A 57,671-nucleotide genomic window follows, 5' to 3' on the forward strand; every position below is an offset into this window, starting at 1 on the left:
ATTAAAAATGGCTACCCTTATATCGTAAATATAAGGTAGCCATAAACATTTTTTTTTTCACTGTCTACTTGACAGGGTGCAGTTCATAACGGATTAACTCCTTTTTATATTTAAAGCCTTCCAAATAACCAATTAAACAAATAATGCTTGATATATATATAAAATAATAATGCTGATTAAAATCGTTAAGTTACTCACCATACCAACAAGCGGCAACGTCTTATACTTAAATTGAATTGAATAAGGTATAATAGCAACACCTACTGGTAATAACCAAGCAACTTGTAGTGTTGTTTTAATCATATCATTATCAACAGGTAAAAAGAAATAAACCAACAATCCTGCGATGACACCTAATCCATAATGTAAACCTAGATATTTCAAAGCGATAGGTAAGAAACGCTTATCGATACTAAAGTTAAGCATTAAGCCCAATAAGATCATTGATAAAGGCATGTTAGCGCCTGATAACACTGAGAAAAATTTAATGACAGGTTCTGGAAAATGAATATTAAGCATATTCAAAATAAACATGATGATATATGTCATTAAAGGAACCGATTTTAGTAAATTTTTGCCTAAATACTTAAAGTCAAAGTTATCACCCGCACTGCTAAAATAACTTCCAACAAAGTATGTAACACCAAACATAATCACAGCGCCACCAATATCTGCCATTCCGAAATATATCATTCCTGTTTTAGGCCAAATCGCTTCTACAAGTGGGTAAGCAAATAAACCAATATTTAGCGAAGCAGTCATCATTCCAACTGTGCCACGTATATGATTATCATATTTTAAGAAAAACCAAATTACGATGATCTTAGCGATAACACCATACAATATCATCAATATCGGTAGTACTGATAGCGACAAATCTAAACTTGCACCATTTAAATTAACAATCACTAAAGAAGGTAATGTTACGTTTAAAACGAGTGTTGAAAAAACTTGACTATCATTAGCTTTAAAATAATTGATACGTTTGAGTGTATAACCTAGTGCAATTAGTAAAATAATAATGATAAATTGTTGGGTCACATTAATCCTTCTTTCATCCAATCATCTGTTTTCATTCTATTTTCATACTTTAACATAAGTAGCAACCATTTTAGAAGCTTTCGAATTCATGTTATAATTTAATTTATATACAAAACGCTTACATTAGACAAAAAGGTGGTATTGGAATGGATTTAAATGACAAATTAGCAGAACTGAAACATGATTACGTTAGATTACAAGGCGACCTTGAAAAAAGAGAATCCGTCAATCAATCTGTGGACCCTTTAGTTAAACAACTTGAAAAGATAGAACAAGAAATGTCAGAAGTGCGTTCAGAAATTAGACAAAAAGAAAATAAATAACATCCTAGTAAATCAATAATTTACATGCTAAGATTAAGGGCGAACATAGAAAGGATGTAATAAATGCAACTGTATCTTATATTTTTGCCAGTGTTATATTTAATCGTAAGTTACATAAGTATATTTAAAATGAACACCATTATAACGCGTATTTTACGTATTATTATGTCTTTACTTTTATTATTCGTAGTAGCTATTACTACTTTATCATTCCCTGCAATAAATTGGTGGGTCTTTATTGTACTACTGCTTATCATAGGTAATGTAGAAATTACAGCATTCAAAAATAGCAAAAATGATCAAAAAGCCGTTCAAATTTTAAATATAATGAGCGTTATTTTATTTGTAATTTATGTTATTTTGACTTTAGTTTTATATTAAAAAACCATTATTTTAAAGATAATATAACGTAACATATATATAATCAGCCCCGAAAAGATTTCTAATTATAAGAAACTTATCGGGGCTGATTTTGTATATTTCTTCGTAATGCTTTACGTGCTTACCTCGAACAGGACATGGTCTTGTACTTTCCAAAAAATTATCTTTGATACCACACAATAATCATTACTCAATCACCTTAGAATGAAACTCACATCATTTATATTTCCAAACGCCTAATTATATATAAGTGTGGACATGCGAAATCTTTAAAAGTAGTAATCTCGCATGTCCGCATTATATTTTATTCTATTTTTGTTTTTTCAAGATTTTTGCCTTTAAGGTAAATAATATTTCATATATTACTGGTACAACTATTAAAGTTAGTAAGGTTGAAGAAATCAATCCCCCTACCACAGTTGCTGCCATACCTTTTGAAATAATGATAGAACTATCTTCACCAAATAGCATAGGCATCAACGCTCCAATAGTTGCTAATGCTGTCATGAGAATTGGTCTGATACGCGTTCCGCCTGCTTCTAACAATGCTGCTTGCATTTCCATACCTTGTTGTTGTTTATTTATCACTCTGTCAATTAATACTATTGCATTGGTTACAACAATACCAATTAACATAAGCATACCGATCATGCTCGGTACAGATATTGTCTCACCAGTTACTACTAAAGCAACTACAACGCCTATAACTGTATATGGTAATGAGAATAATATAGTGAAAGGTGCCAATGCGCCTTTAAATGTTAACACAAGTACTAAATAAACTATTATAATTGCTGCTAACATCGCCATAGATAATTGCGTTACTGCGTTACCTATATCTTCATTTGCGCCTCCCATGTTGACGTCTACGTTATTAGGTTTATCTATTTTATTTAATTTTGATAACACTTTCTGTGAAGTTCCACCCACATCATCATTTGTAACTTTGCCGGAAACTTTTGAGGTATAGTCTCCTGCTTTAGTTTCTATTTTATTTGGCGTAGTTGTTTTTTCTAATGTTGCGATGTCACTTAATTCAATCGCTTGACCAGTAGCTGTTTGTATTTCAGTGTTTTCAAGTTTTTCTTCTGTCCAATCCGTTTCTTTATCTTCTTTAATTTTCACATCTATCGATTTACCATTTTCCTTTACGGTTGTGACACTCTGCTCAGGTGTATTCTGATTTAATGTCATAGCTAATTGAGATGCAGACAAGCCATAACCAGAAGCTTTATTTTGATCGACTTTGATATTATATTGTTCGTATGTTTGAGATAAATCAGATTTAACGTTAGCTATTCCATGAATATTTTTCATTTCTTTTTCGATTTTATTCACAGTTCCTTTTATTGCATCAAGAGATGGTCCAGTAATAGTGACTGCTAATTCATTATTTGTCCCACCTGTGCCCATATCTTGATTTGCCCAATCTCCAGGATGCTGATATTTGTTGATATGTTTTAATACCTTATCAGGCTCTTCATCAAAATTAGGTGTATTACTATCATATTCAACCATGATAGCCATACTATTCGAACTACCTGTAGGGTCTGTTGGTGTTGATCCACCAACGGAATACTGAACTGTTTTAACTTTATCTTTATTGTTCAAATACTTTTGTACTTGTTCAGCATGTGCTAATACCCCTTTTTCTGTTTCACCAGGCTCGGGTGTATAAGTTAATGCCATAAATTTATCTTCCCCAGTTGAGATAAAACTAGTGCCTAATTTTGCTGCACCTAAACCAATACTAGCAATTAAAATAACTGTACTTAAAATCATTACAATCCATTTGTGCGCTAATGACCAGCGCAATATACGTTTATATCCTCTACCTACCATACCTAATGTTTCTTCTTTACGTTGTTTAACACCTTTTTTGAAAAAAGTAGCACTTAAAGAAGGCACGATGGTAATCGAAACAAGTAAAGAAGCTAGTAAACTAAATGCAATCGCTAATGCAAATGGTCTAAACATCTCACCGACTGATCCATTGACAAATGCCAATGGTAAAAAGACTATAATGGTAACGATTGTCGACGACATTATTGGTTTAAATACTTCACTCGTCGCACTAATAATGAGCTTATTGCCACTTAATGGTTCTTTTTTATCTGATAAACGTCTATAAATATTTTCAACTACAACAATTGAATCATCAATAACTCTACCTATTGCAACTGTTAGTGCACCAAGTGTTAATATATTTAATGATACATCTGTTAATTTCAATGCAACCATTGCAATTAATATAGACATCGGTATTGAAACGACTGAAATTGCAGTTGTTCTAATATTTCTTAAGAATAATAATATAACAATTATGGCAACAATCGTACCGAGTGCTGCTTTTTCAATCATTGTATATAGCGAGTCTTCTATTGGTTTCGCAGTATCCATAACTTTTGTAGATTTTATATCTTTATTATCTTTGATAAATTCATCAATTTCTTTTTTCGTGTCTTTAGCTACTTTAACAGTGTTGGCATCTTGTGCTTTTGTCACTTGTACATTGACTGCATCTTTGCCATTTGTTTTAGAAATTGATTGTCGTTCATCACCTACTGAGATGTTTGCAATGTCTTTGAGTTTAACAGAAGGCATGCTATTTTCTCCGTCTTGAGCAACTGAGCTAGGCATTGCTGTTGCCATGTTACCGTCTTGTGATGAACTTTGCGCACTAGCACCCTGATTTGCACTTCCATCGTTGCTACCTTGAGCACTCATGCTTGAAGCTGATAATGGAATTTCAAGGTTTTTCAATGCATTTACTGAAGTGAATTGGCCATCAATTACCACTGATTTTTCAGTTTTACCAAACTGGAATAACCCTAATGGGGTTTCACTAGTTGCACTCTTTAAGAATTGTTCCACACTATCGACAGTTAATCCTCTATCTTGCAATTTTTCTTGATCAAATTTAATTGAAACTTCTCTCGATGTCTGTCCATTCAATTGTGCATTTTGTACGCCATTGATTGTTTGAAGTTTAGGTAGTAACTGATTATTAACTTTTTTGGTTGTATCTTTTAAATTATTATCATTTGTAGTAAAAGAATAAGCCACAATTGGAAAAGCATTCATTGAATTCCTTGTTAATTCTGGTTCTTCAACGCCTTCTTCAAACTTAATTTTATCAAGTTCTTTCTTTAAATCATTTTCAGCTTTATCCATGTCTGTGCCATTTTCATATTCAACAGAAACCATAGAAGCATTTTGAATAGATTGTGCATTAACATTTTTAACACTTGCCATTGACCTTATTTGGTCATCAATTTTATCACTAATGTCATCCTTTACCGTTTCTGGTGTAGCACCAGGCATGGTTGTTTGTACAGTAATCACTGGAGGTTCAACATCAGGCAATAATTCAAGTTTCATTTTCGCACTTGAATAAACACCACCTAAAATGACCAGCAATACCATAAGAAAGATTGCAAATTTATTTCCCAACGAAAACTGCAATAGTTTTTTAATCATATCTTTTCTCCTCTCAAATATCATTTTAATTCAATATTGCATTTATTTTCTTTATGTATAGTCATATCTATGTATTTTCTAAACTCATAAAAAATGCACGTTATAAAGTTTAAATTGCATATTAAAACTTTATAACGTGTCTACTTTTTACAAAATTACAAACAAAACTATTTACGTTTTAATTTACGTGAAAGTTTAATTTTAGTCTTAGTCAACTTCGGCTTAACATTTTCAATAACTTGATATAATGGTTTATTTAACACGTAATCAAATTCACCTATTTTTTCACTTAAATACGTTCCCCATACTTTCTTAAATGCCCATAATCCATAATGGTCTGATTCCTTGTCTGGATCATTATCTGTACCACCAAAATCATATGTTTTTGCGCCATGCTCGCGAGCGTATTGCATCATAGCAAATTGCATGTGATGATTTGGCAAGAAGTCTCGGTAGTCATTAGATGATGCACCATAAAGATAGTAGGATTTATTCCCAGCAAACATGAGCAATGCACCTGATAAATATAATCCTTCTGGGTGCTTAGCTTCTAACGCTTCCATTTCATTAATGAGTTCTTGTGTTTTTTTCATTTTATTGTCAGCATCGTTTATTTTATTTAATGTCTTTTTATCTTGTTTTTTTTCAGCTAGCTTTTCTTTTTCCGCTTCTAATTGTGCTAAGTCTTGACGTAAATCTTTAAGGACTGGTTTAGGTTCCAATTTCACTAAAAATAATTCCGCATCTCCATCTGGATGTAAAGCATCGTATATGTTTTGGAAATAGCTAATATCTCTTGTTAAAAAGCCATCTCTTTCGCCAGTGATTTTCATTAACTTTGCAAATGTTTTCAAACCTTCTCTATCAGAACGTTCTACTTTAGTACCACGCTTTAATGCTAACCTTACTTTTGAACGATTACGTCTTTCAAAACTTTGAATTAACGCATCATCGTTTTTATCAATCGGTGTTATCATTGTCATTCTTGGTTGAATATAATCTTTCGAAAGTCCTTCTTTAAAACCTTTGTGTTTAAACCCTAATGCTCTTAAATTTGATAGTGCATCAGCACCTTTATCTACTTCAACATCAGGATCAATTTTAATTGTATAAGCTTTTTCTTCTTTTGCAATTTGAATTGCGTATTCTAGCAATGTTTCTAATGCTAATTTATTACTATAATCCGTTACAAAACCTCTTGAAATATAGCATAGCGTATAAGGTAATTTAGGAACCTTTTTAAATAATAACTGCGCCACACCTAAAATTTTACCATCTTCACCTACTGCGATACGCTTTGAGTACCAGCCAGTCAATTTCTTTGTTTCTGCCCACTTTGTTAATTGTAATAAGTCACCTTGAGGGTGCGCTTTAACAAAGGCATCGTGCGCTTGGTTCGTTATATTCATCTTTTCCATAAAACTGATATCTCCTTTTACCATTACATACTTTGTTATTATACATTGCTTCACACATTCTTTCACATCATTTCCCATTATTTGATATAATAATATACGAAATGAGGTGTTCTTGTGCGTATCATTATCTTGTCATTACTTTTTTTAATAAATTTAATTTTTGTAATCCAAACATTTAATACAACTTTTAATGTTTCATACCTAAGTTTAAGAATTATTCTCGCTGTTTTTACATTTGTAGTAACGGGTTATTTACTACTTTTATCTAATAACAATAAATGGGGAACTTACTTAACTATTTTAACACTAATAATTTCTTTGATACACATCATTGTTATTGCACATAGTATGTATGTTTACATTTATTAATCTGCTTCAACTTTGTACTTAAGCCCTCTAATGATTAATGTATATGGTGAAGTTGTATTATCATCTTTCAAAGTGACTGCTTTATAACCCGAATATTCACCATCATATATATGATATACAATATCATCGTTTTTCAATTTTAATGTCGTGCATGTTTCTGTGTTGTTAACGATCTCCATTCCAAACCACTGTTGCCATTTCTCAACCGTATGTGCTCTTTCTGTACTATTAATTTCAATACTTTTTATGCTAAAAGCATTTTGGCGTAATGGGTTTAACTTTTCTTCTCTTGCTTCAATATCTTCATTCCATTGAATAAAAAATGGCGGCTTCACCCTATAATCAGGATCAGCTATATATAACAAGCGCCATGTAGTCTTTTCTCCTTTTGTGTTTTCTCTTTGCATTTCAACAGGGCCTATGACATCTATATTTTGTGATTCCAGCGTTTCTTTTAATTTGGTAATATCTTGCGTTTGAAATGCGATTGTTTTTAATCCTTCTTTATAATGATCTTGAACAATTTTCGAAGGAAATGACACTCGACCTTCTTCACTTTTTACAATTTTTTGCAATTTCTCTGGTTTATAAATATCTAATAATTCAATGTAAGCATTATTTAAGTAGGCTAAACGATTGTATGTGCCTAATTTCTCATGTTTACCACCTTGATATAGTGTAAATAAATGACCTGGGAATTTGAAATTATCTAATTGTTGTACATAATGAACGATATGATCTAACTTTAAATCTTGCATACCTTTATCCCCCTATTTTTCCTTTACATTTATTTTAACAAATTGTATACACGTTTACTTCTGATAACCCATTATAATGATTTAAATTGAGATTATAAATTTATTTTTATTCAGAGAATAAAGCGCATCATTTAATAAATAGGTATTGATTTCCCTGTCCAAATGGACTAAAATATAACTTGTTCAAAATTAAGTTAGCTTTGCTAACCATTTTCGGAGGTATGCTTTCATGCAAAATAAATTTGTATTTGATAACATCATCGCAATTTATAGACCGTATACAAAAATGTTCCAACCTATCTTTGAATCATTTGAGCTATATCCTGCACAGTGGCTCGTTTTAAAAGATATTTCCTACAATGCACCGACCACTCTAGTACAAATTTCAAAGCGACGTTCTATTGAGAAGCCTACCACAAGAAAAATACTAAAAGTACTTTCTGAAAAATCTCTATTAACTGTTGAAACAGGTACAGATAAACGAGAAAAATGGCTTTCACTTTCTCCAAAAGGAGAAAACCTTTATAAAAATATCAGTTCACGTGTAGATAAAGTGCAAGACGAAATTATTAAAAATACAGGTTTATCTGTTTCAGAACTTGAACACATTACAAAATCACTTCAACTTATTCACGAGCAAATTTTGGAAATGGAGGAATTTTAACATGAATCAAACAGCATCGATGAAGTCACCAATTTGGACAAAAAACTTTAATATCAATTTTATTACTAACTTTTTAGTTTACTTATGCATGTATTTGCTTATCGTCATCATAGCGAGTTATACAAAAACTGAATATCATGCGTCAGACAGTATGGCGGGACTCGTATCTGGATTATTTATTATTGGTTCTTTAATTGGACGATTTATCACTGGAAAGTACGTTAATAAAATAGGTCCTAAACGTATTTTAATCATCGGTTTAATCTTATTAATCATCACACAACTACTTTATTTTATAGAAGGTGCCTTGGCTGTTCTAATGTTCACGAGATTAGTTAACGGTATTGCTACTGGGGTTACTACGACAGCAACGGGGACAATTGCTGCTTATGCAACACCACAAGAGAGAAAAAGTGAAGGTATTAGCTTGTTTTCTTTAAGTTTAGTTATAGGCGCTGCAATCGGCCCATTTTTTGGCCTTTTACTTATTAATACATTCCCAATTCAATTGTTATTTTTACTTTGTTTAATGTGCGGTATCATCAGTTTTATCATTTCATTTTTCATTAAGTTAGATATCGATATAACTACTGATATACCGAAAACACAAACAACTGAAAGCAAAAAATTTAATATTAATAATTATATCGCCAAAGAGGCATTACCTGTGGCAATTATTATGCTCCTTGCAGGATTATCTTATTCGTCTATTCTGACATTTTTACAATTTTTCGCTCAAGAAATCAATTTAGTTACAATATCTAGTTATTTCTTTATTTTTTATGCTATTGCATCACTCATTACAAGACCAATTGCTGGTAGAATGATGGACCTCAAAAACGAAAACGTCATCGCTTATCCTGCTTTTGTCTTTTTAATCCTTACATTTTTAACATTAAGTATTACAAATAATATTTGGTTATTAATTCTTGCTGGATTACTCCTTGGCGCTGGTTACGGCAATATTTCATCTTGTATGCAAGCTATTGCAATCAAAGTATCTCCACCAGCTAAATACGGTATTGCTACCTCAACCTACTTTATCGGTTTAGACTTAGGGTTAGGCTTTGGACCTTATGTATTAGGCTTTGTAACATCTACAGTTTCATTCGCTCAATTATACGCTATTATGGGCGTATTGGTTTTAATTACTGGTATTATTTATTACTTCGTTCACGGTAGAAAAGTCAAACACATGAATACCTATTAATTTTTTCATAAAACAATAAGTTAAAGTTACTGTAAATTATTTGCTTTAGCTGTCAACAAAACTATTTTGTTGGCAGTTTTTTTGTACTCATTTTAAATACGAACCCTTTAGTATCTACTTTATATATTTAACTTTGAATACTAGTTATTTCAAAGTTATTACTGGGCTTGAATAATCGTATATTTAAAGTTTATTAAAAAAACCAAATGCTAGTATAGCACTTGGCTTATCTCTTATTTATCTCATTGTCGTTAATGGTCATCTAATTGCAACTTTAATAATTAAGCTACTTTTATGTTTTCAATTTCTTTTATAATATCATCTATTACTTTTAACTGTTCATCAGTATAATAATAGAACACTTGTCTTTCATCTGTTTCTGATCGAACTTTTGAGATCAATTCTTTTTTATAAATCTTTCTTATAATCACATCTATTTTACTAGTGTCCCATAACATTTCAAAATGTAAGGTATCTCTTAATTCTTTTCCACTAATTTTATTAGCTTCATAAACTTTAAACAACACTACAAATTCTTCGATAGATAGACGGTGAACTGACTTCAACCAATGTTTTAACTGACTTAAAGCCCTCTCAGATGTAATATAAAATGATGCTTTACTTTCCATAAATTTGGCCTCCTCATGATTTACTTTCATTGTTAGTATTGGCTTTATATAATGAATAAGCTTTTAAAATATTATATAACACTTTCTTCATTAAATATATTATTTTAAAAGAAACAGATAAATAAATTTTACTATTGTAAAGTTTTTATATAGCTACAATTGATTATGGTAATATTTTTCTATTGTTCATTATCTTTAATCGTTAAAAAAATACTTATGTATAATACATTTTCATATAAAAATATCTTTCTACATTTTTGAACTCATTTCACATAAGATATGAGTTCAAATTATAATAAAAAAGAGTAGAAGATAATTCAAATTGAATCTTTGAATTATTTCCTACTCATAATATTTTTTGAATAATCACAATAGTGATTATGATTATAAAATAATTAGTTATTTTAAATATTTAATAACTGATCGTCATACTTATGGTCAAAAGTTCAGTTTCCATAAATGCTAATAGCTAATAAATCAGCCACCAATATAGTTCATGTTGATTTTTTTACGTTGTCTATTGGCTACTGTTTGCGCTGTACGTTCATCTGAATATCTATCATCACGAATATTCCATAAAGCTTTAAACTGTTCAAACAATGCCTCATCTGACACACCAGATCGCATAAATGATTTCACATTAAACCCGTCCACGGTACTAAATAGACAACCATAAAACTTACCATCTGATGATAATCTCGCACGTGTACATGTAGAACAGAATGATTCAGACACACTTGTAATCAGACCAAACTTAGCACCATTATCTTTATGTCGATAATATTTTGCGACTTCACCAAAATATTTGGGTTCCACAGGTTCTATATCAAATGATGACTCTACCATTTTTAACATTTCATCTTTTGTTACAACCTTACTGAAATCCCAACCATTATCATTGCCGACGTCCATAAACTCAATAAAACGTATTTCAATATCTTTGTCTTTAAAATATTGAATCATAGGTAAAATTTGATCATCATTCACACCTTTTTGAACAACTACATTTACTTTTACATGAAAACCTATTGAGACTGCATAATCTATTTGTTGTAAAATCGTGGAAGCTTTAATATTTCGATTGTTTATAGCTTGGAACACTTTGTCATCAATCGCATCTAAACTCACATTAAGACGTCTTAAACCAGCATCATATAATTTTTGGCCGTGTTTTTTTAATAATAAACCATTAGTGGTTAAACCAATATCTTCTATACCATCAAGTTGGTTCAACTCATAAATTAATTTATATAAATTTCTTCTTAATAAAGGCTCTCCACCTGTAATACGTATTTTTTTGACTCCTAAACGTGTATAAACTTTAGCAATACGTACCATTTCATCAAAAGTGAGTAATTCATCTTTGGGTAGGAAAACAAAGTCATCGCCAAATATTTCTTTTGGCATACAATAGTCACAACGAAAATTGCAACGATCTGTAACTGACAACCTCAAATCTCGAATTGGACGTCCAAGTTTATCAGTTATTTGTTCTACCATTTGATCAGCCCCCTATCTATTCATAATGTCATGATGTAAATCTATTAAGTCTTGTTGATAGTTAATATTTTTGTACCAATAATCAGATGAACCAATTTCACGCACATCTAACCAATCACTTTTGACTTTTGAATAGACATTCTTAAGGCTGTAATCTCCTGATTCCAATGCTGATTCTATAAAAGATAAAGTATGCGGGCTGTAAAAAGCCATCGTTGGAATAGGCATTCCATCTTCTTGGAAACCGGCGATATCTAGTTGATCTTCTATTAAATGTTCCACCATAAATTGATACAATTTACTTATTGCTTTTTGTGTAATCATAGGTGTATCTACAGATATGACAAAGAAAAGCGTTTCGTCTGAATGTCGTCTCATTACTGAGTAAATACCAACCAGTGGACCTTTACCTTTGTTTTTAGCATGATCGATAACAATATTATTATGATCAAATTCATGTGCTAATGTTTCATTCGTACTAATAATTATTTCATTAAACATATTAGTAGCTTCTAAAACTTCAACGATACGTTTGTAAAACATTTGTGTGATAATCTTTGCAAACGCTTTTGGTTTACCAAATCTTTCTGATTGTCCTCCAGCTAATATAATTGCTTTCATATGTCTATTACCCTCCACTAACTGGTGGTATCAACGCTACAGTATCATTAGACGTTACGATATCATCACCTTTGACAAATTCTTCATTAACTGCAATTTGAAACTTTTTGTTATTAATATTAGGATAACGCTCAAACAAATCTGTTACAAATTCATCAACGGTAATATCATAACTTAAGTCAATGTCTTCTGAACTTTTACCCAAAACTTCTTTGATTTCCGCAAAGTATAATACTTTCATAACTTTTCCCCTCCAACTGCATCCTCATGGCTACCATGTTGGTGACCTTGCCATTCAGCACCATCTTCCCAAATCTCTTTTTTCCAAATGGGTACTAACTCTTTAATACGTTCAATAGCATATTCGTTAGCACGATAAGCATCTTTTCTATGTGGCGATGAAACACTTATCAATACTGCAATATCTGATATCGCTAGTGGCCCAATTCTATGCACAATAGCCGTTTTTGTCCCCGGCCACTTTTGTGAAATCTCATCACCTATTTGTGCCAACTTTTTTTCTGCCATAGGTATATAAGCTTCATACTCCAAATATTCTGTTTTGACTCCCTGTGTCCACTCACGTACATGACCTGTGAAAATAACAACGGCGCCTTGATGTTCATTGAGCACATACTGACGATATTGTTCTGTGGCTATTGGCTCGTTTACAACCTCAAATTGTTTCATTCAATCCATTCCTTTTTCATTAACGAAAGATAATAACCATTGTTCAAATTTTTGAAGTGCTAATGGTTGTTCAATATTAATATCGTACTGAATATTTGATAATTTATTTAGCTGTTGGTAATCGGCGTCATCACGATATATCAGCACTTTATCATAATTTGCTTCTTTGAATCCTTCTACTAAAATGATGTCACTGTCTATTGTAACAGATTTATCAATGATTTCATCCAGCCTTTGTTTTTCAATTCGTGTAACTGTTTGTTGTAGATGGTGCCCTTGAACAATACTTTGATCGGCACCAGCATTAAAATGTTTCATGTGGTCAACAGTATCCATTTGTAGTTCAATATCTGATAGATTTAAATCATGTTGCCCATGATGTTTAATCGTTGCTACGCAAAAACCATGCAATTTTAAAAATTTCACTGCATGTGTCATCAATGTCGTTTTCCCTGAATTTTTATAGCCTACAATTTGTAATATCATAGCGTAGTGTCCACTTCGTATGTTTGCGATTCAGTTAAAATGACATCAACTGTATGACCTTTTTGATATCCTCTTGTACCGCTTGGTAACACAATCATTGCATTGCTATGTGCAATAGCTACTACTGCACCAGACTTATTAAATCCTGATGGTACCACTGTCATCTCTTTACCATTAAAAGTCACTGTTGCTCGAATAAATCTTGTAAATGGATTGGGCTTTTTAAAGTCTACCATAAGTGTAGCTTGTACAATTTGTGGATATATAGCTTTAGCGCCCATCATGTGCTGTATTGCAGGTTTGACGTAGAGTTCAAAGCCAGTGAAACAAGCAGATGGATTACCTGATAATCCAAATAAATATTTATTATTAGCAACAGCTACTGTAGTTACACTACCGGGGCGCATGGCAATTTTGTTAAACAACACTTGCGCATTGACCGCTTCATAAATTTGAGGCAAATAATCAAAATCACCTACAGATACACCGCCAGTAGTGATTACAATATCATGCTCAGCCATAGCTTCACGCATCACCTGAATACTACTATTCAAATCATCTTGTTGAATTTTATAAGCGTTGACTTCTAAGTGATGCTTTTTTGCTAAAGCAGTTATCATAGGACCGTTTGAATTACGAATTTTTCCTGGTTTTAAATCATCTCCAACATCCAATAATTCACTTCCTGTAGCGATAACAGCCACGCTAGGTTTTTCAAAAACCGGAACTTCTGTATAACCATATGTTGCTAAAACAGCTATTGCCCCTGGATTAACACATTGACCTTTTTCTAATAAAACATCTCCAACCTTTGTTTCTTCACCTTTTATCGAAATATTCTCATTTGCGCTAAATGTTTTTCTTATTGTAAAATCTTGTTCACCTTCGACAGTTTGTTCAAGCATAACGATGGCATCAGCACCTTCAGGTATTTGTGCACCTGTCATAATTCTCACGGCTTCAAATGCTCCAACTGTTTTAGTTGAAACTGATCCTGCTCCAATGTGGTCAATAACTTTAAATTTAATGCGATTGTCACCGCTTGCACCTTTTGTATCAATACTTCTTAACGCAAAACCATCATATGGTGATTTATCAAACCTTGGTATCTCATGGGTCGCTACAATATCTTCAGCTAAAATGTAATTTAAGCTTTCCGCTAAGGGTAGAGTGGTTCTATCCATAAAAATTTCTTGGTTTATCACACGTTGAATTGCTTCACTCACTGGAATTGGGTTTCTTTTCTCTACAGGCATCGCAAATCTACTCCTTATAATTAATAATTTCATGATATACTAGAACACGATTAGGAGGGATACATTGACTGAATTTACGCATATTAACAAACAAGGGAATGCAAAAATGGTAGACGTTTCTGATAAAAACATAACAAAACGCTCAGCTACTGCGCATTCAAGTATAACGGTAAATCCAGAGATTTATGAACAAATCGTTGATCACACTAACCAAAAAGGAAATGTACTGAATACTGCTCAAATTGCTGGTATTATGGCTGCAAAAAATACTGCTGATATTATACCAATGTGTCATCCGTTACCTTTAACTGGTATAGATATCACATTTGATTGGCAAAAAAAAGCACAAGCATTCATTTTAAATATACAGGCAACCGTCTCTACAACTGGAAAAACTGGTGTGGAAATGGAAGCACTCACTGCCGCTTCAGCTGTAGCACTTACAGTTTATGATATGACAAAAGCGTTAGATAAAGGCATGGTCATTGGCGAAACTTACCTACTCTCAAAAACAGGCGGCAAATCCGGTGATTACAAAAGATAACTGTCGTAAATATTAATATGTAAGTGATAGAGTCCAACGAACATATAAACGTTGGGCTCTAATTATTTTGTAATCTCTTGAACTAAATGATTCAGTTCTGGTTTAATGAGCTTATTCAATGCTAATTTCACTGCGCCCGTAGAGCCAGGTATACTAAAAATCAATTTATCATTTACGGTACCTGCAATTGCTCGAGATAATAGCGCACGTGTCCCAACATCTTCTGCATAACTTAAATATCTAAATAATTCTCCAAATCCTTCGATTTCTTTAGTAATCAGACTAGATACAGCCTCTATCGTTACATCTCTTTGTGCTATACCAGTTCCACCTGTAGTGATAATGACATCAATATCCTCTGCTAACCAATGCTTTAATTGCTCAGTAATTACAGTTTGTTCATCTTTAACAATCTTATAATGTGATTCTGTAATCGTAACGTTTAATGTTGAAAGTAACTCTTTAACTAATTTACCACCTTTATCTGTTTCATAATCTCTTGTATCAGAAACTGTTAATACTGCACATTTAATATTTCTATCAAGTTTAACATTTGTATGCATATTGAACCTCCTTAGCCAAATAATTGGTTGATTAACGTCATCGCTTGTTGTGGGTTAGTCATACCATGAATCAATAATCTTCCGCCTTTAAAGCTAACTATTCTATGTGCTTTATATTTAAAATGTAACATGTAAGGGTTGCGTTGATATGGAATCTCTTGTCGTTGCAAAAATGTTTCCAACATTTCCTGGGAAATTTCAGGGTTTTCATATTGAACAGTATCCCTTCCACATAAAGTTGCAAATTGCCTTTGTGTTGTATTGAGATACGGATATGTTGGTTGTGTGCCACAAGTTTTACAAGCGCTATCTTGCAATTTTTTAAATCCAAATGTAAAATGTGTGCCTTCCCAAATATCACCATAAGTAACTTTAGGTGCAATTGTTGCGCCTGTTAATATTTTCAACGCATCTTTTAATTGTAAACTGGTCGTCATAGTGACTGCTGGCTGAATGACGCCTACTGTATCACAAGTCATATTAATAGCAGGTAGCTGTGGGATCAAACAGTTAAAACAAGGTGTTTGTTCAGGTATAAACGTCGCTTCCACATAAGTACTTTGTACAACACCACCATAAATCCATGGTATACCAGCTTTATACGCAAAATCATTTATCAATTGTCTCGTTTCAAAATTATCAGTTGCATCTAAAATAAGTTGTACATCTTGTGCGTTTGATTCTAAAAATAACCGATCGACATGTGCAATATGTATATGCAATCTCAAATTTTGACGTATAGCCATTAAATTGCGTTCTGCTGCAACTACTTTTGGTAATTTATCTGCTGCATCTATTTCTGTATACATCGTTTGGCGTTGTAAATTACTATATTCAATATAATCTCTATCTACAATTGTTAGTTCACCTACACCAGCTCTTACTAATCCTTCTGCTAGGTGTGTGCCTAAAGCTCCCATACCTATAATTAACACATGTGCATTCATAATTTTCTCTTGCCCAGATGTTCCTATATGTTTAAATAACATTTGTCTTGAAAAACGCTCTACACTCACTATGAACCCCCTCACTTTGCATCATTATTTTCATTATAAATCTTGACGGTCTATGTAACAACGGTTTAAATTCATTATGCGAAAATCCTATATGCCACTTTTATTCATATTAGCAATACAAAACTTAACAAAATAAAAGAGTAAGAACGAAATCAAATATAGATAGTGATTTCATATTCCTACTCTTTATCGCAAAACAGTTTCAAAAGAAATAATGATACATTTATGGTGATTACTAATACTTTGATTTTTGTCATTAAAGTCACTAATCATTATTTAAATTTGAATTTTCAATCCATCAAATGCAATGGTTGATTTTAAGCCATCTTCTGCTAATTGCTCTTCTAGTTGTTTAATTTGTGTCTTTGTTAAACTTTCAGTAGCTTCAATATGGGTAAAATATGTATGCTTAGCATTAATAGCTTTAGCAATAGTCACACATTCATCAAATGTCGCCTCTCCTAAAGCATTTAACATACCTTTTGGATGAATACGTTCATTAGTTATAGGATTAACTTCATTGCTACCAAAAGGTAAAATAGCAACATCAACTTTTTTCAACTTCTCCGTTGGTCGAAAGTCTTTAATTTCATCTGGAATAATAAGTATACGTTTGGTATTTATAGTTAAATAAAAACCAAACGCGAATTGTTCTGCTAATTGAATCCATTCTATCGTTGTACCATCAAAACTAATTTCTGCATCATTGTCAACAATTACCAGGTTAATTACACCTAATGATTCTAAATATTGAACATATTCCCAACGTGCAAAATATGCTTTAAAATCTTCCACTTCTTGAGTTGTAATATAAACCGTCGTCGTTTTGGACTTAGGTATTTTGTGAATAAAATCAAAATTGAGTGTTTCCCATATCCTAATCCCCATCGTGTGATCTGGATGCCAATGAGAGTAAATGCCATATTTTATATCACCAATTTTTGATTGTCTTAGTTGTTGAAATATATCTTCTGAAGTGTCGATGAGTAATTGTAAATCATGAATGAAGATACCAGGCCCTGTTCTTTTTTGTGCATCTTTATGCTGTGAAACTGATTGATAAAGTGTTGGTATACCTCCAGAAGTTCCTAAAAATTCGATAATCACTGCATCACCCCTACTTATTTATAAATGTGATTATATTTATTACTCAACTGCACATAAACTATAACTACATATCACCCTATATTAATAATTTCGTGTGCCAATATTTCAGCTTCATATTGCGAATGTGTAACAAAGATAATAGGTATATTCCATAATTTAAAAATTCGTTTTACTAACAAAATACTTTCTTCTTTCGTTGCATCATCTAAACTAGAAAACGGCTCATCTAGTAACATCAAGTCTGGTTTAGTACTTAAAGTTCTAGCTAATGCAACACGTTGAGATTCACCACCTGATAAACGTATTGGATATTTATCTTTTAAGTGAACAATATTTAGTTGATTCATTAAATTATCTATGTGCTGAGAGTACTGTGTCATAAAAGTGATATTTTGAAACACAGTCATATTTGGAAATAATTGATAATCTTGAAATAAATAACCTATATTGCGTTTTTGAATCTTCACATCAACATTTGAAGTAGTGTCTGTCAATATATGGTCGTTAATCTTTATAAACGCTTGATCTGGTTGTTGTAAACCAGCAAGCATATTTAAAATTGTTGTTTTCCCTATACCTGAAGGTCCTTTAATGGCATAGATTTTAGGTGTAGTGTCATCTATTTTCACATGTAATTGCGTATTATTTAAAAGATGATTCAAAGATATATTTAGCATTAACGAGCCTCCCGATAACCATCTTTATTCAATAAATTGATTGTACCAATTACAGTGACCGCAAATGCAACCAATACAATCACCCATAACCATGCTTGATTTTCTTTCCCTTGCTCTACTAAAAAGTATATTTCTAAAGGTAACGTGTTGGTTTTGTTGGGAATATAGCCTGCTACCATTAACGTAGCACCAAATTCTCCAATTGCCCGCGCAAAACTCATCATTACACCAGCAAGTATTGAACGCTTAGATAACGGTAAAACCAATTTAAAAAATATTTTACTTTCACTTGCGCCCATTGTTCTTGCTGTATTCAACATCTTAGGATCTATGCTCCGAAACCCTTGTACAGTATGCTGATACATTAACGGAAAGCTTACAATGATAGATGCAAATATGGCACCAGTTAAAGTAAATACAACTGGCAAATGTAAAAAATCGCTAAAAAACCTACCAATCACACTACGAGGTGAAAATATAATCAGTAAAATAAAACCCATCACTGTTGGAGGTAACACAATTGGTAACACAATGAAACTTTCCAAAAGTCTCGTTATAAAGCCACGACGCTTATACAACCATCTTGATATAAAAACACCTAATATCGTAACGATAATCGTGCTGATAACCGCGACCCTCAATGATATCCAAAATGGCGTGACATCTGGCATTTTTGCTACCTCCTATACTTTGAATTTATATTTTTTTAAAATTTCTTGTGCTTCATCTGTTTTTAAAAATTCAACCCATGCTATTGCTAACTTTTTATCTGAAATCGCCGCTGACTTATATGTGATAGGTTGTTTTAACTCAGCTGTTTGAATTTCTTTCACATTACTATCACCATTTTTTTGACTTTGATATAAATCTGTTTTATAAACATAACCTAATTGGGCATTGCCTTTTTCAACATAATTTAATACTTGTCGCACGTCTTTGGCAAAGACTAAATGTGGTTTAACATCCTCATACAATTGATGATCTTTTAAGTATTGCTCAGCATATTTACCTGCAGGCACAGATTTAGCCTCACCTATAGCTAATTTTTCACCTTGCTTTAAATCAGACACATTCTTATATGTACTATTAGATTCACCTATAAGTACTAAATCATTTTGTGCGTATTCATATTTATTTTGAGCTTGTTTGCCTAATGCATCAATATCTTTTGTATTTGCAGACATAAATACATCTACAGGTGCCCCCTTCTCAATTTGTTGTCTCAGGGCTCCTGATCCGCCATAATTAAATGTGATTTTTGCATTTTTATGTTTTTTATTAAATGCTTGTTCTAAATCTTTAGTGACATCTGTTAAACTTGCTGCTGCTGAAATATGTATTTCTTTCTTATTATCATCCTTATTGCTAGCATCTTTTTCACTATGATTATTTTCACTGTTAGAGTTGGAGCACCCAGTTATTAACATACAAATCATAATAGTAGCAATAATTAAAAAAAGCCAAGTTCTTTTCATTTAGTTGCCTCCTTTTTCATATAATTATATGCCTCTTTATTTCAAAAAAAAAGAGCATATACTAAAGTAAAAACGACTTTGTATAGCTCAATTTTCAAAATATTTATTGTAACGAGGTAATAAACGTCTTAAATGCATTTTGACCTTGTGGTGTATTTTTAAATACACCTGCATCCTCTAGTACGCGTTTGAATTTAAAACCAAGTTCTTTTTCAATAATTTCTTCTACGTTCTTTTCATTAATATCATATCGTTGCGCCATATCTTCTGCCCATGATTGATGTATACCTAATGTTTGTTGTTGATCACCTAATAAAAATGCCTTAACCTGTTGTAATTCTTGTTTTAATCTACCAGGCAAAATAGCAGTACCCATGACTTCTATTAATCCAATGTTTTCTTTCTTAATATGTTGGACATCTTTATGAGGGTGAAAGACACCATCTGGATATTGTTCTGATGTTTGATTATCTCTTAAAACAATATCAAGTTCATATTGTTGTTCCCTATAACGGGCAATAGGCGTTACAGTGTGATGACGCTCGCCATTTTTACTGTATGCGCTTACATCTACAGTTTCATCTGAATAATTATTCCATGCTTTTCTAATAAATTCTGCCGCCGCTACTAAGTCGTTTTTATCTTCACTTTTCAAACGAATGACACTCATAGGCCAATACAATGTCGAAGCCGCTACTGTTGGGAATTGTTTTAAACTAAAGTTGTGCAATTCCTTAGCGTTGTCCATCGGAAATGTGTGTCTACCCGATTGATAATGATTGTGTGTCAAAATTGAACCACCAACGAGTGGTATATCTGCATTCGAACCAATGAAGTAATGTGGAAATTTATCTACAAAATCTAACAGTTGTACAAATGTTTGCTTATCTATGTTCATAGGCACATGCGATTGAGATAAAACGATACTATGTTCTTTAAAATAGGCATATGGAGAATATTGAAAACCCCATTGTTCTTGTCCTAAGTTCAATCTGATAATACGATGATTTGTTCTCGCAGCTTGTATTACAGAGCCTTTAAACCCTTCATTTTCCATGCATAGTGCGCATTTAGGATAATCTGTTGCAGGCGCTTCTTTCGCTTTGGCAATTTGTTTAGCATCTTTTTCTGGCTTGGATAGATTGATTGTTATTTCCATATCACCATATTCACTTGCTGTGTTGAAATTTATATTATGCGCAATTGCATCTTCTTTCACATAATGATTGCGTTTGGTTATGTTATAAAAATAGTCTGTCGCTTTCTTCGGACTCTGTTGATATAATTCATAAAACTTATGATTCAGTACAGATGGACGTGGTGTGATTAAATCTAATATTTGTGCTTCAATGATCTCTTTGCTATATAATGCCTCATCTATACATTTGTTATTAATTGCTTCTTGAATCCAGTATTGTGTTATCTCAAGTGCAGTTGTCTCTGAATTAAATTTGGAAGTTGTTGTATCATCTATACCTGAAGCATTTAAAATACTCAGTAACCTATTTTGAATATAAATGGCGTCTTCCGCTTCATAATCCCCATGTACAATAGCGTGAGATACAAATAATTGGACAGCGTAGTTATTTAATAACATGCATTATACCTCCTGATATCCGTTAGGATGCTTTTCATGCCATTGCCAAGCAGAACCAATAATATCATGTATATCATCATGTTTAGGTTTCCATCCTAATATTTGCTGTGCTTTATTACTTGATGCAATTAATTTGCTAGGGTCTCCGGCTCTTCTTTCACCTACAACTGCATTTATTGTTTTACCTGTAACTTTTCTTGCTGCTTCTAAAATTTCAAACACAGAATATCCTTGACTGCTACCTAAATTAAATGCACCTGATTCTCCACCATTTTTCAAATGTTGAAACGCTAAGATATGTGCATCAATTAAATCGACGACATGTAAATAATCTCGTATGCAAGAGCCATCTTCCGTATCATAATCATCGCCAAAAACAGTTAATTCATCTCTTTGTCCTAAAGCTACTTGTAATACAATTGGTATTAAATGCGTCTCAGGTCTGTGGTCTTCTCCAATTGTGCCATCCTCTTTTGCTCCTGCAACATTAAAGTAGCGTAGTGCAGTATAATTCACACCATAAGCTTCATGACTCCAATGCATCATTTTTTCCATCATTAATTTACTCTCACCATAAGGACTTGTTGGCGTTTTAGAATCATCCTCTGTAATTGGCACAGAATCTGGTTCACCATATACTGCTGCAGTTGATGAGAAAACAATATGCGCTACCTCATGATCATACATAACTTCTAACAATACTTGTAAACCATTAACATTATTATTGAAATAGGATAGTGGTTTTTCAACAGATTCACCAACTAATGAGTATGCACAAAAATGAAATACGCCTTCAATATTTTCGTTATTAAATACGTTTTCTAAAAATGCCTTATCACGAATATCACCTTCGTAAAACTTTGCATTATTGTTTACTGCTGCTTTATGTCCAGTGCCTAAATTATCTACAACAACAACATCATAGCCTCTATGAATTAATTGATCTACTGCATGACTTCCAATATAACCTGCGCCACCTAATACTAGTACACCCATGAAAAAACCCTTCCTTTTTTAATTTGATTTTAAATTATTTTTACGCCATCACTAATGCCGACATGATAAAACGATGGTTCATAACCGATTTTTTCTATATATTTTTTTGTAACTTTATCTTCTAATTCTTGGATTTGATTTTTGTGCACTAACGCAATTGCACAACCTGCAAAACCTGCGCCTGTCATTCTTGCACCGAGCACACCTTCCACTTGTTGAGCTGTTTCAGCCAACGTATCAAGTTCAATACCTGTTACTTCATAGTCATCTTTTAAAGATGCATGTGAATCATTTAATAATTGTCCAAATTTTTCAAAATCATTATCGGATAATGCTTGATAAGCAAGTTTCGTACGTTCATTTTCTGAAACAGCATGTTTTGCTCTTCTACGTTTTACGTCATCTTTAATAAGCATTTGATGTGCTTTAAATTGTTCCATCGTTAATTCACCTAAAGATTCAATATTCAATTTGTGTTGTAATGATGACAGCGCAGATTCACATTCACTTCTGCGTTCATTATATTTACTTTCAGTTAATGAGCGGCGTTTATTGGTATTCATAATCGATATGACATAATCTCCAAATTTAGCCGGTACAAATTCATAATTTAACGTTGCGGTATCTAATAATACGGCATGTTCTGCTTTTCCCATACCTATTATAAATTGATCCATAATTCCTGAATTGACACCCATAAATTGATTTTCAGTACGTTGACCTATCTTAATGAGTTCTAATCTCTCTAAATTCAAGTTGAATAACTGTTTTATCAGCCAACCGATTAATAATTCTATTGATGCAGAAGATGAAAGACTAGCGCCGTTTGGAATATTACCTTCAATCAAAATATCAAAGCCTTGTTTAATTACTGAAAAAGCTTCTACTAAATATTTAATAACACCTTTAGGATAATTCGCCCAATCATGTTCCTTATCAAAATCTAAATGGTCTAAATCGAAGGTAATCATACCTATGTTTTCAAAATTATTAGAATATAGGCGAACCAAATTATCTTCTCGTTTAACTGCTAAACCATATGTGCCTAATTCAATTGCTGCTGGAAAAACATAACCTCCATTATAATCTGTATGTTCTCCAATAAAGTTAATTCTTCCTGGTGCAAATGCACGCACTTCAGGCTGTTTGTCAAATATTCTTTCAAATTTCTCGCGCATAGCTTCTAACATAATATTCCACTCCTTTAAAAAACGATATAAACCAAAATCTAACCCCTTAGTAAACTTAAATAAAGTTTACTTGTTTACTAAATGTTTTGTCAATATACATTACTTGTTGACTTTAAAGGTCATTCTTTCTTTTAATTGTGCTTCTGCTATGACATGTATAGCAATTTGTCTTGTTTTATTTATTCTTTCTTCAGCCATTCTTACTGCTATTTTCCCATAGTCGTCTATTGGTATATGTACACTACTGATAGAAGGAACTGCATACTGAATGACTTCTAAATCATTAAAACTTATCAATTTTATATCATCAGGTAAAGTGTATTTTTTTAGTTGTAATTGCTGCAATATACCTATAGCAATCATATCGTTACCTGCGATAAAAACTTGAGGTAAATGATGGTTTTGTAATAATTCGTTTACTGCATTTATACCATCTTCTTTATTCCAACCATTCATTAATAATCTACCTTTTCTTTGGTGCTTTTCACACCAGTCAGTAAATGCGATATATCGCTTATCTTGAATATTTGGACTATTCAATGTTGGCATACCAGTAAGATTTTTTATTGTATGCGTACCACCCACATAAACAATATCGTTTAAACCTGAGCGATCTATATCATTTAATAATTGAATCATAGCATCATATAAATCCGAATAAACAGCATCAACAGATTTAGGTGTGTTAGCGTTATTGATAACCACAATATTCTGATTGTAACTCTGCAATTCTAAAATAGCTTTTGAAGCAAAATTCCCCACAACAATAATTGCACCAGCCTTTGCTATTTTAGTGAAATCAATGCAATCATGTTCACCATCAATACGAAGCGTTCTTTTTAATGAAAGATTTAAACGTTTCACCTCCGCTTCAATGGCAAGCCTTATCTCACGATAATACGGATCAGACATTTCTTTGGCCCGTGATGCATATGTAATAATTTGTATGCTTTTATTTTTCCTTTCAGACTTTTTATATTGAAAATTATCTGCTATATCATATATTCTTTTTCTCGTTTCTTTAGCGACAGATAAAGTAGGATCATTATTTAACACACGAGAAACCGTACCTGGACTCACCTTCGCTTCCTTCGCAATATCTCTTATACTAGCCATTAATCAAATCACCTCTCAACTTCATGTTTACTATAAGTTTACTTCTAAGCATGCTATATATCAATCATATATTGTAGTTATAAGTATGTTTATGAATACAGTTTATTTTTTTTGCAACAAAAAATACGCTAAAATAGTTAGTGAATAGGAACTGGGGGGATAAATACTATGAATGAAGATGTTTTAACAAATCAACATATAGTTAGATATGAAAACGGCAAACTTATTGAAACAACAGACCATTACGTCACAGAATTCCCACTGACAATCATGGTCAATCGGGAAGAATTTGCAACAGTCATTTGCAGTCCAAATCATATGGAAGAATTGGTCTTAGGTTTTTTAGCTTCAGAAGGAGCTATATTAAAAAATGATGATTTAAAATCTATCCAAATAGACGACAGTAAAGGCTTTGCCCATGTAGAATTAAGCAAATCACTAAATGATCGGTTTGAATATTCTACTAAACGTATGATTGCATCATGTTGCGGTAAGAGTCGTGAATTTTATTTCCACAATGATGCTGCTATAGCTAAAACATCTATGTCTAAAATTAAACTTGCCCCTCAACAAGTACTTAATATGATGACACGCTTACAAAGCGCAAGTAAAATTTTCAAACAAACTGGTGGCTTACATAATGCTGCCATTAGTGATGGAGAGACATTTTTTGAACATAGACAAGATATTGGTAGACATAATGCTTTAGATAAACTTTATGGTTATTGTATACAACATCATATACCTGTGCGAGACAAAGTATTAATTTTTAGTGGGCGCATATCATCTGAGATTCTTATTAAAGCTGCGAAAATTGGTGTTGGCGTTATTTTATCTAAATCCGCACCAACTACATTAGCTGTAACGCTTGCCAATGATTTAAATATTACAGCAATCGGTTTTATTCGTGATGGTAATTTTAATGTTTATAGCCATCCAGAGCGCATAATATCATAGTGATTAAAAAGTATCCCTCACTATATGAAAATGTCAAATTACAAGTAAATCTTATGCGATATGTTACCTAATGTTTGTTTTTTATCCATTGATTTATGCAATGTTATAAAAACATCTATACTCATTCACTATTAAAATATTGAGTGTGAATTGGTGCAGATGTTTAAAAAAATCATTTGGCAAATATGAAAGTATTAAGCTATGTCTTCAGAAATCGTGCATAAAAAATGTCGACAAAGTTGGAAACTTTGTCGACACGCTAATATCTTCACTATGTGAAAATACTTTTTAAATTATAGTAAAAAAACATTAGAGCTTATTCAAATATCTTCTTTTACGATATGATAGCAAAAGCTTATAAATACATAACCTTGCTTCACATACATTTCTTTTGCACTATCTTCTCCATCAGCAATCAGTATCAATGGTTTTGGCATGGCTAACTCTGCAACAAAACTTTGCATCACGCTACCAACACCTTGTCTTTGATGACATGCTAATACGCCAAAACCATCAATTTCAACAGTTGTCTCATCTATAACCAAATCTAATATACCAGCCGGAACACCTTGCTTATAAGCTATAAGACGTGTTTTAGCATCATTAATATATTGGTTTTTAATCATATTAGAACTTTCCCTGACATATTCCTCACCATATGGTGCTGCAAACTGGCTATGAACACTTATATAATCATCTATGGTATGCTCATCCACGACTTTAACTTCGATTTCAGAGTCTACATATTTTTTGAAATTTTGGGGTTCAATCGCATATAACTCCATTAGACCCAATTCAAATTGTTCTTGATTAATTAACGCTATCCATTGTTGATCCAATTCTATATTTTCAGGAAAAGTAAAGGTTAAATGATTAGAGCTTTGTTGCTTATGCATATGTGTTTGTGTAGCTATATCTGCTTTCCATTGTTTAATCGAAGGCATTTGTTTGTACACCCATTTATTTGCATCAAATACTAAAGGGATTTGAGGAGTTAAATAAATTACTTTATCTTCATCTTCAGCATAAATATTCCCGGGTTGGAAAATATTGTTTAAAGTAATGTTTGCCATTATTTTCACTCCCCTTTATCGAAACTGATTTTACTTAAGTAATTGTTTAAATCGACTATGGTTTAACATGATATTACCAATTAAGCTGGCAATCAAAGCTTTAATAATATCACCAGGCATAAATACAAAAGAAAGCATAACCGATTTAGAAATCGGTAAATTCGTTATCAGTCCCATTATAATCGTACCGACAATATCTAATAAAACGACCCCTATCACTACTGTCGCTATCAATAATACAATAAAGTTGATTCTTTTCAAATATAAGTCCCTTACAAGTCCAATGAGATATGTAACAACAGGATACATAAATAAAAAACCAGCTGATGGCCCTGCAAATACACCAATACCACCACGACCACCTGATAGTAACGGTAATCCAGCAACAACTAAAAGTAATAAAACAATGATACTCAATGTTCCATATTTACGACCTAATAGAATAGCAGCTAGAAATATACCAATATTTTGTAAAACAATTGGAACAGGCATGATTGGTAACGGGATTGCAGGTACAAAACCTAAAACTGCAATAATTGCAGTCATTAAAGCAGTATAAACTAAATATTTCGTTGACATCATCAAACCTCCTTTAATAAAAAAAATTATACCACAAATGTAAACTATTAAAAACAAAAAGTTTACAATAAGGCGGTAGCCTTTTTACAAACAAAAACATGAGCCTGGACAACTTCACTTCGTCCAACACTCATGTTTTATTTTAATGATGTCTAATTAAATCTTTAAAAAACTACTATAACCATCGTTTTATGAGTTAGATTTCAAAAATTTTTCTTTCAAGTCTTTTCTCATAAATTCCAATGTATAAGGATCGTTATACCAATAAGTTTCTGCTTGTACCTCTATAACTTGATCATTTTTAACTGCAGATAAATTATTCCAGAGATCTGTTTTTTTATAACCTGGTTTTGTTTTACCTTCACTTGTAGAAACGATATAATCACCAGCATAATCAGCTATTTTTTCTTGTTTAATTTCAGCCCATCCTTCTTTTTTAACTAATTCGTTAAGTTTGTCAGGCATTTTTAACCCAAAAGCTTGGTAAATGACTTCCCCACCACGACCCCAGTTAGGCCCGTATGTGTAAAGTTTTTTATCGAATTCATCAAAAATTGATACTGTTGTATTTTCACCAATTTTCTCTTTGATTGCTTCACCATCTTTTACGGTTTGTGATTTCCATTTTTCTTCCCATTTTTTTACTTTATCTTCTTTTCCAAGTAATTTACCTAATTGTCTTTGTTGGTCTAAATATTTATGCTTACCATAATCGTAAACTACAGTCGGTGCAATCTTTTTATACTTTTTAATGTTTTTATCAGTAGAGTAAGCTACGATTAAATCTGGTTTTGTTTTAGCAACTTTTTCAACGTCATTTTCTCCAACTTTTTCAACGTCTTTAAATTTATCTTTTAAAATATTACTGCTGTCGACTTGCTCATTTACTGCTACAATATTGCCTCCTAAATATTTAATTCCACCTGCATATGTAGGTGCAACCACTGCAATACGTTCTGGATTTTTAGGTATATCAATTTTCTTTCCACTATCTAATGTATAAGCTTTTGTATCTTCTTTTTTACTATCTGAGCCACTTTCAGATTGTTTCCCACAAGCAGCTAATATTAAAACCATTACAATAATTGGAAATATTAATTTTTTCATAAGGTCCCTCCGTTGAAAATGATTATCATTACCACTGAATTATATAATGATTATAAAATTTGTACAATAGAAAACCTAAAATTTTTATTATTTTAAAAAATAAAAAAAGGAATGAGTATATGAAATCAACTTTAATTATTGATTTCATATACTCATTCCAAAATATAAAGCTTGTTCAAAGCATTCATTTACTTTAAAAATAGGCCATGTTCTCTTTATTTATTTAAAGTGACCTAATACACTATGAGCAATATTCGTATAAGCCATGTCTTCCATAGGTGGATTATGGAGTCCAGCTCGCATATCTCTATAGTAACGTTGTAATGGACGCTCCATTTCTAAACTCTTAGCACCCACAACACGCATGGCAATATCTATCACTTCTAATCCTTGGTTCATCACCAACACTTTACTTGCTGAAGTTTCATTCCAAATTGGTATGTCTTGTTGCTGATTGTATAACGCTGCAGTACTCCATAAAAAGTGGCGTGCTGACAGTAGTAAGGATTCCATTTTACCGACATTTTGCTGTACGGTTGATATATCTCCAATCACACCATCAATGCTTGCAGGACTATAATTTTTTGCAAAATCAACAGCATAGTCTCTCGCTGCTTGTGCAATACCTAAATAGGTACTAGGGATATGTAATATCCAACCATTCGGTTTTTTACCACCAGCGCCTCTTATTTCAACAAAATTTTCTTCTGGAATGAAAACATCATTTAAAATCAAATCATGACTTTCAGTTGCACGCATACCCACCATATTCCAATTGTCTGCAATCTCAACACCAGGTGTATCTTCAGATATCAAGAAAAACCCAACAGTATCTATTTCTTCATAATAAGCACTTACAATAAAATGGCTTAACCTTCTACTCATTGAAGTAAATGTTTTGACCCCATTAATCACAAAACCTTTGTCTTTTTTTATTGCATGTGTAGCAGGTCTTGCTCCTCTTGTAGGGCTGCCTGTTTCAGCTTCACTGACAGCTCTGTTCACTAATGCACCTTTTTTCACTGCTGTTGCAAAGCGCTCTAGCATATCTTGTTCCCAAGCATGTTGTTCATATAATTGTCCAACAACGCTAAGGTGCCAGCCAACAGAAAGTGCAGTTGCACCATCTATTGCTCCTAAATACGTCTGTAGTACAACCATATCTTCAACAGTCGCCCCCTCACCACCATAGGCTTTAGGCAACGTTAATAGCGTATAACCTTCATTTACCAACCAATCAATATTCTCATATGGAAATCTTGAATGTTTATCATTATACTCAGCTTTTTCTTTAAATTGTTCTTTTATTGAATCAAATTTATCTATCCATTTTTTTTGTATCTCTGTATGTATTAATGCAGAATAATTCACAGTGTCCACCTCATTTTAGACTTTTATCTATTAACCTTAGTGTAACACTCGCTTATAACGAATAAAAGCCTTTAAACCATCTAAAATCTTACTTTACCGATAAGGATTAATGTGATACTTTGTACATATTGATATTCTGGGGGATTAAAATGATTACAGTTGAACATTTAATACATAAATATAAAGACCATACTGTTCTTAATGGCGTTAGCTTTTCACAAAATAAGGGTACTGTGACAGCTATTATAGGTCCAAGTGGATCAGGTAAAACAACACTGCTAAGAACATTGAACGCGTTAGCTATACCAAAATCAGGCACTATTCAAATTGACAACCAAAAATTTATCGCCGATAAACATTCAAAAAAAGACATCTCACAGTTACGAAAGAAATCTGCGATGGTATTTCAAAACTATAATTTATTTAAGAACAAAACAATACTTGAAAATATTACAGTTGGTTTGATACATGGTAAAAAAATGCCCGCTAAGCAGGCAAATGAAATAGCCATCTCTTATTTAGAACGTTTTAATTTATTAAATCAAAAAGATAAATACCCTTCTCAACTATCCGGAGGTCAAAGTCAGCGTATAGGGATTATCCGTGCTTTAGCGCTTAATCCAGATGTATTGCTATTAGATGAACCTACATCTGCATTAGATCCTGAATCAATTCAAGGAGTTTTGTCGCTTATCAAGTCTATTGCACAAGAAGGGATGACCATGGTTATTGTCACTCATGAAATACAATTTGCTAAAGCGATAGCTGATCAAATTCTATTCATAGATGAAGGTAAAATATTAAAACAAGGTACACCTCAATCTGTTTTAGCATCTTCTGATTCTAAAAGAATTAACCGTTTCTTAAACACCGTAGAAATGGAGCGTGACTTTTTATGAAAAATAATAAGTTACGCTTTTTAATGATTACACTATTGATTACGGTATTAATAAGTGGATGTAGTCAAGTGCAAAAATCATCAAATCAGAATAAAAAGAAAGAAATCAAAGTAGCAATATCTGCAGAAGTTAACCCACCTTATCTGTATACAAATAAACAAAATGAATTTGCTGGTTTGGATATAGACTATCTAAAACTATTAGAAAAAAAGTTACCACAATACCAATTTAAATATGAATTTGGTGAAGAAGAATCTAATCTTGTAGGTATTGGCGCCGGAAAGTTTGATATGGGAATTAATTGGTTTTTTAAAACACCTGAACGCGAAAAACAGTTTCTCTACCAAGACGTTCCTTATAGTTACGCATTACCTTTGATTGTTGTGCACCAAAACAATTCTGAGATACATTCACTTAATGACCTAACTGAAAAAAAATTAACACCGATGGCACCGAGTGGCGGGTTATATTCTATATTATCTCAGTATAATAATTCGCATTCTCCAAAAATTGATATTGATACCATTCAAGAGCCTTCTAACGGGGATAATTTAAAAATGGTTAGTAATGCCAGACGTGATGCCATGATTTTAAACTGGAACACTTATAATGCAATTCAAAAACAGATCAATGCTGATGTCAAAATTGGTGGTATCATAAAAAAAGAATCATTGCATATCGTCTATAATAAAAAACATCAAAAACTACATGATGATATTGACGAGGCTACTCAAGAGCTGATAGATGATGGCAAATTACAGAAGCTTTCTGAAAAGTACTTTGATGTTAATGTATTTGATGATTTGGATGAAATAAACAAGCAAAAAGATAAATTGGAGGTGCAATCATGACAAATTCTGTTGATTGGTTTGATTTATTTAGACAAGTTTTACAACAATTACCAATAACCTTATTCATCTTTATATTGTCACTCATTTTCGCTTTAATACTGGGATGCTTACTAGCAACGATTCGTATCAAAAGAGCGAAAATATTATCACCTATCGTCCGAATTTATCTGTCTTTTATTCGAAGTACACCTTTAATTTTACAACTTTTTTTGGCATATTTTGCGTTGCCACAATTATTATTATTCATCCAAATCGATATCAATCATTTCAGTAGACTGTTTTTTGTAATTTTAGCATTTACATTACATACAGGTGCTTACTTATCAGAGATTATACGGGCTGGATACCAATCAGTAGATTATAGCCAAATTGAAGCAGGACTTTCTGTCGGTTTATCATATCCACGGATTTTAAAGGAAATCATTATCCCTCAAGCGTTACGTAATAGCATTCCAAACTTGACGACACAAGTCATTGAACTGATTAAAGACACATCTTTAGCTTTTACAATTGGGATTATTGATATGATGGGCCAAGTTAAATTAATTATTGGAAATAACTATGGACTAGGCATGCTAGAAGTTTATATCGTTATATCCATTATTTACTGGATTATCGCCCTTATCATACAAACTATATTTGCACTCATCAATAAACGAGCCGAAAAACCATATCGCGTCTAAGGAGGCATTATTTTGTCATTTATACTTTATACTGTTTCAGAAGTACTTAAAGGTGTGCCTAATACAATCATCATCTCAATTGTAGCAATGATTGTAGGTTTAATCATCGGCACTTTATTCGCCTTTATACAAACCAAAAATATTCCATTATTTTCTCAATTTGTAGTGATATATAATTCTTTTTTTAGGAGCACACCACTTATTGTTCAATTATTTATTATGTATTACGGCTTACCAAAATTAGTGATGTGGGGTAATGAAAAATTCACAATAGCAATTAATCCTGATATTTTCTCACCTTTAATTATTGCCTTTATTGTTTTTTCGTTACATGCTGTTGCATATTTGTCAGAATCTATTAAAGGTGGGTTACTTTCAGTCGATACTGATCAAATTGAAGCCGCTCAAACTGTAGGTCTTTCAACAATACGAACGTACAAAGAGATTATACTGCCGCAAGCATTCAGTTATGCACTTCCCAATATTGAAAATCAATTTATCATGCTTATCAAAGGGACTTCTTTAGCATTTGCGGTGCAAGTTACTGAAATTATGGCAGTCAGTCATGTTATTGCAAATGAAGGTTATCGATTTATAACAGTATATAGTGTAGCTGCTATATTTTATTGGTTACTTGCCATCGTACTAGAATTGATATTTTCAAAAATAGAAAGCCGTTCAACTCAATATATGTTTGCAAAAACTTCAGCATAAATTACAATTTTGTATACTTATTTAGTTTTATTATTTTATCAGTTTCCAATACTAATTTAACTTAACTATACTTTTAAAGTTAACGTATGTAATACAAAGGGTCTTATTTGTTATAGATCAATATATAAGTCAATCATATGTAAAGTGAATATTCCAGGAGAGACGCTGGATTTCTGTTTTACCAAACAATGACGAGATATTGCTACTATATAATGATAAAAAATGAACATGAAAATGCCCATTAATACATTTATGAATAATGTATTAATGGGCTTTATACTGAAATTGATATTCAATATTATTTGAATTTTTGGAACTTAGCATACCTAAATCATTAGACAACTACATTGCCAAACGTTCGGCATACTGTCTTTTTCTTTTATAATAATTTTTAACTTTTTTAGGCATTGTACCGTTTTTGTAATTCATCTTTAGTAATAATAGGATAATTTTTGAATACAATCGATCCTAAGTAACCACAAATAGCACTACCTATCGCACATAATAACGCAACAACTATCACAGTTAATGCATTATTAAAGCCAAACATCACTATTAAACCTGCAATTGGTGTAGCCGTACCTGTAGCTTCATTAACGAGTCCAAACATAGCGATAATTACACCTGATACTGCACCACCTATAAAATTAGTCGTGTAGACAGGAATAGGATTTGCTGTAAAAATATCTGCTTGTGATAATGGCTCTATAGCGACAGAAATCGTGGTTTTTCGATCACCAAACTTCATTCGCTTAAACAAAACAAAATTCATAAATGATGATCCAAAAACTGCCAATGCTCCAATTGCCATAGGTGTACCTGTTAGTCCTAATAAAGCAGTCAATGCCATCGAACTTAAAGGTGCAGTAGCTACAACTGTTATAATGCCCCCTAGTACTATCCCCATTAGTACTGGACTTGAGGTTGTCGATTCTTTAATGATATTACCTATTTGCAATAATGTTGCATCTACAACAGGTGCGACACCGACTGCAATAATTCGTGTAATAGGTGCAATAATAATAATTGAACCTATTAAATCCAAACCATCCGGAAATTTTCGCTCTATCCATTTCATACCAAAGCTTGCTATGTAACCTGCGACAAAACCTGGTAGTAAATCCATGTTACCGCATGCAACTGCAATAACAAATGCGTATACAGGAGAAACACCCATTGCTAAAGCGACCAAACCAGCAGCAGCAACACCACCTAAGCCGCCTGCCGCTTCACCTAACTGGCCTAGAAATGGAATCCCTAGTAAATCTCCACCAACATATTTATGGAATGCTTCCACTAAAAAGGAAGCTATTGCAGCATTGGCTAGAGCGCCCATTGCTTTTCCACCATTTGGAGCCTTGCTAGTAAAAAGTGTAAACAAACATAAAACAATACCTAAAAATATAACCCCTAAAAGTAAATTCATAATAACACCTTTCTAATATTTGTATGCGCTCTCATTTAACAAATATTAGTATATCACATTTAAATTTTTACTCAAATAATATTTTAGTTCAATATATAATTAATTAAATAAAATTGCACTTTTCAGAATATTCGTTTTTTTATATATGTAACACGACTCATTTAAAAAATAAGTTACTTGAGATAATCTTGTAATGTTTTTATCATATGTTCAATTTTTTGATGTTGTGTTTCATTTATATATACAACAACTATACGTTCATCAATATCACTTCTCTTTTTGCTCAAATAGCCCATTTTAATTAATTTTTGCAATGCCTTCGTTAAATAGTACGGTTTTAACTCTGAATATTGTGCGATTTCTTTCGCAGTAACTTCATAAGATTGACATTCATGTATATAATTCAAAATAAATATTTCTTCATAATTTAATTTGTGATATTTTTTAGTTTCTTTGAAAAACTGCTTGCCTTTTTGATACAAAGTTATTAATTCATTTAATTCTTTTAATTTTTCCATAAAACCACTCCTTATGTTTTTTCATGATGTTAATATATTTCAAAGTGTGCCTGTCTTTATGTAATATAATTTTATCCTATTTATGCTATTGAATTCAATATGGCTTACTATGAAAAATATTAGAAATTGCTACTATTTTTTTAATACCACTTTTTATTATTAAAATTTAGTGGTACATATATCCTTTTTGTTACTAAAAATTCATTAATGCCTCTTATAAATTTTTAAAATTAATAGCATTTGATGTTAATTTAATAAATTGAACACCACAAAAGCAAACTAAATATACTTTGAACGATCAATTACAAATATTGTTACATAAGACAACTAACAAAATTTAAATCAACATGTCTAATTTAGTGCATCTATATGTAGCATATACTCATTTTAAAAACATAACTATCAAATAAGCGTTTTAAAAATGAGATGATTTACGCTTTACTATTTCTACTATCACTGTGTACAAGCGTTTGCTCATTAAGCGTCTGCCTGATATGTAAAAAACAACTTGAGTCATTTATTAAAGTTCCAAGTTTTCAGACTGTCAGACTTTGTTGACAGTTTTTTTGTGCACGCTTTCCTCAGGCACTGCCTCAGTCTGTAGTCTTTGACTAGTGCTATTCCCGCAGAAGTCGACCCAAATCACTGCCTATATCACACTAAAAATATTACTAATTCAGAGACTCATATGTTATAAGAGAACGAGAAAAACAATTTGCTGATAGTCTACCTGCATGTGTAGATAATGATTGTTATATCATTGAAAACACTGTTGATACTGTAAAGAAACAATATTATTTACGCAGTCAAACAATTGAGAGAAGATTTGGCGATATAAAAGAACAGCATGGTATGCGATGAACGAGATATAGACGCCATGACAAAATTTCTATGGATACCATGTTAATTTGTGTTGTCATGAATCTTTAAAAATGGAAATATGGTTAGTAAAATGGACAGTAATGGTCTGAAATACCACTACTATTTTGAAAAAAACTATATAAATAGACAAACCCTTCGCAAATTAATGCAAAGGGTTTGTCTACGTTTTGACAACTTGAGTCATTTATTAAAGTCCCAAGTTGTGTTAACTATCATCTTTTCTTTTTTATTTAAAACGAAACGCTTCATTATATCCATATCTAGCTGAAATTTTAATGATTAATTATTTCTTTTTACAATCTAAAGTATCTAATAAGCTAAGTGTTGCTAATCCTGTTAAATCAAGTGCATGTTTGGCACCTGCTTTACCATGACCAGCTTCAAAGTGTTTATAAGCTGCAACACCTAACACTGTAATAGTTAATAGAGAAGCAATGCGTGATAGTCTTTTACTTGCAAAGCTTAATACGAAAAATACTGCACTCAATCCTTCTAAAGCACCAGCTAAAGGTACTGCATTTGCTGGCAAATTAAACACTTCAGTAAAAGTATCTTTCATAGATTTGTCACCTTTTAATTTAGGTTTTGCCGCACCATATAATTCTTTTGCTAATTTTAAATTTGTTAAATAACGTAATATCATTTTTACTCTCCTTCTATTTGTTTTCAAAATATTTATCTACAATAGGTTTTACCCGCTCACCTAATAATTTAATGGTGTTCATTGTATTTTCATGAGGCATTGAGCCCACAGGGGTATGCAACATAAAGCGAGATAAACCTAATGTTTCAACAGTTTCAATAATTTTATTAGCTACAGTTTCTGGACTTCCAACATATAATGCCCCGTGAGGTCCTGCTTCACGTATAAAGCTATTTTCATCATATAGTGGCCAGCCGCGTTCTTTAGCTAATACATCATGGCTTGCTTTTACTGAAGGGAAAAATTCACGAAAAGCTTGTTCGTCCGTTTCAGCAATGTAACCCCAAGAATGTGTAGCAATCGGTAATTTAGTCACATCGTGACCATAAGATTCAGCTATCGATTTATACATATCCATATTTCTACGGAATCTTTTAGGGTCACCGCCAATTATAGCATAAGTGATGGGTAATCCTAATGCTCCTGCTTTCAATGAAGATTCTGGCGTTCCACCTGTGGCTATAGCAATAGGTAAAACACCTTGCTCAACTCTAGGATACACGCCTAAATTTTGTATGTTCGCTCTCAGTTGACCAGTCCAATTTACAATTTCATTTTGATTAATTTGCATCAATAATTCAATCTTTTCATTAAATAGCTGTTCATAGTCATTTAAGTTATATCCAAATAATGGAAATGATTCTATAAATGAACCTCTTCCTACCATTATTTCAGCACGCCCATTTGAAATTGCATTTAATGTTGAGAACCTTTCATAAACTCTTACAGGATCATCTGAGGATAATACAGTAACAGCACTACTCAATTTAATTTGCTTTGTATTTCTAGAAGCTGCAGCTAATACTGTAACTGGATCAGAAACAGCATAATCAGGTCGATGGTGTTCTCCTAACCCATAAACATCAAGACCATAACGATCTGCAATTTCAATTTCTTCTATTATATTTCTTATCCTCTGAGCATTACTAATTGCAGGTTCTTTACCTTTATCGGTGAAAATTTCACTATTATCAGCAAATGATGTTAAGCCAATCTCAATTTTCATTCATTCACCTCGCTTATCAAGTATATTTTTTATACTCATTATCATAAAACCTTTCAAATAAACTGTCAATATCATTGCTCATCAATATCGTTTAAGCATTTTTATAAATTTTCCTCAATTCTTTCAATAATAAATAAGCTTTCTTTTTAGAAAATAATATATTATTTAAATAACTAAATTTTAGCATTTATTAACATTTGTAATTTTCTGTTATTTTACAGATTTGTAATAAATTAGAGTGCAATATTACACCGTAATAACGGTAAAACACGATGATAATGGGCATTGAAGTCTAAAAAGAGTTAATATTTTTTGTTACATCTAGTGATTAATTATTAGAGTTAAATTACAAAATGATAACATTGCACACAAATCGACCATTATCTGATAAAGTATTGCTTGTCGTTAAAACAACGAAAAAAAATATATTAAACTATTGTCATTTAGAGACTGAGATAATAAATAAAATGCTTTATAATTATTAGGAGGATATTTTACAATGAAAAAAATCGCTACAGCTACAATCGCTACTGCAGGAATCGCTACTTTTGCATTTGCACAAAACGAAGCAGATGCTGCTGAAAACAATAATGGTTATAACCCTAATGACCCAACTTCTTATAGCTATTCATATACTATAGATCAACAAGGTAATTACCACTATACTTGGCAAGGTAATTGGAATCCAAGTCAAGCTGACCAAGCTCATTCAACTAATAATGGTGCTACAAATAATGGTCAAAGCAGTAATTACGGTTCTACATATGGTAATTCAACTCAATCATATACAGCTAACAATACAACAGGTGGCGGTGGAGCTGCTTCTAACTCAACTTCAGACCGTAACATCAAAGTAACTACAACTAGCGCACCATCAAGTTCATCAAGTTCTATTTCAAGTACTTCAGGTTCTTCTAGCAACCTTTATACTTCTGGACAATGTACTTATTATGTATTTGATAAAGTTGGCGGTAAAATTGGTTCAACTTGGGGTAACGCTAACAACTGGGCAAGCGCTGCAGCTGCTTCAGGTTACACAGTAAACAACTCACCTTCACAAGGTTCAATCTTACAATCTTCAACTGGTGCTATGGGACATGTAGCATATGTTGAAAGTGTAAACAGTGACGGTTCAATCCGTGTATCTGAAATGAACTATGGTCAAGGTCCTGGTGTTGTTACTTCACGTACAATTTCAGCTAGCCAAGCTTCAAGCTATAACTACATTCACTAATCGTAAATATATAAGCGGGTAGGATATAAAATCACTGGCTAAAAAATAAGCGTCAATTTCTATTGTAATAATATAGAAATTGGCGCTTTCTTATTTCACTTTTATGTATTGTTTCGATAACGTAATTGCATATGTGATATATATTTAAGCAGTGGCTTCATTTAAAACGGATTTGAAAATTGTTGATTACTCAGGTATTTTATGGAATGAAACTATTTTGGTATTGAAGTATTCTACAATATAAGCAATAAAATAAAAAAGTCTAGGACATCATTGATTCGTCCCAGACACTTGTAAAGTAATAAAACATTTATTCATCAAATAGTATCTCAAATTAACAATTTCATTCATACCTATATTACTGTAAATATAACATTACTATCATTAATAGATTAAACTGAAGGATAGTCATGAGAATTTTGAATTAATACTTTACTTATTGACATGTAACGATACATATATCATTATTGTATTTTCCAGATAAATCGGTTTTATACTGTACCATCGCTACAATAAACACTATATATAATACGGAACCACCTCATCCATAGTTTTGTTTAGCCGAATTATTTATCTCATAAACATATTATTATTAATTTCACTTAAATCTCACTAAAGGTAGTCATATAAACAAGGTTAAAATTTGAATATATGACTACGCTTTAGTTTTATTTTAGCATGTTGCTAATATATATCATTTTTATCCTTCACTCGCTTTAGCTTTTTTTATGCCAATACCACTAAAACCATAAAATATCGCAAATAGGACACATAAATAACAAGGCACAGCCCATATAAAGAACTGGTCAACAGAAACACCTAATTGTTGAGTATAATAAATGCCAGAGGTGCCCCATGGTATCAATGGTATAATCATTGTGCCTGAATCTTCTAATGTTCTGGATAAATTTGACCGATCCAAGCCCATTTTATTGTACATATCCATCATTAATACACCAACCATAATTATTACAACAGAAGCAACACCTGCAGCTAACACCATCATTAATCCACCTAAAACTGTGGCAAGAATTAAAGTACCCACTGAATTGATATTACTAGATATTTTCTTCAAGATTACATCTAAACATCCTGCTTTTTCCACTATGCCAGCAAAGGCATAACCACAGAAAATAGTAACTACAATTTCAGTCATACTCATCATACCGCCCTGTTCTATTAAATTAACAGCTTTATCGGATAATGAGCCATGTAAATTAGGTACCATGCTTTTATTAAATCCATCAAATGTGGCTTTAAAGCCATCTGTTATCTTAAAGCCATTATTAAAAGCCCCGATAACAATCGCACTTACACTGGAGATTAACATCGACGGTACCGTAGAAATTTTAAACAATAAACATACAATGATAATGATTAACGGTAACCATACAAAAAAGTTGATATTATAAATCGTTGATAGCTCCTTGAGCATCGCATTAACTTGCGAAGTATTCGCGCTACCTTTAAATTGTAAACCAGCAAAATACCATACAATTAATCCAATTATAGATGCTGGCACCGTTGTCCATATCATTGCTCTTATATGTGAGAAGATATTTACTTTAGTGACCAACGCTGCTAAATTAGTCGTGTCTGATAGTGGTGTCATTTTATCACCAAATACTGCACCTGCAATGATTGCACCTGCAGCCATACCAGCTGGAATATTTAGCTGTGCACTAATCGCCATCAGTGCTATGCCTGCTGTAGATGCTGATCCCCATGCAGTTCCAGTAGCAACTGAGGTAATTGCACAAATAATAAACGCTGATACTAAAAACAAATTAGGATTTAAAAATTCTAAGCCATAATAAATCAGTGCAGGTACTGTTCCAGAATACATCCAAGTACCTACGATAATGCCTACAGATAGTATAATAAATATCGCTGGCATTGCTGTTGCTAAACGATTGGTAATGCCTTCTTCTAAATCTTTCCATTTTAAACCTACTCGTCTCGCAATAATTGCAGCATAAGCTGAAGAAAGAATAAGCAGTGCTTGAATTGGAATATCAAACACAACAAAACCAGTAATTACAATAATAATCATCACTATGATCGTTGAAATTGATTCTAAAAAAGTTGGTTGTCTTTTCATACACATTTCCCCTTATTTATATGAATGAATATTATAATTAGTACAATCCTAACTTATCTTTTCCTAACTCATCTATCGTTAACCCCTCTTCAAAGAAGTCACGTTCTAATATTGTAGATGCAATAATAATAATCGCATCAATGTTAGGCGTTGGTACATCAATTTCTCGGCCTAAACTTGACCAAAGCACTAAACCATGTGCAATATCTTCTGTTAAATAACGATTCTTCACATGATTAGGTCCCTTAATTTGAGAAAATACGGGACTCGTATTAAACAAACGGTTAAGTGGTTCATCCTCATCTTGTCTTTCTAAATAACCACGTTCAATTCGAGCTTCTTTTGCAGATGATAACTCAAATCCTAATTTACGTCCTAATGTTAGTCTTTCTAACTCTACTGCATGTAATAAGCGCACAGTATGTTTCGTAATCCCTTCTTCGTACAATGCGAACGTATCAGCATAATCAATTCTTCCTACATTTAATAACGTTGGCCCAGGATGAACTTCAGGGTTACCATTTTCTAAATTTGTTTTCCACAAGCTTTCTTCCTTTACAATATAAGGATACAATTTTTCTATTGTATCGAAGCTATCACTTAACTCTTCTTTGTCATATGTTGAAAAATGTACTTTTCTAACATTTAAAGATAAATCGACACGTGCTGCCTCAAAATCGACACGTGTACCATAAGTTAATGTATTTACTTCAGCAAACTTAGGCATTACATCTATATGCATATCTTCTAGCACATTCATAAAACGTATTGATCCCATAGCAGCAGCAATATTAAAGAATATTAATTGATGTGCTTTGATAAATGGTGCCATAGTATGTGCATAATGTTCAATGAATGATGAAGGTATAACAACTTGTATAACTTCAGCACCTTCAAGTACGTATTCCATATCGTCACTTATGTCAGTAAATTTTACGAAGGTTTCCTCACCTTCATTATTAAATGTAAAACCACCTTGCTCAATGGCTTTATCAAATTTATCTATCGATTGATTTCTACAATATAATTTGACTTCATGTCCTTTGCTAACCATATCTAGTGCTGCAGTAACAGCACCATTACCTGATCCTACAATAGCTATCTTCATAAACACCCTTCTTTCTTTAAACATTGAATTTTTCGTGTTAAACATTACTCTCATGTATAACCTATTAAGAAAAATGATAAACACTGGTATACAACCTATTTAATTTTTTCAATTAAATACCTGCTTATGTGCATTTCTATATTTTAACAATATCGCAACATTGTAAACAGTCTTTTTTATAAAATTTTTCAAATAATGTACAACTCATTTTTGGTTTTGTTATAGTAATAGTAAGTTAAAAGGAGGAATAATAATGACTGAAGCATACTCAAATCGTGAAGTATTCAATCAAGAACCTAATAGCGATGCAAGATTGATGGCAACATTAATTTATGTACTTAGTTTTTTCACTACATTTTTAGCACCACTAATCATTTGGCTTATTAAACGTGAAGACTCAGCATTCGTTGATAGAGCAGGTAAAAATTATTTTAATTTCCTAATTTCATATGTTATTTGGTTAACGGTTTCAACTATTTTGATGTTCATTCTCATAGGATTTATTCTATTTCCTATCATCGCAATTTTAAACTTTATTTTTACAATTGTAGCAGCAGTAAAAGCGTATAATGGAGAAGATTATTTACCACCGCTATCTATTAGATTTTTCAAATAATTTTAATCAAAATTTTGTGATTCTTTACACTCAATGTAATATACAAATCCAGCAGATGTGTAGATGATGTATTCAAACCTTATACTTGCGCATTTTTTACCATATTACAACAATATTCTCTTTTGTAACCTCACGTGTTGTTTATTACAACAATATGTGAGGTCTTTTTAATTGTTTTACAAATACGTAACAATCCACACAAAGTGATGTTCTTCTGTTATTGTATAAATTGTCGTTGAAACTAACGCAGTAATTATAAAAATAAATTTTATTAAAATAATAGATGAATTAAATTTGGGAGGACTTTTTTATTATGAAAAAAATAGTAACAGCAACAACATTGACAGCAGGTATCGGCGCAGCAATTGTAGGTTTAGATCACGGAAATGAAGCTAATGCAGCTGAACAAACTACACAAGCTAATCAAAACACAACACAAGCTACATCAGGTTCAAGTGCAAACTTATATACTGCTGGACAATGTACTTGGTACGTATTTGATAAAACAGGTGGCGAAATCGGTTCTACATGGGGAAATGCAAATAATTGGGCTTCTGCAGCATCTTCAGCAGGATATACAGTTAACAATTCTCCAGAGGCAGGTTCTATCTTACAATCTAGTGAAGGTAGCATGGGCCACGTAGCATACGTTGAAAATGTTAACAGCGACGGTTCTGTAAATGTTTCTGAAATGAACTATAATGGTGGACCATTCTCAGTAAGTGAACGTACAATTTCAGCTGGTGAAGCTAGTTCATATAACTATATCCACCTTAACTAATATTGCTATTAAATAATCACTATTGGGAGGCATATGAAACATAAAGTCATGTGCTTAAATGACGACTTTATACGTATGATAAATATGATTATTTATGGTAAAAAAGCAATAACAATTCTTTTCAATAATAAGTAGTAACTTATAAAAAGTCTAAGATATTCTTTAATGTCTTAGGTTCAGACTGCCAACAAAGTCTCCGACTTTGTTGGCAGTTTTTTTATGCACGTTTTCCGTGGGCACTGCCTTAGCCTGTATTCTTCGACTAGTGCTATTCCCGCAAGAGTCGGCATAAATCACTACCAATATTATAATATATGTAAATTAAGCAGTGATGATAGTTATGATGCTGAATAAATCATTTGCGAAAAGAGAGCAATATGAAATAATTTCTATCTCTGAATTAGTCCCTAATAATCATTGATTACGTAAAGTCGATGCGATATTAGATTTAAACTTTGTATATGAACTTGTCGAAGACAAATATTTGAGAAAATAATAGAAATAGCTATCAAAAATAATTTGGTAGATCACTCATATTTATATATTGACTTCATATATATTAAAGCAAATGCAAATAAGAATAAGTATACAACTGAATTAGTTAAAAAGGACACACTCCACTTTCAAGAAAAATTAAAAAAATTAACGCATAAAGATTAGTTCAAGGAAAAAATCTTATTTGTAAAAACTGTATAAATAGCAAATAAACAAACCCTCCGCAAATTAATGAGAAGAGTTTGTCTACTTTCTGAGTCTAAGATATTCTTTAATGCCTTAGGCTTTTTATATTGAAATGATGTGTACATATTGCAGGCTAATTAAAAGTTTGAGAAAATAATAGCGTTTCATGTAAAAAGGAGGTTGAAGCAAATGCAGTGGCTTAAAGTTATCATAGCAGGAATTATAGAAATATTATGGGTTACTGGATTAAACACTGCTGACTCATTCTTGAGTTGGACTGGTACGATTATTATTTTAATATTGAGTTTCTATTTAGTCATTTCAGCTTGTAAATCGTTACCTGTTGGAACTGTTTATGCTGTATTTGTAGGTATTGGTGCTATTGGAACAGTAATGGTTGATATGATGTTTTTCGGAGACCATTTTAACATTGCGAAAATAGCATTAGTTATCTTACTTGTAATTGGAATTATCGGTCTTAAATTAACTACAGAGGAGGCTGAACAATAATGGCATGGATTATACTATTTATGGCTGGTTTACTAGAAGTTGTTGGTGTCATTATTCTAAATGAAATTGCTCGTACTAAAAAGAAAGCATTCGTTGTGCTTTTAGCAGTTGCCTTTATTTGTAGTTTTAGCACACTTAAATTAGCAATGACAATGGGTATACCTATGGGTACTGCTTATGCTGTATGGAGTGGTATTGGTACAGGTGGAGGCACGCTAGCCGGCATGCTTATCTATAATGAATCTAAAAATATCAAACGTATTTTCTTTATTGTTATCATTGTTTTAGCAATTGTTGGCTTGAAAATTGTTGGTTAAAATAACTTTTTAAATTAGCGTAATATCTACGATTATAAAATTATCACTTTATTTTAGAAATATAATCATATGTAATATGTACTTTGTTAAAATTGAGAGCAATGTAAAAGTTTGTTTACTTATATAAAATTTACTATACTTTAGGTAAAGGAAGTGATTATACATGGTAAAAGTTTTCATTGCAGGCTCAATACCAGAAGTTGGGTATAACTTGCTAAAAGAACAAGGTTATGAAGTTGATATGTATGAAGGCAAAGGTATTATTGATAAAGAAACATTGATTCAAGGCGTTAAAGATGCTGATGCTTTAATCAGCCTTCTATCTACTAATGTTGATAAAGATGTGATTGATGCAGGCTCAAACTTAAAAATCATCACAAACTATGGCGCTGGTTTCAATAACGTAGATGTTGAACACGCACGTCAAAAACAAATTGATGTAACAAATACACCAAAAGCTTCAACAAACTCTACAGCAGAATTAACTTTCGCACTTGTATTAGCTGTAGCGAGACGTATTCCTGAAGGCGATAAATTATGTCGTACAACCGGATTTGACGGATGGGCACCGTTATTCTTCCGTGGTAGAGAAGTTTCTGGTAAAACAATAGGAATCATTGGTTTAGGAGAAATTGGAAGTGCAGTGGCAAGACGTGCGAAAGCATTTGATATGAACGTACTTTACACAGGACCTCATCAAAAAGTTGATAAGGAACGTGAAATAGGTGCTAAATATGTTGATTTTGATACGCTCTTACAGCACTCAGATTTCATTACAATTAATGCTGCATATAATCCTGATTTACACCATTTATTTGACACTGAACAATTCAAATTAATGAAACAAACAAGTTATCTCATTAATGCAGCTAGAGGCCCTATCGTAAATGAAGCCTCTTTAGTAGAAGCATTAAAAAATAAAGATATCGAAGGTGCAGCATTAGATGTGTTTGAATTTGAACCTGAAATTAATGATGAACTAAAATCATTAGATAATGTTGTTATTACGCCACACATTGGTAATGCTACTTTTGAATCTCGTGATATGATGTCAAAAATTGTAGCTAGTGACACAATAAGTAAACTTAATGGTGAAGAACCTAAATTTGTCGTTAATTAATCATTGAATATTTAACAAAACATAAACACAAGGACACCTTCATTTTGACTCATGTTTAAAGGACAGTTTCTATTCAAAACAGTTATAAACTCCCACAATTAATGGGATTAAAATAACACTTCCGTGCTATTTATTAAAATGTATAGCACGGAAGTGTTTTTCTATTTTCAATGTTGTTTATGCAATAAAAATTAAGCGCAAATTATATTTAATCAGATTGTTCTCTATATGACATAATTTAAGTATTGAAAATGATAACTACATTATTACCTTAGAAAAGTTAAACAAATCATAGTCAATTTAGCTAAAAAAGCCGTAACTGTATTTTTCTAATATACAGTTACGGCCTCTTTGATATTGAACATTTTATCCTAAATATATGTTTTACTTTTCTTTCGATTTATAAATAAATTTTGTCTGATTAGAAAGTAATCGATCAGGAAGGATTTTAGCAAGTTTATTTCTCACTTTAACGACAAATTTATTTGTTCTTTGCGCAGTTTTTCCTATTTTTCTAGAACGCTTTATTATTTTTTTTGTATGCTTTACACGTAATTTATCATAGTGTTCCAAAGCTAAATCAAAATCATATGATTGCAGACAATTCGCGAGCACAATAGCGTCTTCCATTGCTTGACCAGCACCTTGCCCCATGTTAGGTGTCATTGCATGTGCAGCATCACCTAGAAGCACAACACGTTGATAAACAAATGATTTCAATGGATTTAAATCATACATATCATGTAACAATACATCTGTTTCACTTTGTTTATCTAAAATTTGTCTAACCTCATTAGGGAAATGATTAAATCTCGCCTGTAAATGTGGTTTCGCAAAAGCATGTATTTTAGCATCATGAACTTTGGCAGAAATAGAAATAAACCAATAAGCCTGATTGTTTATTAATGGCACAATGCCCACTCTACCTTTTGTAGACCAAAATTCTTTAGCAATATGGTTATCTTTTAAATCAATATCTTCAACTAAGCCTCTGAATACTGTGTATCCTTGATAAATTGGTTTACTATTTGGTACTAATGATTGCCTTATATTTGAATGGATACCATCAGCGCCGATACATAAATCAAATGATTGTGAAGTTTGTTCAGAAAATTGTAAGGTCACTTTCAAATCACCATTTTCAATTCCTGTTACATTATGATTTGTAAAAATTGCGCTATTCGGCACATAAGATTTAATCACATCTAATAAACTTTGGCGTGACATTGTTAAATTAACTGTGTGTTTTTTCAACTTAAGTTTTGATAATCGTTTGTCTTTTTCATCTCGAACTTCCATCACATCAATAACTTGTCCAATGTTTTTAAGTCCTTTTGCTAAATCATGACCGTTTAGTTTTTCAATGACATTACCACCAATGCCAATACCAGCACCTAATTCAGATACTGTATCTTCTTTTTCAAATACACTTACATCATGACCTTGCTCTATTAATAAAGCTGCTGCAGTTAAACCACCTATACCTGCACCGACGATGGCTATTTTCATCTTTATTCACTCCAACTTTCCCTAATCTTTTAATAATGTATTCACATTTGTATAATAACATAACAAAATGTAATGTAAGTTTCTAAAAATTGCGGTTGTAATCTTTTATGATACCACTACAAATAATAATCTTTGTTGATGTCATCTTTTTTAATGCCTAAATTTTTATAAAAATGTTTCATAAACCAAGCGATATTGTCATCCCAATCCACATCACTTGCATATTGATGCTCACCAGGTGTCTTAGGATTCCATCTCATTTGATAAAGTGATATTTGTTTATTATCAAAGTAATTTTTTCTTACAAATTGAGCACCACCCATAATTGCTTTTTCAGGGGATGTCCACGCTTGTTTTTTTGCAAAGCTACTACCAGTATGTACAGCATTTTCATCAAATGCACCTATACCAAAAAAGTTATAATATCTTTCATCTTTATCTTTAATACCTTTAGCTAATTCTGATTTACCATTACCTGTTTCAACTAAAGCATGACTCACTAAATATAAAACATTAACATCATACTTTTCTTGTGCCTTTAGAAAAGTTTTACCTTTTCCTTTTAATATACCTTTATTTTTTAAAATTTTATTTATCTCGTCTTCGGACATAGATACTTTTTCAGAAATATCCATATGGTTTAAATCGTCTTGATCACTATTAACTTCCATTGCTTTTTTCACGTCTGCAGTAGAAGCTTTAATAAATTTACCTTCTTGTTCTTTCATATTTAATGCGTCTGAGCTTACTTGTTTATCTACCGCTTCATTAAAGGTATGGGTCTTTTGTTTCTCAAATAAAGATGTTTCATTTATTATTAATAAAATCACAAATATAGCGATAATTAATATTAATAATATCAACGGTATACGTTGTTTAACACGCTCATTCATATTTTAAAATCTCCCTGCATTGCATTTTATTGAGTCAATGTGAAATAGGCAAAAATAATCGCAATAAGTACAATTATAAAGGAAACATTAATTGCAATACGCATGCCTTTTCGATTTCTAAACAATGTGTTGAAAATCACTAAGCTAATTGCCAATGAAACAACAAACATTGTAATCGCCATCGCAATATTTAAAGTGATTAAAAATATAATACCAATGACTAAAAATACATTTGAAATAATAGCCATGATTTTAATTAATTTCGGATTGATAAGACTCCACTCCTTGTAATCATATTCTAAGTAAATCATTCTGTTTATTGAAATTGTATCATATTTACTTAATTTTCAATATGTCATTTATCATAGCAAAAAAGCCCTCATGTGAATAAAAATTCACAATAAGGGCTTTTTTCATCAATATATACACTTCATTTTATGATCTAGACATGCCTCTGAGCATATTTAACATATAAGTTAAACTACGATTCATTTCGTCATCTCTCAGTACACTCATTAAGCCAGTGATAGATGTTTTTTGGTTTGGACTAGCTTGATTTGCAACACTTAATCCTTTATTTACTTTATTTAACATAATGCTCAAGTCATTGACATTCAAATCACCTAAAAGGAAAACAAGTGATGCCATATTTGTAATCAATCCTGTGTATTGTTCTTTGTTTAATTCAACTGCGAATTTATTAGCGATAACACCTCGACTATTGACCATACCTGATACTGCATCTAGTATCTTAGCATCGTCCAACGTGCTAATAATGTTAATAGCTTTCATGATACTATCTTTATTTGCTGCAATTGCATCTGTTACTTCTGCTAAACTTTCTTGTTTGATTTGTTCTTCAGACTTTTGCATGCGCTTAATTTTCGTTATTCTCTCAGCCATTATTTATTCACCTGACTTCCTGGGAAAGTGTAATCATCACGTTTCCATTTGTCTTCAACACGTACGCTATATTGTGGTTGTCTTTGTTTATCTACTCGGAAGTTTGTAGGGTTTAATGGTGATTTTCCTCTACGTGTTTTAACTTCCATACGACAACTTGTACGCTTATAAGAAGGTGTGTCTGTATCTTTATCCACATCACTGTTCGTCAATAAGTTAATCGCACCTTGATCACCATTTATCATGGCATTGTTATTAAGTGGAATATAAATTTCTTTGCCTTTTACTCTATCAGTGACATGTGCAATTAGTTCAGCTTCACCACTATCTGAAATCAACTTAACTTCTGCCCCTTCATGAATATCTCTTTCTTGTGCTAGTTCTGGAGATACTTCTACAAATGGTTGAGGGACTTTATATGCAAGACCTGGTACTTTATATGTCATATTTCCTTCGTGGAAATGCTCTAATAAACGTCCGTTGTTGACATGTAAATCGTATTCTTCATTAACTTTAAAGAAGTTATCAAATGTTAAAGGATAGAAATTCGCTTTACCGTCTTCAAAGTTAAATCCATCTATATATAATGTTGGTTGGTCTGTGCCGTCTTCAGCCACAGGCCATTGTAAACTATTGTAACCATCTAATCTGTCATAGTTCACGCCCGAATATGATGGTGTCAGTTTAGCAATTTCGTCCATAATTTGACTTGGGTGCGTGTAATTCCAATCATAACCTAGTGTTCTAGCTACATCTTGAATAATGACCCAATCTGGTTTAGATTCGCCTTTAGGTTCAAGGGCTTGATATAAACGTTGGATACGGCGTTCAGTATTCGTAAATGTACCTGTTTTCTCTAGTGAAGGACATGCTGGTAAAACTACATCTGCATATGAAGCAGTGAAAGTGAAAAACTCATCTTGTACGACTAAAAAACCAACTTTTTCTAGTGCAGCTTGTACATAGTTGATATTTGAATCAACAATACCTGTATCTTCACCATATAAATACAATGCGTCAATTTCACCTGCGTGAATACCTTCCATCATTTGGTGATTATCTTTACCAGGAACACTCGGTAATGTTTCACCATATTCTCTTTCAAATTTTGCACGAATTTCATCGTCTGCTACTTTTTGGTAACCAGGGAATTGATCAGGCATGCTACCCATGTCACTACATCCTTGTACGTTGTTGTGACCACGAAGCGGATATGCACCAGTACCTGGTTTTCTATAATTACCTGTAGCTAATAATAAGTTGGATATTGCAGTAGACGTGTCACTACCAATATCTTGTTGTGTTACACCCATTGCCCAGGCAATTGACACTGTTTTAGCATTAACCACTTGATGCGCAAAATCAATGAGTGCTTCTTGCGAAATACCTGTTGTTTCTTCGGCAAATGTCATCGTATATGGTGCTAAAGATTTATGATATTCATCGAAGCCATTTACCCATTCATCAACAAAAGCTTTATCGTGTAAGTCATTATCTATAATATATTTTGTCACAGCAGATAACCATACTAAATCAGTACCTGGTTTAGGTTGATAGAAGTTATCAGCTCTTTCAGCCATTTCATGTTTACGTATATCAAACACATTTAAAGTATTATTATATAATTTATGTCCACGTTTAATACGAGAAGCGATGACTGGGTGCGCTTCTGCAGTGTTTGTCCCTATTAAAACAACCATGTCAGCGATTTCAAGATCTTCGATTGAACCAGAGTCACCACCATGACCTACAGTTCTAAATAATCCCTTGGTTGCAGGTGCTTGACAGTATCGAGAACAGTTATCCACGTTATTTGTACCAATCACTTGTCTCGCAAGTTTTTGCATTAAATATGATTCCTCATTTGTCGCTTTAGATGAAGAAATGAATGCAAGACCATCTGAGCCGTGAGAAGCTTTTACCTTGTTAAAGTTTTCAGAAATCACTTGCAGTGCTTCATCCCATTCTACTTCTTCGAATTGATTATTTTTACGAACTAATGGTTTAGTCAATCTTTCTTCTGAATCAATATAATCCCAACCGAATTTACCTTTCACACACGTTGCAATTTTGTTTGCTGGAGATTCATGTTGAGGTTGTACTTTCAATACTTCTCTACCTTTTGTCCAAACGTCAAATGAACAACCAACACCGCAATATGTACATACAGTCTTAGTTTTTTCGATGCGTTCTTCACGCATCGCTGCTTCTGAATCAGATACCGCAAATAGCGGTCCATAACCTGGTTCTGCTTTTTTAGTTAAATCGATCATCGCAGCAAGTGATCCTGGCTCTAAATCTGTCATATAGCCAGCGTTACCTTCCATGTTGACTTCTAACATTGCATTACAAGGACATACTGTCGCACACTGACCACACCCAACGCATGATGAATCATTTATTGTTGTATCATTATCCCAAATAACACGCGGTTGTTGACGTTCCCAATCAATCGTTAAAGTTTCGTTGACTTGGACATCTTGACAAACTTCAACACAGCGCCCACATAGAATACATTGGTCTGGATCATAACGATAGAATGGACCATAATCTTTTTCATATGGCTTTTCCTTGTATTCATATGTTTGATGTTCAAGCCCCCACTGATCCATTGTATTATGAATTTCACAATCACCATTATTATAATCACATACTGTACAATAAAGCATATGTTTTTCTAAAATACGGTCTAAAGCTTCTTTTTGACTTGTTTGTACATTATCATTTTGTGTATTAACAATCATTGGTTTATCTATCGTCGTACTACAAGCACGTTGCATCACACCGTCTATTTCTACTGTACACGTATCACAAGTTTCTATAGGACCAAGCGATTCGTTATAACATATAGAAGGTACAAACGTATCTTGTGATTTAATAAATTGTAGTAAGTTTGTGCCGGGTTCCACAAGATAATCTTTGCCATCTAATGTAATAATTAAATGTTCTTGCATACTATTCACCCCTATTAATTTTATAAAGCCCATGTTTATGAATCAAAGATGTTTGGTAACATTCCATCCTAAAAGCCCCACACTTTTTGGTAATGTTATTTATATTGTATATGTAAATCAATAAAATGTTAAGGCTTTCCACTATTTTTCGACTGCTTAATATAAATATTATTTTATAGTGTTATACATTTTCACTGAGTATTGATTATTTTAATGACTAAAACAAAAATACACGCAACCAATGTAATTGATTGCGTGTATTTATTAAATTAAATCCCTAAATTATCTTTGATATCGCTTTCGATTTCAGATAACGAGCTTTGGCTAGGTATAAAGTAATAAAGCCCATCATCTTGTATTCCGCCTTGACCTTCTAATTGATGACGGTGTACGTTATCATTTGCATCTTTATAATTACCTCTAACTTTGTTTAACTCTCCTAAAGTCAAATCTGTTTTCACATTGTCTTCAACGTGATTCATCAACGAATTAAAATGTGTAACTGAACTAATACTCGTTAACTTGTTCGCTAGACCTTGTATCACTAATTGCTGACGCTCTTGTCTACCAAAGTCACCACCAGCGCCTTCTTCTTTACGACTTCTTATAAACGCCATTGCTTCTTTTCCATCCATATGAGATTTTTGTCCTTCATTAAATTGGAATCCATCATATGAAAAAGTAGCATTACTAGTGACATCAATACCTCCTATGGTATCTATCATATCTTTCATGCCGTCCATATCAATCGTTGCATAGTGATCTATTGGCACATTCAATAGTTTTTCTACTGACTTCACAGCCATGTCAGGCCCACCATAGGCATACGCATGATTAATTTTTTCAGTAGTGCCTTTACCTACAATATCCGCTTGAGTGTCTCTAGGTATACTCACAATTTCAGTGGATTTCTTCTCAGGATTGATAGATAACACCATAATCGTATCACTACGTTGTCCTCCACCATCGGCATCCCTTTTAGCATCTGAATCTACGCCAAATAAAGCAATCGTAAAAGGATCTCCATTATTAAGATTAGCTTTTTCTTCTCTCAAAGATGATTTATCTCTATCTAATGGGTTATGTATTGCCCCACCAACAGAAAATATTTTAAACCCTAAATAAACAACGGCTAAAATTGCTAAAATTAGCAATATACCCAAGAACCACAAAAATACTTTCGTGGGTAACCCCATTTTCTTTTTATTATATTTGTTAGAACGATTCACCTTTTTCATTCTCCATTCTATATTCTATTTCAATTAATTATAAATTATATAGTAAACTTATTTAATGAACATGGTGCTTAAGACCTATTGTTAAATAATTAATAATTTTAAATAATTATTTTTGATATCCAGATCCTGAATTTAGAATCGTCAACATTTCTTTATGGCAAGCTTTGTTACTAATAATAAAAGGTCCTGCTTTCGCAAAATCTAAAGTTGTATTATTTAATGTCGTCATTTTTAACCCTAATTCTTCAGCGAATAAAAATTGTGCAGCAATATCCCATGGTTTGGGATTAGTATTTACATGCGCACCAAATTGCCCTAAAATCACACGCACGGAATCTAAACCACATGAACCAATGAAACGATATCCAAAAGAAGCATCATTAAGTTCATGAATTGTATCATCATTCATCACCAATGTGTTAAATGAAATAATTGCATCTTCTAATTGAATAGCTTCAGGCTGTTGCAATAAATTACCATTCATATATGCACCTTGCCCTTTGATTGCTTTATAAAGCTTGCCGTGTGGATAATCATAAATATATGATAATGTAGGTTCCCCATCGACAAAGTAGCCTAAAATAATACAATAATCTTCTTGTTGCTTAACTAAATTTGTAGTACCATCAATCGGATCCATGACCCATACAGGTCCTTTTTTTGCCAAGATGTCATCATTCGATTTTTCTTCAGCAAAGAGTTGGTGGCTTGGAAAATGTTGCTGTAAAAAATTTTCGAAATTTTGTTGAATAGATTTATCTACATTGGTCACTAAATCAAATCGATTTTGTTTCGTTGAAGTAACCATTTCTTTGATTAACTGTGGAATAATATCATCTAATGTTGTTAACCAATCTCTAACTAAATTATCAATGTTTAATAACGCTTCTTTATTCATTTGCGACCCCCTCTTTAAACGAATCAATAAATTTTTTCATTTTAATTATTTAATATGTATAATTTGTTTTATTTTATCATATAAATATAATTACAGTAACAAACCTTTACCATTAATTATTGTTCTATGTAGACTCAATACCATAAATAAAGGAATGGGACTGAAATCGAATTAATTTAAAATCATTTTGTTTCAATCAACCCTGACAAAGATGAAACCCAATAAAACGCTAAGAGGCTGAGACAATTAATTTGCCCCAGCCTCTAAATAGAAAGGAAAGTAAGTAATAAATATTGAAGATGTTTGCTTAGTAACTCGTACGAAAAAGATATTAACAAAACTATATGTAATAGCCTACCCTTTGTTATCTTTTCGCTACCCCCTTGTTACTAATTATTATACTAACATAAACAATCAGAAAATGTAAGCGTTTTCTATAACTTTTTTAAAACTTTATAAATGTCGTCATTGTCACTTTTATGCTATAATGAATGTAATATGTAATCATTTGGGAGGTGACTTTCTAATGAATAAACGCGAAAGACAAAATAAATTGGTACAAGCAATACAGCAAAATAAGCAAATTACTGCTTCAGAACTTGCAATAGACTTAGATGTATCGAAACGTACGATTTTAAGAGATATTCAAGATTTAGAAGATCAAGGGGTAAAAATTCTAGCAAAACATGGTAAATTAGGTGGTTATCAACTTCAAGAAACACCTAATAGTTATGAGCTCGAATTAACTGACAATCAACTTACTGCTTTATTCTTAGTATTGAATGAAAGTCAATCATATACAACACTTCCATATAAAGAAGAGATAAACGCAATTATAAAAAAATGTTTAAATTTGCCTTATACAAAAATGAGACGTGCGCTTAAAAAGCTCGACAGGTACATAAAATTTAATCAACAAACACATGTTGACTTGCCACCTATCTTTTCAGAGGTTTTAATCTATTGCACTGAACGAAATGTGATGGCAATGGAGTATAATAAAGATAACGATATTATTACTGAAAATGTCATTTTTATCGGATTATTATGTACAGACGGATTATGGAAAGCAGTTATTTTTGAAATTGGTCTCGGTAAAACAAATGAAATACCTATTGTTGATATCCATGATATTTCATATTCTTTTGAGAAAAAAATTAAAACACAAGATATTACTATCAATAACTATCAACAATTTTCAAATCCCACTGAGTCCTAAAAACTCAATGGGATTTTTTCAAGCGTCCACATTATGTATATAATGTAATAAGCGTAAAAATAAATGAAATTAAATTATTGAGCATATGTATACTTACACTTGCTATTAATTTACATCCTGACTTGATATATGCATATACCATAGCGATTGCTAAAATTATATAACTCCCTATTTCGAATGGAGATTCTGCCCCCATCACATGCATTAATGAAAATAAAATAGCTGAAATAATCCCCATAACAATAGTATTAAATTTCTTCCCTAGTTCACCTATCAGTAAATGTCTAAAAAATATTTCCTCCACTAATGGTGCTCCAATTACAATCAATAAAAATGTAAATGGTAAAAATGAAGGTTGATCAAACAAATTCATTAGTTCCAGCTCATTTTGAGTTTCATTAAAACCAATGTCATCAGGTAACATTTGCATAGTCATATTATAAATTGCACTACAAACCATCATTATAATCGTCACGATAATCAGAAATATATAATGTTGCTTTATAAATGCTGTATTTTTCTTCAAATGCATTTTAAAATCTTTAATATGTAAAAAATAAAAACTAAACACAGTGACTACATATGAGAGTAGTTGTATAACCACACTTAACTTTAACACTATTTTTTCTGTTAAATGATCTACATAAACAAAACTAAATAAAATACCAATTAATGTAAAAACAATCATACTTACAATTAAAATCACAATCAAAGAAAAGTCTTTCCACACAATATCTTTAAAACGATATTTTACTCTTTCCACTTTCAACAACTCCTTTTAAAATTATTTAAAATTTTATATTGTATATCCTACCATTCTTAACAATTTCAGAAAATCATATTCATCGTTTTAAATTTTATATGAAAGGGTGCATTTTATGTACAACTTAGAATATCATCAACTCGCGCAACACATTCATAAACTACTCAATTTAATTGAAACATATAAATTTGCCATCGTTACTCAAAATAAAAAGAAACAACAATACAAACAAGATATTCAACAATTTATTGAAGACGAGCTTATCCTATTCTCAGATATATCCTTACAACGCTTTTCTTTACCACATTATAATTATTACCAATTTCTTTTAATACATGACCAGAATCCTATCGAAGAACTCACTATCGGCAATACAATTAAGTATCTTGATACCTTACAAAATCAATTATTAGAAACACACAAGTTATTACAAACATTTTTGTAATAATATTTCAAAATGATATTTTTTAAAAATTAAAATTGTAATACTTTTTCATGTATTGTAAAATGAAATCGATTACAGCAATATAGGAGTGATAACATGCATGGCTTTTCTATTTATTTAGGACAACCCATTGATAAATCGTATATTAGACGAATGATTACTTTGGGATATACTACCATTTTCACATCTGTTCAAATTCCAGAGGAAGATGAAGCATCTAAATATCGCTATTTGGGAGAACTTTTAAATTATTTATCAGACAAACATCTTACGTATATGATTGATATCAATCCTACATTGCTGAATCATTCTTTTTATGAATTCTTGCAATCATATCATCATGCTCAATTTATGATTCGTATTGATCACAGTACTTCTATAGAAATTATTAATGACATCATTCAACACGGTTTTGATTGTTGCTTAAATGCAAGCATACTTTCCGAATCGCTACTTCAACAACTCTATGAAAAACTCGAAGACTTTACGCATTTATGTTACTGCC

The 57,671-nt window shown here is 32.1% G+C and carries 58 protein-coding genes (1 of these 58 running past the window's edge); 19 read left to right on the forward strand and 39 right to left on the reverse strand.

The window, feature by feature from the left end; genetic code table 11:
* Window positions 1-132 precede the first annotated feature (132 nt).
* Complete coding sequence (locus tag CD032_RS01265; RefSeq protein ID WP_019468076.1) at window positions 133-1,041, reverse strand: AEC family transporter; 909 nt, start codon at window positions 1,039-1,041, stop codon at window positions 133-135.
* 146 nt (window positions 1,042-1,187) lie between these two features.
* On the opposite strand from CD032_RS01265, the gene CD032_RS12985 reads away from it, so the two are divergent.
* Window positions 1,188-1,364, forward strand: a complete 177-nt coding sequence (locus CD032_RS12985; protein WP_019468077.1) for an SE1832 family protein — start codon at window positions 1,188-1,190, stop codon at window positions 1,362-1,364.
* Window positions 1,365-1,427: 63 nt separating this feature from the next.
* Window positions 1,428-1,745, forward strand: coding sequence for a membrane stabilizing protein MspA (gene mspA, locus CD032_RS01270; protein ID WP_019468078.1), 318 nt, complete (start codon window positions 1,428-1,430; stop codon window positions 1,743-1,745).
* A gap of 309 nt (window positions 1,746-2,054) precedes the next feature.
* On the opposite strand, the gene CD032_RS01275 is transcribed toward mspA, so the two are convergent.
* From CD032_RS01275 to CD032_RS01290, 3 genes are all read right to left on the reverse strand, one after another.
* The gene (locus tag CD032_RS01275; RefSeq protein WP_019468079.1) at window positions 2,055-5,225 is read right to left on the reverse strand and encodes an efflux RND transporter permease subunit; all 3,171 of its coding nucleotides are present in this window, start codon (window positions 5,223-5,225) and stop codon (window positions 2,055-2,057) included.
* 167 nt (window positions 5,226-5,392) lie between these two features.
* On the reverse strand, window positions 5,393-6,643 hold the full coding sequence (locus tag CD032_RS01280; protein ID WP_019468080.1) for a lipid II:glycine glycyltransferase FemX: 1,251 nt from the start codon (window positions 6,641-6,643) through the stop codon (window positions 5,393-5,395).
* Between the two features lie 365 nt (window positions 6,644-7,008).
* Entirely contained in the window at window positions 7,009-7,770 is a 762-nt protein-coding gene (locus CD032_RS01290; RefSeq protein WP_019468081.1) for a VOC family protein, read from the reverse strand.
* A gap of 229 nt (window positions 7,771-7,999) precedes the next feature.
* Between CD032_RS01290 and CD032_RS01295 the strand changes: the two genes are divergently transcribed.
* Window positions 8,000-8,434, forward strand: coding sequence for a MarR family winged helix-turn-helix transcriptional regulator (locus CD032_RS01295; RefSeq protein WP_019468082.1), 435 nt, complete (start codon window positions 8,000-8,002; stop codon window positions 8,432-8,434).
* 1 nt (window position 8,435) lies between these two features.
* Entirely contained in the window at window positions 8,436-9,644 is a 1,209-nt protein-coding gene (locus CD032_RS01300) for an MFS transporter (protein ID WP_103211121.1), read from the forward strand.
* A 281-nt stretch (window positions 9,645-9,925) separates the two neighbouring features.
* On the opposite strand, the gene CD032_RS01305 is transcribed toward CD032_RS01300, so the two are convergent.
* The 7 genes from CD032_RS01305 to CD032_RS01335 form a co-directional block, all read right to left on the reverse strand.
* Entirely contained in the window at window positions 9,926-10,273 is a 348-nt protein-coding gene (locus CD032_RS01305) for a transcriptional regulator, SarA/Rot family (RefSeq protein WP_019468084.1), read from the reverse strand.
* A 477-nt stretch (window positions 10,274-10,750) separates the two neighbouring features.
* Window positions 10,751-11,773, reverse strand: coding sequence for a GTP 3',8-cyclase MoaA (moaA, locus tag CD032_RS01310; RefSeq protein ID WP_103211122.1), 1,023 nt, complete (start codon window positions 11,771-11,773; stop codon window positions 10,751-10,753).
* Window positions 11,774-11,785: 12 nt separating this feature from the next.
* On the reverse strand, window positions 11,786-12,394 hold the full coding sequence (gene mobA / locus CD032_RS01315) for a molybdenum cofactor guanylyltransferase MobA (RefSeq protein ID WP_064264224.1): 609 nt from the start codon (window positions 12,392-12,394) through the stop codon (window positions 11,786-11,788).
* Between the two features lie 7 nt (window positions 12,395-12,401).
* On the reverse strand, window positions 12,402-12,635 hold the full coding sequence (moaD, locus tag CD032_RS01320) for a molybdopterin converting factor subunit 1 (protein WP_019468087.1): 234 nt from the start codon (window positions 12,633-12,635) through the stop codon (window positions 12,402-12,404).
* Window positions 12,632-13,084, reverse strand: a complete 453-nt coding sequence (locus CD032_RS01325; protein WP_019468088.1) for a molybdenum cofactor biosynthesis protein MoaE — start codon at window positions 13,082-13,084, stop codon at window positions 12,632-12,634. The genes moaD and CD032_RS01325 overlap by 4 nt, the downstream gene beginning before the upstream one ends.
* Entirely contained in the window at window positions 13,085-13,570 is a 486-nt protein-coding gene (gene mobB, locus CD032_RS01330; protein WP_040029984.1) for a molybdopterin-guanine dinucleotide biosynthesis protein B, read from the reverse strand. It lies immediately after the preceding gene.
* Entirely contained in the window at window positions 13,567-14,826 is a 1,260-nt protein-coding gene (locus CD032_RS01335; RefSeq protein ID WP_019468090.1) for a molybdopterin molybdotransferase MoeA, read from the reverse strand. The genes mobB and CD032_RS01335 overlap by 4 nt, the downstream gene beginning before the upstream one ends.
* 64 nt (window positions 14,827-14,890) lie before the next feature.
* On the opposite strand from CD032_RS01335, the gene moaC reads away from it, so the two are divergent.
* On the forward strand, window positions 14,891-15,370 hold the full coding sequence (moaC, locus tag CD032_RS01340; protein WP_019468091.1) for a cyclic pyranopterin monophosphate synthase MoaC: 480 nt from the start codon (window positions 14,891-14,893) through the stop codon (window positions 15,368-15,370).
* A 62-nt stretch (window positions 15,371-15,432) separates the two neighbouring features.
* On the opposite strand, the gene CD032_RS01345 is transcribed toward moaC, so the two are convergent.
* The 10 genes from CD032_RS01345 to CD032_RS01390 all read right to left on the reverse strand — a co-directional run bounded on the left by CD032_RS01345 (window position 15,433) and on the right by CD032_RS01390 (window position 25,107).
* Entirely contained in the window at window positions 15,433-15,933 is a 501-nt protein-coding gene (locus CD032_RS01345; RefSeq protein ID WP_019468092.1) for a MogA/MoaB family molybdenum cofactor biosynthesis protein, read from the reverse strand.
* 11 nt (window positions 15,934-15,944) lie between these two features.
* Entirely contained in the window at window positions 15,945-16,949 is a 1,005-nt protein-coding gene (locus CD032_RS01350) for a ThiF family adenylyltransferase (RefSeq protein ID WP_019468093.1), read from the reverse strand.
* 276 nt (window positions 16,950-17,225) lie between these two features.
* Window positions 17,226-18,056, reverse strand: a complete 831-nt coding sequence (locus CD032_RS01355; RefSeq protein WP_040029986.1) for an MBL fold metallo-hydrolase — start codon at window positions 18,054-18,056, stop codon at window positions 17,226-17,228.
* 71 nt (window positions 18,057-18,127) lie between these two features.
* On the reverse strand, window positions 18,128-18,733 hold the full coding sequence (locus CD032_RS01360; protein ID WP_019468095.1) for an ATP-binding cassette domain-containing protein: 606 nt from the start codon (window positions 18,731-18,733) through the stop codon (window positions 18,128-18,130).
* On the reverse strand, window positions 18,733-19,404 hold the full coding sequence (gene modB, locus CD032_RS01365; protein ID WP_019468096.1) for a molybdate ABC transporter permease subunit: 672 nt from the start codon (window positions 19,402-19,404) through the stop codon (window positions 18,733-18,735). The genes CD032_RS01360 and modB overlap by 1 nt, the downstream gene beginning before the upstream one ends.
* A 12-nt stretch (window positions 19,405-19,416) precedes the next feature.
* The gene (gene modA, locus CD032_RS01370; RefSeq protein WP_019468097.1) at window positions 19,417-20,208 is read right to left on the reverse strand and encodes a molybdate ABC transporter substrate-binding protein; all 792 of its coding nucleotides are present in this window, start codon (window positions 20,206-20,208) and stop codon (window positions 19,417-19,419) included.
* A gap of 103 nt (window positions 20,209-20,311) precedes the next feature.
* Window positions 20,312-21,805 (reverse strand): UDP-glucose--hexose-1-phosphate uridylyltransferase, encoded by a 1,494-nt coding sequence (galT, locus tag CD032_RS01375; RefSeq protein ID WP_103211123.1) that lies wholly within the window; start codon window positions 21,803-21,805, stop codon window positions 20,312-20,314.
* Window positions 21,806-21,808: 3 nt separating this feature from the next.
* Window positions 21,809-22,801: a UDP-glucose 4-epimerase GalE gene (gene galE, locus CD032_RS01380; protein ID WP_103211124.1), complete on the reverse strand. Its 993-nt coding sequence runs from the start codon at window positions 22,799-22,801 to the stop codon at window positions 21,809-21,811.
* 29 nt (window positions 22,802-22,830) lie between these two features.
* Window positions 22,831-23,991, reverse strand: coding sequence for a galactokinase (locus CD032_RS01385; protein ID WP_103211125.1), 1,161 nt, complete (start codon window positions 23,989-23,991; stop codon window positions 22,831-22,833).
* 99 nt (window positions 23,992-24,090) lie between these two features.
* Complete coding sequence (locus tag CD032_RS01390; protein WP_019468101.1) at window positions 24,091-25,107, reverse strand: LacI family DNA-binding transcriptional regulator; 1,017 nt, start codon at window positions 25,105-25,107, stop codon at window positions 24,091-24,093.
* A gap of 168 nt (window positions 25,108-25,275) precedes the next feature.
* Here CD032_RS01390 and fdhD point away from each other — a divergent pair, with 168 nt between their 5' ends.
* The gene (gene fdhD, locus CD032_RS01395; RefSeq protein WP_019468102.1) at window positions 25,276-26,064 is read left to right on the forward strand and encodes a formate dehydrogenase accessory sulfurtransferase FdhD; all 789 of its coding nucleotides are present in this window, start codon (window positions 25,276-25,278) and stop codon (window positions 26,062-26,064) included.
* A gap of 320 nt (window positions 26,065-26,384) precedes the next feature.
* Here fdhD and CD032_RS01400 read toward each other — a convergent pair whose 3' ends face one another.
* The 4 genes from CD032_RS01400 to CD032_RS01415 form a co-directional block, all read right to left on the reverse strand.
* Window positions 26,385-27,137 carry a GNAT family N-acetyltransferase gene (locus CD032_RS01400; protein ID WP_040029990.1) on the reverse strand — a complete coding sequence of 251 codons (753 nt, stop codon included), beginning with the start codon at window positions 27,135-27,137 and terminating at the stop codon, window positions 26,385-26,387.
* A 30-nt stretch (window positions 27,138-27,167) separates the two neighbouring features.
* Window positions 27,168-27,716, reverse strand: coding sequence for a biotin transporter BioY (locus tag CD032_RS01405; protein WP_019468104.1), 549 nt, complete (start codon window positions 27,714-27,716; stop codon window positions 27,168-27,170).
* 189 nt (window positions 27,717-27,905) lie between these two features.
* Window positions 27,906-28,823 (reverse strand): ABC transporter substrate-binding protein, encoded by a 918-nt coding sequence (locus tag CD032_RS01410; RefSeq protein ID WP_019468105.1) that lies wholly within the window; start codon window positions 28,821-28,823, stop codon window positions 27,906-27,908.
* 219 nt (window positions 28,824-29,042) lie between these two features.
* Entirely contained in the window at window positions 29,043-30,194 is a 1,152-nt protein-coding gene (locus tag CD032_RS01415; protein WP_019468309.1) for an acyl-CoA dehydrogenase family protein, read from the reverse strand.
* A 149-nt stretch (window positions 30,195-30,343) separates the two neighbouring features.
* Between CD032_RS01415 and CD032_RS01420 the strand changes: the two genes are divergently transcribed.
* Genes CD032_RS01420 through CD032_RS01435 form a run of 4 tightly spaced genes read left to right on the forward strand, consistent with a single transcriptional unit; the run spans window position 30,344 to window position 33,341 of the window.
* On the forward strand, window positions 30,344-31,093 hold the full coding sequence (locus tag CD032_RS01420; protein ID WP_019468310.1) for an amino acid ABC transporter ATP-binding protein: 750 nt from the start codon (window positions 30,344-30,346) through the stop codon (window positions 31,091-31,093).
* Window positions 31,090-31,944 (forward strand): amino acid ABC transporter substrate-binding protein, encoded by an 855-nt coding sequence (locus CD032_RS01425; protein ID WP_019468311.1) that lies wholly within the window; start codon window positions 31,090-31,092, stop codon window positions 31,942-31,944. Before CD032_RS01420 ends, CD032_RS01425 begins: the two co-directional genes overlap by 4 nt.
* Window positions 31,941-32,627 carry an amino acid ABC transporter permease gene (locus tag CD032_RS01430; RefSeq protein WP_019468312.1) on the forward strand — a complete coding sequence of 229 codons (687 nt, stop codon included), beginning with the start codon at window positions 31,941-31,943 and terminating at the stop codon, window positions 32,625-32,627. Before CD032_RS01425 ends, CD032_RS01430 begins: the two co-directional genes overlap by 4 nt.
* A gap of 12 nt (window positions 32,628-32,639) precedes the next feature.
* The gene (locus CD032_RS01435) at window positions 32,640-33,341 is read left to right on the forward strand and encodes an amino acid ABC transporter permease (RefSeq protein WP_019468313.1); all 702 of its coding nucleotides are present in this window, start codon (window positions 32,640-32,642) and stop codon (window positions 33,339-33,341) included.
* A gap of 400 nt (window positions 33,342-33,741) precedes the next feature.
* Here the strand turns inward: CD032_RS01435 and CD032_RS01440 are convergent, their stop codons facing one another.
* From CD032_RS01440 to CD032_RS01455, 4 genes are all read right to left on the reverse strand, one after another.
* Window positions 33,742-34,767, reverse strand: a complete 1,026-nt coding sequence (locus tag CD032_RS01440; protein WP_103211126.1) for a PTS sugar transporter subunit IIC — start codon at window positions 34,765-34,767, stop codon at window positions 33,742-33,744.
* 173 nt (window positions 34,768-34,940) lie between these two features.
* Entirely contained in the window at window positions 34,941-35,285 is a 345-nt protein-coding gene (locus tag CD032_RS01445; protein ID WP_019468315.1) for a transcriptional regulator, SarA/Rot family, read from the reverse strand.
* 1,165 nt (window positions 35,286-36,450) lie between these two features.
* Complete coding sequence (locus CD032_RS01450; RefSeq protein WP_019468316.1) at window positions 36,451-36,810, reverse strand: DoxX family protein; 360 nt, start codon at window positions 36,808-36,810, stop codon at window positions 36,451-36,453.
* Between the two features lie 13 nt (window positions 36,811-36,823).
* Window positions 36,824-37,876: an LLM class flavin-dependent oxidoreductase gene (locus CD032_RS01455; RefSeq protein ID WP_019468317.1), complete on the reverse strand. Its 1,053-nt coding sequence runs from the start codon at window positions 37,874-37,876 to the stop codon at window positions 36,824-36,826.
* A gap of 499 nt (window positions 37,877-38,375) precedes the next feature.
* On the opposite strand from CD032_RS01455, the gene CD032_RS01460 reads away from it, so the two are divergent.
* Window positions 38,376-39,110 carry a CHAP domain-containing protein gene (locus tag CD032_RS01460; protein ID WP_019468318.1) on the forward strand — a complete coding sequence of 245 codons (735 nt, stop codon included), beginning with the start codon at window positions 38,376-38,378 and terminating at the stop codon, window positions 39,108-39,110.
* 700 nt (window positions 39,111-39,810) lie between these two features.
* Here CD032_RS01460 and nhaC read toward each other — a convergent pair.
* Window positions 39,811-41,211 (reverse strand): Na+/H+ antiporter NhaC, encoded by a 1,401-nt coding sequence (nhaC, locus tag CD032_RS01465; protein WP_019468319.1) that lies wholly within the window; start codon window positions 41,209-41,211, stop codon window positions 39,811-39,813.
* 37 nt (window positions 41,212-41,248) lie between these two features.
* Entirely contained in the window at window positions 41,249-42,319 is a 1,071-nt protein-coding gene (locus tag CD032_RS01470) for an NAD/NADP-dependent octopine/nopaline dehydrogenase family protein (RefSeq protein WP_019468320.1), read from the reverse strand.
* Window positions 42,320-42,572: 253 nt separating this feature from the next.
* Here CD032_RS01470 and CD032_RS01475 point away from each other — a divergent pair, with 253 nt between their 5' ends.
* The 5 genes from CD032_RS01475 (at window position 42,573) to CD032_RS01495 (ending at window position 46,344) form a co-directional block, all read left to right on the forward strand.
* Entirely contained in the window at window positions 42,573-42,935 is a 363-nt protein-coding gene (locus CD032_RS01475) for a DUF4870 domain-containing protein (RefSeq protein WP_019468321.1), read from the forward strand.
* A gap of 313 nt (window positions 42,936-43,248) precedes the next feature.
* Window positions 43,249-43,716, forward strand: coding sequence for a CHAP domain-containing protein (locus CD032_RS01480; RefSeq protein WP_019468322.1), 468 nt, complete (start codon window positions 43,249-43,251; stop codon window positions 43,714-43,716).
* An 870-nt stretch (window positions 43,717-44,586) separates the two neighbouring features.
* Window positions 44,587-44,907, forward strand: a complete 321-nt coding sequence (locus CD032_RS01485) for a DMT family transporter (protein ID WP_019468323.1) — start codon at window positions 44,587-44,589, stop codon at window positions 44,905-44,907.
* Complete coding sequence (locus tag CD032_RS01490) at window positions 44,907-45,224, forward strand: DMT family transporter (protein ID WP_019468324.1); 318 nt, start codon at window positions 44,907-44,909, stop codon at window positions 45,222-45,224. The genes CD032_RS01485 and CD032_RS01490 overlap by 1 nt, the downstream gene beginning before the upstream one ends.
* Before the next feature lie 163 nt (window positions 45,225-45,387).
* Window positions 45,388-46,344 carry a 2-hydroxyacid dehydrogenase family protein gene (locus CD032_RS01495; RefSeq protein WP_019468325.1) on the forward strand — a complete coding sequence of 319 codons (957 nt, stop codon included), beginning with the start codon at window positions 45,388-45,390 and terminating at the stop codon, window positions 46,342-46,344.
* Between the two features lie 384 nt (window positions 46,345-46,728).
* Here the strand turns inward: CD032_RS01495 and CD032_RS01500 are convergent, their stop codons facing one another.
* The 7 genes from CD032_RS01500 to CD032_RS01530 form a co-directional block, all read right to left on the reverse strand.
* Complete coding sequence (locus CD032_RS01500; protein ID WP_019468326.1) at window positions 46,729-47,853, reverse strand: FAD-dependent monooxygenase; 1,125 nt, start codon at window positions 47,851-47,853, stop codon at window positions 46,729-46,731.
* Between the two features lie 116 nt (window positions 47,854-47,969).
* Window positions 47,970-48,746, reverse strand: coding sequence for an N-acetylglucosaminidase (locus CD032_RS01505; protein WP_019468327.1), 777 nt, complete (start codon window positions 48,744-48,746; stop codon window positions 47,970-47,972).
* Window positions 48,747-48,772: 26 nt separating this feature from the next.
* The gene (locus CD032_RS01510; RefSeq protein WP_071560236.1) at window positions 48,773-49,057 is read right to left on the reverse strand and encodes a hypothetical protein; all 285 of its coding nucleotides are present in this window, start codon (window positions 49,055-49,057) and stop codon (window positions 48,773-48,775) included.
* A gap of 124 nt (window positions 49,058-49,181) precedes the next feature.
* Complete coding sequence (locus CD032_RS01515; RefSeq protein ID WP_019468329.1) at window positions 49,182-49,649, reverse strand: helical membrane plugin domain-containing protein; 468 nt, start codon at window positions 49,647-49,649, stop codon at window positions 49,182-49,184.
* On the reverse strand, window positions 49,649-52,603 hold the full coding sequence (fdhF, locus tag CD032_RS01520; RefSeq protein WP_019468330.1) for a formate dehydrogenase subunit alpha: 2,955 nt from the start codon (window positions 52,601-52,603) through the stop codon (window positions 49,649-49,651). Before fdhF ends, CD032_RS01515 begins: the two co-directional genes overlap by 1 nt.
* 269 nt (window positions 52,604-52,872) lie before the next feature.
* Window positions 52,873-53,832, reverse strand: a complete 960-nt coding sequence (locus tag CD032_RS01525) for an LCP family glycopolymer transferase (protein ID WP_019468331.1) — start codon at window positions 53,830-53,832, stop codon at window positions 52,873-52,875.
* Between the two features lie 115 nt (window positions 53,833-53,947).
* Window positions 53,948-54,739, reverse strand: coding sequence for an inositol monophosphatase family protein (locus CD032_RS01530; protein ID WP_019468332.1), 792 nt, complete (start codon window positions 54,737-54,739; stop codon window positions 53,948-53,950).
* A gap of 526 nt (window positions 54,740-55,265) precedes the next feature.
* Here CD032_RS01530 and CD032_RS01535 point away from each other — a divergent pair.
* Window positions 55,266-55,958 carry a helix-turn-helix transcriptional regulator gene (locus CD032_RS01535; protein WP_019468333.1) on the forward strand — a complete coding sequence of 231 codons (693 nt, stop codon included), beginning with the start codon at window positions 55,266-55,268 and terminating at the stop codon, window positions 55,956-55,958.
* 31 nt (window positions 55,959-55,989) lie between these two features.
* Here CD032_RS01535 and CD032_RS01540 read toward each other — a convergent pair whose 3' ends face one another.
* Window positions 55,990-56,721 carry a CPBP family intramembrane glutamic endopeptidase gene (locus CD032_RS01540; RefSeq protein ID WP_019468334.1) on the reverse strand — a complete coding sequence of 244 codons (732 nt, stop codon included), beginning with the start codon at window positions 56,719-56,721 and terminating at the stop codon, window positions 55,990-55,992.
* Between the two features lie 115 nt (window positions 56,722-56,836).
* Here CD032_RS01540 and CD032_RS01545 point away from each other — a divergent pair, with 115 nt between their 5' ends.
* Entirely contained in the window at window positions 56,837-57,166 is a 330-nt protein-coding gene (locus CD032_RS01545; protein ID WP_019468335.1) for a hypothetical protein, read from the forward strand.
* A 96-nt stretch (window positions 57,167-57,262) separates the two neighbouring features.
* On the forward strand, window positions 57,263-57,671 hold the start of the coding sequence (locus tag CD032_RS01550; RefSeq protein WP_019468336.1) for a MupG family TIM beta-alpha barrel fold protein. The gene runs 641 nt beyond the window's last position; only the first 409 of its 1,050 coding nucleotides appear in the window; its start codon is at window positions 57,263-57,265; its stop codon lies beyond the right edge, outside the window.

It is taken from the genome of Staphylococcus cohnii subsp. cohnii (assembly GCF_002902365.1).
Lineage (GTDB): Bacteria > Bacillota > Bacilli > Staphylococcales > Staphylococcaceae > Staphylococcus > Staphylococcus cohnii.

Excerpts from the sequence above, each read along its gene's own strand:
- CD032_RS12985 (WP_019468077.1), top strand. The coding sequence starts at position 1,188 with ATGGATTTAAATGACAAATTAGCAGAACTGAAACATGATTACGTTAGA.
- mspA (WP_019468078.1), top strand. The coding sequence starts at position 1,428 with ATGCAACTGTATCTTATATTTTTGCCAGTGTTATATTTAATCGTAAGT.
- CD032_RS01275 (WP_019468079.1), bottom strand. The coding sequence starts at position 5,225 with ATGATTAAAAAACTATTGCAGTTTTCGTTGGGAAATAAATTTGCAATC.
- CD032_RS01280 (WP_019468080.1), bottom strand. The coding sequence starts at position 6,643 with ATGGAAAAGATGAATATAACGAACCAAGCGCACGATGCCTTTGTTAAA.
- CD032_RS01290 (WP_019468081.1), bottom strand. The coding sequence starts at position 7,770 with ATGCAAGATTTAAAGTTAGATCATATCGTTCATTATGTACAACAATTA.
- CD032_RS01295 (WP_019468082.1), top strand. The coding sequence starts at position 8,000 with ATGCAAAATAAATTTGTATTTGATAACATCATCGCAATTTATAGACCG.
- CD032_RS01300 (WP_103211121.1), top strand. The coding sequence starts at position 8,436 with ATGAATCAAACAGCATCGATGAAGTCACCAATTTGGACAAAAAACTTT.
- CD032_RS01305 (WP_019468084.1), bottom strand. The coding sequence starts at position 10,273 with ATGGAAAGTAAAGCATCATTTTATATTACATCTGAGAGGGCTTTAAGT.
- moaA (WP_103211122.1), bottom strand. The coding sequence starts at position 11,773 with ATGGTAGAACAAATAACTGATAAACTTGGACGTCCAATTCGAGATTTG.
- mobA (WP_064264224.1), bottom strand. The coding sequence starts at position 12,394 with ATGAAAGCAATTATATTAGCTGGAGGACAATCAGAAAGATTTGGTAAA.
- moaD (WP_019468087.1), bottom strand. The coding sequence starts at position 12,635 with ATGAAAGTATTATACTTTGCGGAAATCAAAGAAGTTTTGGGTAAAAGT.
- CD032_RS01325 (WP_019468088.1), bottom strand. The coding sequence starts at position 13,084 with ATGAAACAATTTGAGGTTGTAAACGAGCCAATAGCCACAGAACAATAT.
- mobB (WP_040029984.1), bottom strand. The coding sequence starts at position 13,570 with ATGATATTACAAATTGTAGGCTATAAAAATTCAGGGAAAACGACATTG.
- CD032_RS01335 (WP_019468090.1), bottom strand. The coding sequence starts at position 14,826 with ATGCCTGTAGAGAAAAGAAACCCAATTCCAGTGAGTGAAGCAATTCAA.
- CD032_RS01345 (WP_019468092.1), bottom strand. The coding sequence starts at position 15,933 with ATGCATACAAATGTTAAACTTGATAGAAATATTAAATGTGCAGTATTA.
- CD032_RS01360 (WP_019468095.1), bottom strand. The coding sequence starts at position 18,733 with ATGCTAAATATATCTTTGAATCATCTTTTAAATAATACGCAATTACAT.
- modB (WP_019468096.1), bottom strand. The coding sequence starts at position 19,404 with ATGCCAGATGTCACGCCATTTTGGATATCATTGAGGGTCGCGGTTATC.
- modA (WP_019468097.1), bottom strand. The coding sequence starts at position 20,208 with ATGAAAAGAACTTGGCTTTTTTTAATTATTGCTACTATTATGATTTGT.
- galT (WP_103211123.1), bottom strand. The coding sequence starts at position 21,805 with ATGTTATTAAATAACTACGCTGTCCAATTATTTGTATCTCACGCTATT.
- galE (WP_103211124.1), bottom strand. The coding sequence starts at position 22,801 with ATGGGTGTACTAGTATTAGGTGGCGCAGGTTATATTGGAAGTCATGCA.
- CD032_RS01385 (WP_103211125.1), bottom strand. The coding sequence starts at position 23,991 with ATGTTAGAAGCTATGCGCGAGAAATTTGAAAGAATATTTGACAAACAG.
- CD032_RS01390 (WP_019468101.1), bottom strand. The coding sequence starts at position 25,107 with ATGGCTAGTATAAGAGATATTGCGAAGGAAGCGAAGGTGAGTCCAGGT.
- fdhD (WP_019468102.1), top strand. The coding sequence starts at position 25,276 with ATGAATGAAGATGTTTTAACAAATCAACATATAGTTAGATATGAAAAC.
- CD032_RS01400 (WP_040029990.1), bottom strand. The coding sequence starts at position 27,137 with ATGGCAAACATTACTTTAAACAATATTTTCCAACCCGGGAATATTTAT.
- CD032_RS01405 (WP_019468104.1), bottom strand. The coding sequence starts at position 27,716 with ATGTCAACGAAATATTTAGTTTATACTGCTTTAATGACTGCAATTATT.
- CD032_RS01410 (WP_019468105.1), bottom strand. The coding sequence starts at position 28,823 with ATGAAAAAATTAATATTTCCAATTATTGTAATGGTTTTAATATTAGCT.
- CD032_RS01420 (WP_019468310.1), top strand. The coding sequence starts at position 30,344 with ATGATTACAGTTGAACATTTAATACATAAATATAAAGACCATACTGTT.
- CD032_RS01425 (WP_019468311.1), top strand. The coding sequence starts at position 31,090 with ATGAAAAATAATAAGTTACGCTTTTTAATGATTACACTATTGATTACG.
- CD032_RS01430 (WP_019468312.1), top strand. The coding sequence starts at position 31,941 with ATGACAAATTCTGTTGATTGGTTTGATTTATTTAGACAAGTTTTACAA.
- CD032_RS01440 (WP_103211126.1), bottom strand. The coding sequence starts at position 34,767 with ATGAATTTACTTTTAGGGGTTATATTTTTAGGTATTGTTTTATGTTTG.
- CD032_RS01445 (WP_019468315.1), bottom strand. The coding sequence starts at position 35,285 with ATGGAAAAATTAAAAGAATTAAATGAATTAATAACTTTGTATCAAAAA.
- CD032_RS01450 (WP_019468316.1), bottom strand. The coding sequence starts at position 36,810 with ATGATATTACGTTATTTAACAAATTTAAAATTAGCAAAAGAATTATAT.
- CD032_RS01455 (WP_019468317.1), bottom strand. The coding sequence starts at position 37,876 with ATGAAAATTGAGATTGGCTTAACATCATTTGCTGATAATAGTGAAATT.
- CD032_RS01460 (WP_019468318.1), top strand. The coding sequence starts at position 38,376 with ATGAAAAAAATCGCTACAGCTACAATCGCTACTGCAGGAATCGCTACT.
- nhaC (WP_019468319.1), bottom strand. The coding sequence starts at position 41,211 with ATGAAAAGACAACCAACTTTTTTAGAATCAATTTCAACGATCATAGTG.
- CD032_RS01470 (WP_019468320.1), bottom strand. The coding sequence starts at position 42,319 with ATGAAGATAGCTATTGTAGGATCAGGTAATGGTGCTGTTACTGCAGCA.
- CD032_RS01475 (WP_019468321.1), top strand. The coding sequence starts at position 42,573 with ATGACTGAAGCATACTCAAATCGTGAAGTATTCAATCAAGAACCTAAT.
- CD032_RS01480 (WP_019468322.1), top strand. The coding sequence starts at position 43,249 with ATGAAAAAAATAGTAACAGCAACAACATTGACAGCAGGTATCGGCGCA.
- CD032_RS01485 (WP_019468323.1), top strand. The coding sequence starts at position 44,587 with ATGCAGTGGCTTAAAGTTATCATAGCAGGAATTATAGAAATATTATGG.
- CD032_RS01490 (WP_019468324.1), top strand. The coding sequence starts at position 44,907 with ATGGCATGGATTATACTATTTATGGCTGGTTTACTAGAAGTTGTTGGT.
- CD032_RS01495 (WP_019468325.1), top strand. The coding sequence starts at position 45,388 with ATGGTAAAAGTTTTCATTGCAGGCTCAATACCAGAAGTTGGGTATAAC.
- CD032_RS01500 (WP_019468326.1), bottom strand. The coding sequence starts at position 47,853 with ATGAAAATAGCCATCGTCGGTGCAGGTATAGGTGGTTTAACTGCAGCA.
- CD032_RS01505 (WP_019468327.1), bottom strand. The coding sequence starts at position 48,746 with ATGAATGAGCGTGTTAAACAACGTATACCGTTGATATTATTAATATTA.
- CD032_RS01510 (WP_071560236.1), bottom strand. The coding sequence starts at position 49,057 with ATGATTTACTTAGAATATGATTACAAGGAGTGGAGTCTTATCAATCCG.
- CD032_RS01515 (WP_019468329.1), bottom strand. The coding sequence starts at position 49,649 with ATGGCTGAGAGAATAACGAAAATTAAGCGCATGCAAAAGTCTGAAGAA.
- fdhF (WP_019468330.1), bottom strand. The coding sequence starts at position 52,603 with ATGCAAGAACATTTAATTATTACATTAGATGGCAAAGATTATCTTGTG.
- CD032_RS01530 (WP_019468332.1), bottom strand. The coding sequence starts at position 54,739 with ATGAATAAAGAAGCGTTATTAAACATTGATAATTTAGTTAGAGATTGG.
- CD032_RS01535 (WP_019468333.1), top strand. The coding sequence starts at position 55,266 with ATGAATAAACGCGAAAGACAAAATAAATTGGTACAAGCAATACAGCAA.
- CD032_RS01545 (WP_019468335.1), top strand. The coding sequence starts at position 56,837 with ATGTACAACTTAGAATATCATCAACTCGCGCAACACATTCATAAACTA.